This window comes from Micromonospora sp. NPDC049836, assembly GCF_044465125.1.
In the GTDB taxonomy this organism is placed as follows: domain Bacteria; phylum Actinomycetota; class Actinomycetes; order Mycobacteriales; family Micromonosporaceae; genus Micromonospora.
Genome location: NZ_JBITLH010000004.1, coordinates 389,109 through 443,597, shown reverse-complemented (window position 1 = coordinate 443,597; position 54,489 = coordinate 389,109). Strand labels below are relative to the sequence as shown.

General features: G+C 75.4%; 56 protein-coding genes (2 of these 56 running past the window's edge). 35 read left to right on the top strand and 21 right to left on the bottom strand.

The window, feature by feature from the left end:
* The 3 genes from ACIBPB_RS13815 to ACIBPB_RS13805 form a co-directional block, all read left to right on the top strand.
* A protein-coding gene (locus ACIBPB_RS13815; protein ID WP_396839937.1) for an MFS transporter crosses the window boundary here: on the top strand, positions 1-1,235 show its 3' portion. It extends 52 nt beyond the left edge of the window; 1,235 of the gene's 1,287 nt are visible here — the last part of the coding sequence; its start codon lies off the left edge, out of view; its stop codon occupies positions 1,233-1,235.
* A gap of 113 nt (positions 1,236-1,348) precedes the next feature.
* Complete coding sequence (locus tag ACIBPB_RS13810; RefSeq protein ID WP_396840106.1) at positions 1,349-3,202, top strand: transketolase; 1,854 nt, start codon at positions 1,349-1,351, stop codon at positions 3,200-3,202.
* A gap of 80 nt (positions 3,203-3,282) precedes the next feature.
* Positions 3,283-3,672 (top strand): DUF2267 domain-containing protein, encoded by a 390-nt coding sequence (locus ACIBPB_RS13805; protein WP_396839936.1) that lies wholly within the window; start codon positions 3,283-3,285, stop codon positions 3,670-3,672.
* Positions 3,673-3,868: 196 nt separating this feature from the next.
* Here ACIBPB_RS13805 and ACIBPB_RS13800 read toward each other — a convergent pair whose 3' ends face one another.
* Positions 3,869-4,633 carry a FadR/GntR family transcriptional regulator gene (locus ACIBPB_RS13800; RefSeq protein ID WP_396839935.1) on the bottom strand — a complete coding sequence of 255 codons (765 nt, stop codon included), beginning with the start codon at positions 4,631-4,633 and terminating at the stop codon, positions 3,869-3,871.
* 184 nt (positions 4,634-4,817) lie between these two features.
* On the opposite strand from ACIBPB_RS13800, the gene ACIBPB_RS13795 reads away from it, so the two are divergent.
* The 8 genes from ACIBPB_RS13795 (at position 4,818) to ACIBPB_RS13760 (ending at position 12,473) form a co-directional block, all read left to right on the top strand.
* Complete coding sequence (locus ACIBPB_RS13795) at positions 4,818-6,056, top strand: ABC transporter substrate-binding protein (RefSeq protein ID WP_396839934.1); 1,239 nt, start codon at positions 4,818-4,820, stop codon at positions 6,054-6,056.
* Positions 6,057-6,133: 77 nt separating this feature from the next.
* Positions 6,134-7,081: a carbohydrate ABC transporter permease gene (locus tag ACIBPB_RS13790; RefSeq protein ID WP_396839933.1), complete on the top strand. Its 948-nt coding sequence runs from the start codon at positions 6,134-6,136 to the stop codon at positions 7,079-7,081.
* Positions 7,078-7,893, top strand: coding sequence for a carbohydrate ABC transporter permease (locus ACIBPB_RS13785; protein ID WP_396839932.1), 816 nt, complete (start codon positions 7,078-7,080; stop codon positions 7,891-7,893). The genes ACIBPB_RS13790 and ACIBPB_RS13785 overlap by 4 nt, the downstream gene beginning before the upstream one ends.
* A gap of 7 nt (positions 7,894-7,900) precedes the next feature.
* The gene (gene dgoD / locus ACIBPB_RS13780) at positions 7,901-9,049 is read left to right on the top strand and encodes a galactonate dehydratase (protein ID WP_396839931.1); all 1,149 of its coding nucleotides are present in this window, start codon (positions 7,901-7,903) and stop codon (positions 9,047-9,049) included.
* 4 nt (positions 9,050-9,053) lie between these two features.
* Entirely contained in the window at positions 9,054-9,677 is a 624-nt protein-coding gene (locus ACIBPB_RS13775; protein ID WP_396839930.1) for a bifunctional 4-hydroxy-2-oxoglutarate aldolase/2-dehydro-3-deoxy-phosphogluconate aldolase, read from the top strand.
* Positions 9,678-9,729: 52 nt separating this feature from the next.
* A complete protein-coding gene (locus ACIBPB_RS13770; protein ID WP_396839929.1) occupies positions 9,730-10,683 on the top strand; it encodes a sugar kinase in 954 nt (317 codons plus the stop codon).
* Positions 10,684-10,708: 25 nt separating this feature from the next.
* Positions 10,709-11,938 carry a D-mannonate dehydratase ManD gene (gene manD / locus ACIBPB_RS13765; RefSeq protein ID WP_396839928.1) on the top strand — a complete coding sequence of 410 codons (1,230 nt, stop codon included), beginning with the start codon at positions 10,709-10,711 and terminating at the stop codon, positions 11,936-11,938.
* Positions 11,928-12,473, top strand: coding sequence for a gluconokinase (locus ACIBPB_RS13760; RefSeq protein WP_396839927.1), 546 nt, complete (start codon positions 11,928-11,930; stop codon positions 12,471-12,473). The genes manD and ACIBPB_RS13760 overlap by 11 nt, the downstream gene beginning before the upstream one ends.
* Positions 12,474-12,573: 100 nt before the next feature.
* Here the strand turns inward: ACIBPB_RS13760 and ACIBPB_RS13755 are convergent, their stop codons facing one another.
* Positions 12,574-12,990 (bottom strand): YchJ family protein, encoded by a 417-nt coding sequence (locus tag ACIBPB_RS13755; RefSeq protein WP_396839926.1) that lies wholly within the window; start codon positions 12,988-12,990, stop codon positions 12,574-12,576.
* 370 nt (positions 12,991-13,360) lie between these two features.
* Between ACIBPB_RS13755 and ACIBPB_RS13750 the strand changes: the two genes are divergently transcribed.
* The 4 genes from ACIBPB_RS13750 (at position 13,361) to ACIBPB_RS13735 (ending at position 17,344) form a co-directional block, all read left to right on the top strand.
* Entirely contained in the window at positions 13,361-14,158 is a 798-nt protein-coding gene (locus ACIBPB_RS13750; RefSeq protein ID WP_396839925.1) for a hypothetical protein, read from the top strand.
* Positions 14,159-14,249: 91 nt separating this feature from the next.
* Positions 14,250-14,870: a disulfide bond formation protein DsbA gene (locus ACIBPB_RS13745; protein WP_396839924.1), complete on the top strand. Its 621-nt coding sequence runs from the start codon at positions 14,250-14,252 to the stop codon at positions 14,868-14,870.
* Positions 14,871-14,873: 3 nt separating this feature from the next.
* Positions 14,874-16,100 carry an MFS transporter gene (locus tag ACIBPB_RS13740; protein WP_396839923.1) on the top strand — a complete coding sequence of 409 codons (1,227 nt, stop codon included), beginning with the start codon at positions 14,874-14,876 and terminating at the stop codon, positions 16,098-16,100.
* A gap of 248 nt (positions 16,101-16,348) precedes the next feature.
* Positions 16,349-17,344, top strand: a complete 996-nt coding sequence (locus tag ACIBPB_RS13735) for a phosphotransferase family protein (RefSeq protein ID WP_396839922.1) — start codon at positions 16,349-16,351, stop codon at positions 17,342-17,344.
* A 40-nt stretch (positions 17,345-17,384) separates the two neighbouring features.
* On the opposite strand, the gene ACIBPB_RS13730 is transcribed toward ACIBPB_RS13735, so the two are convergent.
* Both ACIBPB_RS13730 and ACIBPB_RS13725 read right to left on the bottom strand, forming a co-directional pair.
* Positions 17,385-18,032, bottom strand: a complete 648-nt coding sequence (locus tag ACIBPB_RS13730; protein WP_396840104.1) for a class F sortase — start codon at positions 18,030-18,032, stop codon at positions 17,385-17,387.
* Between the two features lie 90 nt (positions 18,033-18,122).
* A complete protein-coding gene (locus tag ACIBPB_RS13725) occupies positions 18,123-18,614 on the bottom strand; it encodes a hypothetical protein (protein ID WP_396839921.1) in 492 nt (163 codons plus the stop codon).
* 444 nt (positions 18,615-19,058) lie between these two features.
* On the opposite strand from ACIBPB_RS13725, the gene aceB reads away from it, so the two are divergent.
* The 6 genes from aceB to ACIBPB_RS13695 all read left to right on the top strand — a co-directional run bounded on the left by aceB (position 19,059) and on the right by ACIBPB_RS13695 (position 27,195).
* Entirely contained in the window at positions 19,059-20,642 is a 1,584-nt protein-coding gene (aceB, locus tag ACIBPB_RS13720; protein ID WP_396839920.1) for a malate synthase A, read from the top strand.
* Between the two features lie 31 nt (positions 20,643-20,673).
* The gene (locus ACIBPB_RS13715) at positions 20,674-22,146 is read left to right on the top strand and encodes an FAD-linked oxidase C-terminal domain-containing protein (protein WP_396839919.1); all 1,473 of its coding nucleotides are present in this window, start codon (positions 20,674-20,676) and stop codon (positions 22,144-22,146) included.
* Positions 22,146-23,471, top strand: a complete 1,326-nt coding sequence (locus ACIBPB_RS13710) for an FAD-binding oxidoreductase (RefSeq protein ID WP_396839918.1) — start codon at positions 22,146-22,148, stop codon at positions 23,469-23,471. The genes ACIBPB_RS13715 and ACIBPB_RS13710 overlap by 1 nt, the downstream gene beginning before the upstream one ends.
* On the top strand, positions 23,471-25,006 hold the full coding sequence (locus ACIBPB_RS13705) for a (Fe-S)-binding protein (RefSeq protein WP_396839917.1): 1,536 nt from the start codon (positions 23,471-23,473) through the stop codon (positions 25,004-25,006). The genes ACIBPB_RS13710 and ACIBPB_RS13705 overlap by 1 nt, the downstream gene beginning before the upstream one ends.
* A 3-nt stretch (positions 25,007-25,009) precedes the next feature.
* Complete coding sequence (locus ACIBPB_RS13700; RefSeq protein WP_396839916.1) at positions 25,010-26,881, top strand: L-lactate permease; 1,872 nt, start codon at positions 25,010-25,012, stop codon at positions 26,879-26,881.
* Between the two features lie 92 nt (positions 26,882-26,973).
* Positions 26,974-27,195: a DUF6767 domain-containing protein gene (locus ACIBPB_RS13695; RefSeq protein ID WP_396839914.1), complete on the top strand. Its 222-nt coding sequence runs from the start codon at positions 26,974-26,976 to the stop codon at positions 27,193-27,195.
* A 20-nt stretch (positions 27,196-27,215) separates the two neighbouring features.
* On the opposite strand, the gene ACIBPB_RS13690 is transcribed toward ACIBPB_RS13695, so the two are convergent.
* On the bottom strand, positions 27,216-27,884 hold the full coding sequence (locus ACIBPB_RS13690) for a response regulator (protein ID WP_396839913.1): 669 nt from the start codon (positions 27,882-27,884) through the stop codon (positions 27,216-27,218).
* Positions 27,885-27,948: 64 nt separating this feature from the next.
* Positions 27,949-29,052, bottom strand: a complete 1,104-nt coding sequence (locus ACIBPB_RS13685) for a sensor histidine kinase (protein ID WP_396839912.1) — start codon at positions 29,050-29,052, stop codon at positions 27,949-27,951.
* Between the two features lie 187 nt (positions 29,053-29,239).
* Here ACIBPB_RS13685 and ACIBPB_RS13680 point away from each other — a divergent pair, with 187 nt between their 5' ends.
* Positions 29,240-29,671, top strand: a complete 432-nt coding sequence (locus ACIBPB_RS13680) for a DUF6069 family protein (RefSeq protein WP_396839910.1) — start codon at positions 29,240-29,242, stop codon at positions 29,669-29,671.
* 186 nt (positions 29,672-29,857) lie between these two features.
* Here the strand turns inward: ACIBPB_RS13680 and ACIBPB_RS13675 are convergent, their stop codons facing one another.
* Both ACIBPB_RS13675 and ACIBPB_RS13670 read right to left on the bottom strand, forming a co-directional pair.
* Positions 29,858-30,367: a DinB family protein gene (locus ACIBPB_RS13675; protein WP_396839909.1), complete on the bottom strand. Its 510-nt coding sequence runs from the start codon at positions 30,365-30,367 to the stop codon at positions 29,858-29,860.
* A gap of 29 nt (positions 30,368-30,396) precedes the next feature.
* Positions 30,397-30,906: a pyridoxamine 5'-phosphate oxidase family protein gene (locus ACIBPB_RS13670; protein ID WP_396839908.1), complete on the bottom strand. Its 510-nt coding sequence runs from the start codon at positions 30,904-30,906 to the stop codon at positions 30,397-30,399.
* A 99-nt stretch (positions 30,907-31,005) separates the two neighbouring features.
* On the opposite strand from ACIBPB_RS13670, the gene ACIBPB_RS13665 reads away from it, so the two are divergent.
* Positions 31,006-32,274, top strand: a complete 1,269-nt coding sequence (locus ACIBPB_RS13665; protein WP_396839907.1) for an MFS transporter — start codon at positions 31,006-31,008, stop codon at positions 32,272-32,274.
* A 10-nt stretch (positions 32,275-32,284) separates the two neighbouring features.
* Here ACIBPB_RS13665 and ACIBPB_RS13660 read toward each other — a convergent pair whose 3' ends face one another.
* A complete protein-coding gene (locus ACIBPB_RS13660) occupies positions 32,285-33,346 on the bottom strand; it encodes a Gfo/Idh/MocA family oxidoreductase (protein WP_396839906.1) in 1,062 nt (353 codons plus the stop codon).
* 87 nt (positions 33,347-33,433) lie between these two features.
* On the opposite strand from ACIBPB_RS13660, the gene ACIBPB_RS13655 reads away from it, so the two are divergent.
* Positions 33,434-34,690, top strand: coding sequence for a lycopene cyclase family protein (locus ACIBPB_RS13655; protein WP_396839904.1), 1,257 nt, complete (start codon positions 33,434-33,436; stop codon positions 34,688-34,690).
* Here ACIBPB_RS13655 and ACIBPB_RS13650 read toward each other — a convergent pair.
* Complete coding sequence (locus tag ACIBPB_RS13650) at positions 34,675-35,787, bottom strand: serine hydrolase domain-containing protein (RefSeq protein WP_396839902.1); 1,113 nt, start codon at positions 35,785-35,787, stop codon at positions 34,675-34,677. The genes ACIBPB_RS13655 and ACIBPB_RS13650 overlap by 16 nt on opposite strands.
* Before the next feature lie 86 nt (positions 35,788-35,873).
* Positions 35,874-36,671: an inositol monophosphatase family protein gene (locus tag ACIBPB_RS13645; protein ID WP_396839900.1), complete on the bottom strand. Its 798-nt coding sequence runs from the start codon at positions 36,669-36,671 to the stop codon at positions 35,874-35,876.
* A 129-nt stretch (positions 36,672-36,800) separates the two neighbouring features.
* Between ACIBPB_RS13645 and rnhA the strand changes: the two genes are divergently transcribed.
* Positions 36,801-37,277 (top strand): ribonuclease HI, encoded by a 477-nt coding sequence (gene rnhA / locus ACIBPB_RS13640; RefSeq protein WP_357321834.1) that lies wholly within the window; start codon positions 36,801-36,803, stop codon positions 37,275-37,277.
* 21 nt (positions 37,278-37,298) lie between these two features.
* Here rnhA and ACIBPB_RS13635 read toward each other — a convergent pair whose 3' ends face one another.
* The 3 genes from ACIBPB_RS13635 to ACIBPB_RS13625 all read right to left on the bottom strand — a co-directional run bounded on the left by ACIBPB_RS13635 (position 37,299) and on the right by ACIBPB_RS13625 (position 38,867).
* Entirely contained in the window at positions 37,299-37,559 is a 261-nt protein-coding gene (locus tag ACIBPB_RS13635) for a hypothetical protein (RefSeq protein WP_046563851.1), read from the bottom strand.
* A gap of 36 nt (positions 37,560-37,595) precedes the next feature.
* Entirely contained in the window at positions 37,596-37,799 is a 204-nt protein-coding gene (locus tag ACIBPB_RS13630) for a preprotein translocase YidC (protein ID WP_231605508.1), read from the bottom strand.
* Positions 37,800-37,955: 156 nt separating this feature from the next.
* A complete protein-coding gene (locus tag ACIBPB_RS13625) occupies positions 37,956-38,867 on the bottom strand; it encodes a pentapeptide repeat-containing protein (protein ID WP_396839899.1) in 912 nt (303 codons plus the stop codon).
* Between the two features lie 220 nt (positions 38,868-39,087).
* Between ACIBPB_RS13625 and ACIBPB_RS13620 the strand changes: the two genes are divergently transcribed.
* Positions 39,088-39,696 (top strand): hypothetical protein, encoded by a 609-nt coding sequence (locus ACIBPB_RS13620; RefSeq protein WP_396839898.1) that lies wholly within the window; start codon positions 39,088-39,090, stop codon positions 39,694-39,696.
* Positions 39,697-39,735: 39 nt separating this feature from the next.
* Here ACIBPB_RS13620 and ACIBPB_RS13615 read toward each other — a convergent pair whose 3' ends face one another.
* Complete coding sequence (locus ACIBPB_RS13615) at positions 39,736-40,542, bottom strand: SDR family oxidoreductase (protein WP_396839897.1); 807 nt, start codon at positions 40,540-40,542, stop codon at positions 39,736-39,738.
* A gap of 76 nt (positions 40,543-40,618) precedes the next feature.
* Between ACIBPB_RS13615 and ACIBPB_RS13610 the strand changes: the two genes are divergently transcribed.
* Complete coding sequence (locus ACIBPB_RS13610) at positions 40,619-42,037, top strand: RtcB family protein (protein ID WP_396839895.1); 1,419 nt, start codon at positions 40,619-40,621, stop codon at positions 42,035-42,037.
* A 7-nt stretch (positions 42,038-42,044) separates the two neighbouring features.
* Here the strand turns inward: ACIBPB_RS13610 and ACIBPB_RS13605 are convergent, their stop codons facing one another.
* Entirely contained in the window at positions 42,045-42,473 is a 429-nt protein-coding gene (locus ACIBPB_RS13605; RefSeq protein WP_396839893.1) for an archease, read from the bottom strand.
* A gap of 128 nt (positions 42,474-42,601) precedes the next feature.
* Here ACIBPB_RS13605 and ACIBPB_RS13600 point away from each other — a divergent pair, with 128 nt between their 5' ends.
* Positions 42,602-43,204, top strand: coding sequence for an MBL fold metallo-hydrolase (locus ACIBPB_RS13600; RefSeq protein ID WP_396839892.1), 603 nt, complete (start codon positions 42,602-42,604; stop codon positions 43,202-43,204).
* A gap of 129 nt (positions 43,205-43,333) precedes the next feature.
* Here ACIBPB_RS13600 and ACIBPB_RS13595 read toward each other — a convergent pair whose 3' ends face one another.
* Positions 43,334-44,026, bottom strand: a complete 693-nt coding sequence (locus ACIBPB_RS13595) for a B3/4 domain-containing protein (protein ID WP_396839891.1) — start codon at positions 44,024-44,026, stop codon at positions 43,334-43,336.
* 10 nt (positions 44,027-44,036) lie between these two features.
* Positions 44,037-44,648, bottom strand: coding sequence for a LysE family translocator (locus ACIBPB_RS13590; protein WP_396839890.1), 612 nt, complete (start codon positions 44,646-44,648; stop codon positions 44,037-44,039).
* Positions 44,649-44,677: 29 nt separating this feature from the next.
* Here ACIBPB_RS13590 and ACIBPB_RS13585 point away from each other — a divergent pair, with 29 nt between their 5' ends.
* Together ACIBPB_RS13585 and ACIBPB_RS13580 are read left to right on the top strand one after the other, a co-directional pair.
* Complete coding sequence (locus tag ACIBPB_RS13585; RefSeq protein ID WP_396839889.1) at positions 44,678-46,153, top strand: PLP-dependent aminotransferase family protein; 1,476 nt, start codon at positions 44,678-44,680, stop codon at positions 46,151-46,153.
* 111 nt (positions 46,154-46,264) lie between these two features.
* Positions 46,265-47,482 carry an MFS transporter gene (locus ACIBPB_RS13580; protein ID WP_396839887.1) on the top strand — a complete coding sequence of 406 codons (1,218 nt, stop codon included), beginning with the start codon at positions 46,265-46,267 and terminating at the stop codon, positions 47,480-47,482.
* Here ACIBPB_RS13580 and ACIBPB_RS13575 read toward each other — a convergent pair.
* Positions 47,455-48,444 carry a helix-turn-helix transcriptional regulator gene (locus ACIBPB_RS13575; RefSeq protein WP_396839886.1) on the bottom strand — a complete coding sequence of 330 codons (990 nt, stop codon included), beginning with the start codon at positions 48,442-48,444 and terminating at the stop codon, positions 47,455-47,457. The two genes, ACIBPB_RS13580 and ACIBPB_RS13575, sit on opposite strands and share 28 nt — an antisense overlap.
* A 44-nt stretch (positions 48,445-48,488) precedes the next feature.
* On the opposite strand from ACIBPB_RS13575, the gene ACIBPB_RS13570 reads away from it, so the two are divergent.
* Together ACIBPB_RS13570 and ACIBPB_RS13565 are read left to right on the top strand one after the other, a co-directional pair.
* Positions 48,489-48,965, top strand: a complete 477-nt coding sequence (locus ACIBPB_RS13570; RefSeq protein WP_396839885.1) for a hypothetical protein — start codon at positions 48,489-48,491, stop codon at positions 48,963-48,965.
* Complete coding sequence (locus tag ACIBPB_RS13565; protein ID WP_396839884.1) at positions 48,965-49,420, top strand: hypothetical protein; 456 nt, start codon at positions 48,965-48,967, stop codon at positions 49,418-49,420. Before ACIBPB_RS13570 ends, ACIBPB_RS13565 begins: the two co-directional genes overlap by 1 nt.
* Before the next feature lie 28 nt (positions 49,421-49,448).
* Here the strand turns inward: ACIBPB_RS13565 and ACIBPB_RS13560 are convergent, their stop codons facing one another.
* On the bottom strand, positions 49,449-50,111 hold the full coding sequence (locus tag ACIBPB_RS13560; RefSeq protein WP_396839883.1) for a TetR/AcrR family transcriptional regulator: 663 nt from the start codon (positions 50,109-50,111) through the stop codon (positions 49,449-49,451).
* A gap of 114 nt (positions 50,112-50,225) precedes the next feature.
* Between ACIBPB_RS13560 and ACIBPB_RS13555 the strand changes: the two genes are divergently transcribed.
* The 3 genes from ACIBPB_RS13555 to ACIBPB_RS13545 are packed head-to-tail and all read left to right on the top strand — an operon-like array spanning position 50,226 to position 53,480.
* On the top strand, positions 50,226-51,716 hold the full coding sequence (locus ACIBPB_RS13555) for a flavin-containing monooxygenase (RefSeq protein WP_396839882.1): 1,491 nt from the start codon (positions 50,226-50,228) through the stop codon (positions 51,714-51,716).
* Between the two features lie 16 nt (positions 51,717-51,732).
* Positions 51,733-52,626, top strand: coding sequence for an SDR family NAD(P)-dependent oxidoreductase (locus tag ACIBPB_RS13550; protein ID WP_396839881.1), 894 nt, complete (start codon positions 51,733-51,735; stop codon positions 52,624-52,626).
* A complete protein-coding gene (locus ACIBPB_RS13545) occupies positions 52,623-53,480 on the top strand; it encodes an alpha/beta fold hydrolase (RefSeq protein WP_396839880.1) in 858 nt (285 codons plus the stop codon). The genes ACIBPB_RS13550 and ACIBPB_RS13545 overlap by 4 nt, the downstream gene beginning before the upstream one ends.
* Here ACIBPB_RS13545 and ACIBPB_RS13540 read toward each other — a convergent pair.
* Positions 53,437-54,489, bottom strand: partial view of a low temperature requirement protein A gene (locus ACIBPB_RS13540; protein ID WP_396839879.1) — the 3' portion only. 111 nt of this gene lie beyond the right edge of the window; the window shows 1,053 of its 1,164 coding nt (coding positions 112-1,164); its start codon lies off the right edge, out of view; it ends in the stop codon at positions 53,437-53,439. The two genes, ACIBPB_RS13545 and ACIBPB_RS13540, sit on opposite strands and share 44 nt — an antisense overlap.

Below are 54,489 nucleotides of genomic sequence, written 5' to 3'. Positions count from 1 at the left end.
TCTACGGCTACGCGTTCCTCACCGACTTCGTCCTGCTCTATCCGCTGTACGCGCTGCTGTTCGCCGACGCCGGGCTGTCGGTCGGGCAGATCTCCGCGCTCTTCGTGCTCTGGTCGGCCACCGGCCTGGCGCTCGAGGTGCCCTCCGGCGCCTGGGCCGACGCGGTGTCCCGGCGGCTGCTGCTCGCGCTGGCCCCGCTGCTGCCGGCCGTCGCGTTCGCGCTCTGGGTGCTGGCCCCCTCGTACCCGGCCTTCGCGGTCGGTTTCGTGCTCTGGGGCGCGGGCGGGGCGCTGCGCTCCGGCGCCCTGGAGGCGCTGGTCTTCACCGAACTCGACCGGCTCGGCGCCGCCGACCGGTACGCCCGGCTGCTCGGCCGGGCCCGCACCGCCGGGGTGGCCGCCGCGGCGGGCGCGGGCGCCCTCGCCGGTCCGGTCTTCGCCGCCGGCGGCTACCGGGCGGTCGCGCTGGCCAGCGTCGGCGCGTGCCTGCTCGCCGCCGCCGTGGCGACCCGGTTCCCGGAGCACCGCCCGCCGCCCGCCGGCGGGACCGCGGCGGCCGGGGAGGGTGGTCCCGGCTGGCTGGGCAGCCTGCGGGCCGGCCTGGCCGAGGCCCGGGCCGACCGGAGGGTACGCGGGGCGCTGCTGCTCGTCCCGGCGGTGAGCGCGGTCTGGGGTGGCCTCGACGAGTACACCGGGCTGCTGGCCCGGGACACCGGCGTGGGCGAGGCCACCGTGCCGCTGCTGCTCCTGCTGCTCTGGGCCGGGATGACCGTGGGCGGGCTGCTCGCGCCGGCGGGGGAGCGGCTGCGCACCGGCGGGTACGCCGGCCTGCTGGTGCTCGCCGCGGTGGCGCTGGCGGCCGGCGCCCTGGTCGGGCACCCGGCGGGCTTCCTGCCGCTCGCGGTGGCGTTCGCCGCGTTCCAACTCGCCACGGTGCTGGCCGACGTGCGGTTGCAGGCCCGGATCACCGGCACCGCGCGGGCCACCGTCACCTCGGTGGCCGGCATGGCCACCGACCTGACCGTGATCGCCTGCTACGGCGGCTACGGCCTGGTCGCCGGCGCCACCGGCAACGCGGTCGCCTTCGCGCTGGCGGCGCTGCCCTACCTGGCGGTCGCGCTGTGCCTGCTGGCCCGGTCCCGGGCGCCCGGCGGCCGGGAGTCGCGCCTTGCTGCGGTTGCCGATCCGTCCGAGGGGACAAATAGCCAGTTACCGGAGAAAACTTCCGCACCCTGATTACGGTAGGTGCGCAAGGCGGTCAGCGCCGCCGCCGCTCCGGGTCGTCCACCCGGTCTGCGCGGCGGCGGTCTGGCCCGGGCCGGGCGAGGACGGAGGCGATCCCGGTGACCATGGAAGCGGAGCGCACCCTGCGCGACGAGGAACTCGCCGGGCTGGCGGAACTCGCCGCCCAGCTGCGGGTGGACGCGATCCGGTGCAGCACCCGGGCCGGGTCCGGCCACCCGACCTCCAGCCTCTCCGCGGCCGACCTGCTCGCGGTGCTGATCTCCCGCCACCTGCGCTACGACTGGTCGTTCCCGGGCAACCGCGCCAACGACCACCTGATCTTCTCCAAGGGCCACGCGTCGCCGCTGCTGTACGCGGTGTTCCGGGCGGTCGGCGCGATCAGCGAGCAGGAGCTGCTGGACACCTACCGCCAGGCCGGCTCCCGCCTGCAGGGCCACCCCACCCCGGTCCTGCCCTGGGTGGACGTGGCCACCGGCTCGCTCGGCCAGGGACTGCCGGCCGGGGTGGGCATCGCGCTGGCCGGGCGGTACCTGGACCGGTTGCCGTTCCACGTCTGGGTGCTCTGCGGCGACAGCGAGATGGCCGAGGGCTCCATCTGGGAGGCGCTGGACAAGGCCGGCCACTACGGGCTGCGCAACCTCACGGCGATCGTCGACGTCAACCGGCTCGGCCAGCGCGGCGCGACCGAGCTGGAGTGGGACCTGGACACCTACCGGCGGCGGGTCGAGGCGTTCGGCTGCCGGGGCATCGTGGTCGACGGCCATGACCTGGGCGCCATCGACGAGGCCCTGGGGCAGGCCCGGGCGGCGAGCGGGCCGACCGTGGTGCTCGCCCGGACCGTCAAGGGCAAGGGGGTGCCCGAGATCGAGGACAGCCCGGACTGGCACGGCAAGGCGCTGCCGGCGGACCTGGCCGAGCGGGCCGTGGCCGCGCTGGGCGGGGACCGCCGGATCCGGGTTCGCGCGCCGCGACCCGAGCCGGTCCCGTCCACCGGCGCCCCCACCGCGCCGGCGCCGACCCTGCCGCAGTACGCCAAGGGGGAGAAGGTCGCGGTCCGCAACGCGTACGGCGACGCGCTGCGCGCGCTGGGCGGCCGGCCGGACGTGGTCGTCCTCGACGGCGAGGTCAGCGACTCCACCCGCGCCGACAAGTTCGGCGAGGCGTACCCGGACCGGTTCTTCGAGATGTTCATCGCCGAGCAGCAGATGGTCGCCGCCGCGGTCGGCCTCCAGGTGCGCGGCTACCGCCCGTTCGCGGCGACCTTCGCCGCGTTCCTCTCCCGCGCCTACGACTTCATCCGGATGGCCGCGATCTCGCAGGCCGACATCGTGCTGGCCGGCTCGCACGCCGGGGTCGAGATCGGCCCGGACGGCCCGTCGCAGATGGGGTTGGAGGACCTCGCCGCGCTGCGCGCCGTGGCCGGCTCCACCGTGCTCTGCCCCAGCGACGCGGTCTCCTGCGTCGCGCTGGTCGCCCAGCTGCTCGACCGGGAGGGGATCAGCTACCTGCGCACCACCCGCGGCGCGTACCCGGTGCTGTACGACAACGGCGACACCTTCCCGATCGGCGGCAGCAAGCTGCTCCGCGAGGGCGGCGACGTGACGCTCATCGGCGCCGGGGTGACCGTGCACACCTGCCTCGCCGCCGCCGACGAGCTGGCCCGCGAGGGCATCGACGCCCGGGTCGTCGACCTGTACTCGATCAAACCGGTGGACCGGCAGCGGCTGCTCGACGCCGTGCGGGCCACCGGTGGCCGGCTCGTGGTGGTCGAGGACCACTACCCCGAGGGGGGCCTCGGCTCGGCGGTGCTCGAATCGCTGGCCGACCTGGCCGAGCCGGTGCGCGTCGCCCACCTGGCGGTACGCGGACTGCCCGGTTCGGGGACACCGACCCAGCAGATGGACCGGGCCGGCATCGGGGTGACCGCGATCGTCGGGGCGGCGCGCGCCCTGGCCTGAGCGCGCCCCGGCGTGCCCCGACCGTTTGCGGCCGGCCGGGGCGGGTAGCCACGCTGCCTCCCGGACGGGAAGGGACGGACATGGCGGAGTTGGAGTTCTTCGAGAAGGTGGCCGCCCGCGCGGGCGTTTCGGCGGACACCGCGGGCTCGCTGACCGAGGCCACGCTGCGCACGCTCGGCGAGCGGATCAGCGGGGGCCAGGCGGCCGACCTGGCCGACCACGTGGCGCACGAGCTGCGCCCGCTGCTGTCCCGGGCCCGCACCGAGGAGCCCGAGACGTTCGGGCCCGAGGAGTTCCTGCGGCGGGTCGCCGAGCGCGCCGGGCAGGCGCCGGAGGTGGCCGAGCGGGGCGTACGGGCGGTGCTGCAGACCCTGCACCGGGTGGTCGGGCACCGGAAGTTCGAGGGCGCGCTGGCGCAGCTGCCGCGCGAGATCGGGGCGTTGGCCCAGCCGGTGCCCCGGGAGCCCTGACCGGCCCGCCGCCGCCCGGCGGCCCGTGATCAACCGGACCGGCCCGCCGCCGCCCGGCGGCCCTTGATCAATCGGACCGGCCCGCCGCCACCCGGCGGCGCCTGATCGACCCGACTGGCCCCACCGCCGGTGCAGCCGGGTCCACGGCGGAGCGGTCGCGGCGGCCCGGCGCGGCGCCGGAACCCGCCGGGGCGGGTCAGTTCACCGGGTCGGGCTCGGCGGTCTGCTCCCAGAGCGACCGCATCTCCTCGAACGCCTGCTCCATGAGCTCCACCATGGCCCGCCGGGCGCGCTCGCCGTCGTGCCGCTGGATGGCCTGGGCCACCTCGGCGTGCAGGTGCAGCGCCTGCTCGTGCGGGTGGTGCGGCATGAGGTGGTGCTTGTGCCGGCCGGTGAGCACCTCGGCGACCAGGTCCTGCAGGCGGACGAACATCTCGTTGCCGGAGGCGAGCAGCACCCGCCGGTGGAATTCGATGTCCAGCCGCAGGAAGCGCTCCTCGTCGCCGGCCTTGCCGGCGGCCCACATCTTGGCCGCGAGCCCGACGAGGTCGCTGGCCTCGTCGTGGCCGGCCCGGCTGGCGGCCAGCAGGGCGGCGTGCGGCTCGATGGCGGTGCGCAGCTCGGTGATGGACCGCAGCTGGGCGAGCCGGCTCGCCGAGGCGAGCCGCCACCGGATCACCTGCGGGTCGAAGACGTTCCAGTCGTGCGCGGGCCGGATCGTCACCCCGACCCGTCGGCGGGTCTCGATGAACCCGATCGACGCCAGGACACGCAGCACCTCACGGACCACCGAGCGGGAGACCTCGTACCGGTCGACCAGGTCGTCGATGTTGAGGACCGCCCCGGGGGCGAACTCTCCGCCGCAGATGGCGGTGCCGAGGTGTTCGAGGACGCGTGCGTGCAGCCCGACCTCGGCCGGAGCGGGCTGGGTGCCGACGACCCCGGAGGAGTACGGTTCCACGCCAAGGATCGTATCAGTTGGGTCAACCCCTTGAATAAATCAGCTTTTTCGTCCTAGCATCCCCTGCTTAAGCGGACGTTACAGCGTTGTGGCGCTCTTCCCCCGGGGCGGCGACCACGAGAAATGGAGAGATGACGTGCGACGTCGATCGATAATCGGTACGTCTCTGGCCGTGGTGGTCGCCATGGGCCTGAGCGCTTGCGGCGGCGGAGAGGACGGCGGCGGTTCGAAGACCCTGCGCGTGACGCTGGTGAACCACGTCTGGACGGAGAACATCAAGAAGGCCCTGCCGGAGTTCGAGAAGCAGACCGGCCTCAAGGTCGAGGTCACCCAGCTCGGTGAGGACCAGCTCTCCGACCAGTACAACGTCAAGCTGAACGCGGGGTCCAGCGACCTCGACGTGATGATGTACCGGCCGCTGCAGGAGGGCAAGCAGTTCGGCAAGAACAAGTACCTCGCCGACCTGACCGAGCGGTCCAAGTCGGACAGCGCCTTCGAGTTCAGCGACTTCCAGGCCGGGCCGGTGCAGGCCACCACGTACGAGGACAAGGTGGTCGGCGTGCCGATCATCACCGAGTCGGAGGTCCTGTACTACCGCAAGGACCTGCTGAAGAAGTCCGGCTTCGACGCGCCGCCGAAGAGCCTGGACGAGCTCAAGGCGCAGGCCGCGAAGGTCGAGGCCGACAACCCGGGCGTCGCGGGCTTCGTCTCCCGCACCGGCAAGGCCGCCGCCGTCACCCAGTTCTCCAGCTTCCTGTTCAGCTTCGGCGGTGACTTCGTCGACGCCAACGGCAAGGCCTCGGTCAACACCGAGCAGGCCAAGCAGGCGTACGCCTACTACGGCGGGCTGCTGCGCGAGCACGGCCCGGAGAACATCAGCACCGACATGAGCTGGTCCGAGGCGATGGCCATCTTCACCCAGGGCAAGGCGGCCTTCTACACCGAGGCCAACTCGCTCTACAAGAACGCCACCGACCCGGCCAAGTCGAAGGTCTCCGACACCGTCGGCTTCGCGCCGTTCCCGGCCGGCCCGGCCGGCTCGAAGCCCTACAACATCCCGTCCTGGGCGCTCGGCATCAACGACCAGTCGAAGAACAAGGACAACGCCTGGAAGTTCATCCAGTGGGCGGCCGGCAAGGAGCAGTCGCTGGCGCAGCAGGAGGCCGGCGTCCCCGGCGCCCGCGCCTCGGTCTGGGCCAACCCGCAGGCCATCGCGACCTACCCGAAGGACCTCGCCGAAGCCACCACGGCCAGCACCGCCAACGGCGTCGGCCACGACCGTCCGCTGGTCGTGAAGGTCGCCCAGGCGCGCGAGATCGTCGGCCAGCCGATCGTCGACGCGATCACCGGCAAGGACCCGGCCGCCTCCGCGGACGCGGCGAACGAGGCGTTCCAGAAGTTCCTCGACGACGAGGCGAAGTAACCCGACCGCGGGACGGCGGGGCCCGACCGGCCCCGCCGTCCCGCGCCGGGTCCCGGCCCTGAGCACTCGGAGACCTCATGTCAGCCGTCACCACACCAGTCACCAGACCGCCGCAGGCCGGCGCGGGCCCGGCGGAGTCGGGCTGGTCGCGCTGGGCCAACACGCACCGCAAGTGGCTCTTCGCGGCCCCCGCCATGGCGTTCGTCGCCGTGCTGATCATCTTTCCGGTGGCGTGGACCGGATACCTCAGCCTCACCGACGCCGAGGGTTCGGTCCGCGCCGAGAGCGAGTTCATCGGGTTCCAGAACTACCTCGACGTGCTCGCCGACACCGACCGGTTCTGGCCGGCGGTGTGGCGCACCGTCCTGTTCACCGGCGTCGTGCTCGCCGTCGAGGTCGCGCTCGGCATGGCGATCGCCCTGCTGCTGTGGCGGCCGTTCCGCGGTGAGCGGTGGGTCCGGGTCGCCATCCTGCTGCCCCTGGTCGCCACCCCGGTGGCGGTCGGCATGATGTGGCGGCTGATCTTCGATCCCAACATCGGCATGGCCAACCAGCTCCTCAGCTGGGTCGGCATCGGCCCCCAGCCCTGGCTGTCCGGCCAGAGCAGCGCCCTGCCGACGACGATGTTCATCGACATCTGGCAGTGGACCCCGATGGTGGTGCTGATCCTGCTCGCCGGCCTCACCTCGCTGTCCGACGAGCCGCAGGAGGCCGCCCTCATCGACGGCGCCAGCACCTGGCAGCGGTTCCGGCACGTCACCCTGCCGCTGCTGATGCCCACCGTGATCGTGGCGATCCTGCTGCGCGGCATCGACGCGCTGAAGACCTTCGACATCCTCTACGCGACCAAGGGTCGCGGCGGCGGATCGTTCCACGAGGTCGAGACGCTCAACGTCTACGCGTACGGGCTGAGCTTCGACTACAACGACTACGGCGTCTCATCGACCGTCCTCATCATCTTCTTCCTGATCATCATCGGGGTGATGTGGGCCCTGACCTACCGCAAGAAGGGGCTGGACCGATGAAGCCGAGCAAGCCGTTCACGGTCTTCCGGGGGGTGGCCCTGGCCGTCGTGGTGCTGGCGCTGATCGCGCCGCTGCTCTGGATGATCGCCGCGTCGTTCAAGACCAACGTCGACATCTACGACACCGGCAAGGCCTTCGTCTTCTCGCCCACCCTGGACAACTACGACAACGTGCTCCAGCGGGCCAACTACGTCCAGTTCATCGGCAACAGCCTCTGGGTGGCGTTCGCCGCCACGGTGCTCTCGCTCCTCCTCGGGGTGCCCGCGGCCTACTCGATGAGCCGGTTCAACATGAAGAAGTCCGCGCTCGTGGTGCTCATGGCCCGGATCATCCCGGGCGTGTCGCTCCTGGTGCCCTGGTACTACGTCTTCTCGAACCTGCAGATGGTCGGCGGGTACACCGTGCTGATCCTCAGCCACATGTTCGTGTCGCTGCCGTTGATCGTCTACATCATGATGGGCTTCTTCGACAGCCTGCCGGAGGACCTGGAGGAGGCGGCGCTGGTCGACGGGCTGACCCACATCGGCGCGTTCCGGCGGATCACCCTGCCGCTGTCCGTGCCCGGCATCGCCACGGCCGGCATTCTGTCCTTCATCTTCTCCTGGAACAACTTCATGTTCGCCCTGGTGCTCTCCGGCGCGGACACGAAGACCCTGCCCGTGGCGATCTTCGACTTCGTCGGCTACGCCAGCATCGACTGGGGCGGCCTGATGGCCGCGGCCACCGTGGTCACCCTGCCGATCATGGTGATCGCCCTGTTCGTGCAGAAGTACATCGTCTCCGGGCTCACCGCCGGCGCCACGAAGGGCTGAGGACGCCATGACAACGATCGCACGGGTGGAGACGTTCCTCGTCGCACCGCGGTGGCTGTTCGTCCGGGTCGAGACGTCCGCCGGGATCGTCGGCTGGGGCGAGGCGACCTGCGAGGGCCGCTCCGAGACCGTCCGCACCGCCGTCGAGCAGCTCAGCGAGCTGCTGATCGGCCGGGACGCGCTGCGGATCGAGGACCACTGGCAGGTCATGACGAAGGCCTCGTTCTACCGGGGCGGGCCGATCCTGGCCAGCGCCGTCGCCGGGCTGGACCAGGCGCTGTGGGACATCGCCGGCAAGCACTTCGGCGCCCCGGTGCACCAGCTGCTCGGCGGCCCGGTCCGCGACCGGATCCGGGTCTACGGCTGGGTCGGCGGCGACGAGCCCGCCGAGGTGCGCGACCAGATCAGCGCCGCCGTCGAGACCGGGCTGACCGCCGTGAAGATGAACGCGTCCGGGCGGATGAGCCCGGTCGCCTCGGTCGCCGAGCTCGACGGGGTGGTCCAGCGGGTGGCCGCCGCCCGCGAGGTGCTCGGCGACGAACGGGACGTCGCGGTCGACTTCCACGGCCGGTTCAGCCTGGCCACCGCCCGCCGGGTCGCCCCGCTGCTCGAGCCGTACCGGCCGTTCTTTCTGGAGGAACCGGTGGTGCCGGAGAACTCGCACCTCATCGGCGAGTTCGTGCGCGCCACGAGCACGCCGGTGTCCACCGGGGAACGCCTCTACAACCGGCAGGAGTTCCTGCCGGTGCTGCAGGCCGGCATCGCGGTCGCCCAGCCGGACCTGTCCCACGCCGGCGGCATCACCGAGGTACGGAAGATCGCCGCGCTGGCCGAGGTGTACGACGTCCAGCTCGCCCCGCACTGCCCGCTCGGCCCGATCGCCCTGGCCTCCTGCCTGCAGGTCGGCTTCGCCACGCCCAACTACCTGATCCAGGAACAGAGCATCGGCATCCACTACAACCTCGGCGCCGAGGTGCTCGACTACTGCCTCGACAAGACCCCGCTGACCTTCGTCGACGGGTACGTGGAGCGGCTCACCGCGCCCGGCCTCGGCATCGAGATCGACGAACACGCGGTGCGTACCGCGGACAAGCGCGGCCATGCCTGGCGCAGCCCCACCTGGCGGCACCCCGATGGCTCCTATGCGGAATGGTGATCACATGAGCGTCAATCTCGCCACCGAACTGGCCGCCGCCCGGATCCTCGCGGTCATCCGGGGCACCGACACCGCCGGCGCGATCGCCGCCGGCACCGCCCTGCTGGAGGAGGGCGTCCGGATCGTGGAGGTGGCCCTCACCACCCCGGACGCGGCGCGGGCGGTCGAGGCGCTGCGCGCGGTCGCGCCGGCCGGGTCCCTGGTCGGCGCCGGCACGGTGCTCACCGTCGCCGACGTCGCCGAGGTGGCCGCCGCCGGCGCGCAGTTCGTGGTGACGCCGGCGGTGGTCGAGTCGATCGCCGAGGCGGCCCGGCTCGGGCTGCCGGTCGCCGCCGGGGCGTTCACCCCGACCGAGGCGTACACCGCGATGCGGCTGGGCGCGTCGGCGATCAAGCTGTTTCCGGCGTCGGTGGGGGGCCCGGCGTACCTGAAGGCGGTGCGCGACCCGTTCCCGGACATCCCGTTCGTCGCCGTCGGCGGCGTCGGCCTGGCCGACCTGCCCGGCTACTTCGGCGCCGGCGCGATCGCGGTCGGCGTCGGCGGCCCGCTGGTCGGCGACGCCGCGTCCGGCGGTGACCTCGACGCCCTGCGCCGGCGGGCCCGGGCCTACCTCGCGGCCGTCGCATGAGCGCCGCCGACCCCGCCGCGCCGCGCCCGCGCGCCTGCCCCGCCGCCGCGTCATGAGCGCCGTCGACCTGCTCACCTTCGGCGAGGCCCTGGTGTCGCTGCGCACGACCGGGCCCATCGTCACCGGGGGCGCGCTCACCCCGCACCTGGCCGGGGCGGAGGCCAACGTGGCCGTCGGGGTGGCCCGGCTCGGCCACCGCGCCGCCTACGCGGGCCGGGTCAGCGACGACGAACTCGGTGAGTTCCTGTTGCGCCAGTTGCGCGCCGAGGGGGTACGGGTCGGGCACGTGGTCCGCGACCCGGACCGCCCGGCCGGACTGATGTTCCTGGAACGGCGGACCGCCGACCTGACCCGGGTGATCTACCAGCGGGCCGGCTCGGCCGGCTCGGCGGTGTCCGTCGAGGATCTGCGGCCCGCCCTGGCCGCCGGCGCGCGGGTGCTGCACCTGACCGGGATCAGCGCGGCGCTGTCCGACAGCGCCCGGGAGGCCACCCGGTGGGCGGCCGAGACCGCCGCCCGGGCCGGGACGCTGGTCTGCCTGGACGTCAACCACCGGACGAAACTGTGGAGCCGGGAGGCGGCCCGGGCCGCGCTCGCCGACGTCGTCGGCCACGCCTCGGTCGTGGTCGCCTCCGCCGACGAACTGGACCTGGTCGGCACGCCGGGCGCCGACGAGCCGACGGTGGTCGCCGAGCTGCTGGACCGGGGCGTGTCCACGGTGCTGGTGAAGCTCGGCGGCGACGGCGCCCGCGCGTACACCCGGGAGGGCGTGCGGCAGACGGCGGCGCTGCCCGTGACGGCGGTGGACACCGTCGGCGCGGGGGACGCCTTCACCGCCGGCTACCTCTCCGGCCACCTCGACGGTCTCGACCTGGCCGGACGACTGCGCCGCGCGGTCACGCTCGGGGCCTTCGCCGTCGCCGGCCACGGCGACTGGGAGTCCCTGCCGCGGCGCGACGAACTGTCCCTCCTGAACGACGTGCAGCCCGGCAGCACGCTGCGCTGACATCACCCCTGAGAAAGGCATCGGCATGAAGATCGTCGCCGCGGACGTCATCGTCTCCAGCCCTGACCGGAACTTCGTCACCCTCAAGATCACCACAGACGAAGGGCTCACCGGGCTGGGCGACGGCACCCTCAACGGGCGCGAACTGGCCGTCGCGTCGTACCTGGCCGACCACGTCGTCCCGCTGCTGATCGGGCGGGACCCGCACCAGATCGAGGACGCCTGGCAGTTCCTCTACCGGTCGGCGTACTGGCGGCGGGGACCGGTCACCATGGCCGCCATCGCGGCCGTGGACGTGGCGCTCTGGGACATCAAGGCCAAGGCCGCCGGGATGCCGCTCTACCAGCTCCTCGGCGGCGCCTCCCGGACCGGCATCCTGGCCTACGGGCACGCCTCCGGGCGGGACCTGCCCGAGCTGTTCGACTCCATCCGCCACCACCTGGCGCAGGGCTTCCGGGCCATCCGGGTGCAGACCTCGGTGCCCGGCATCAACGCCGTCTACGGCGTGGCCGCCCAGCCCAGCGTCGACGGCAAGCGCTACGACTACGAGCCCGCCCAGCGCACGCCGCTGCCCGCCGAGGAGGACTGGGACACCCGCTCCTACCTGCGCCACCTGCCGGGGGTCTTCGAGGCCGTCCGCAACGAGTTCGGCCCCGAGCTGCCCCTGCTGCACGACGGCCACCACCGGATGACCCCCATCCAGGCCGCCAAGCTGGGCAAGGCGCTCGAGCCGTACGACCTGTTCTGGCTGGAGGACTGCACCCCGGCGGAGAACCAGGAGGCGTTGCGGCTGGTCCGCCAGCACACCACCACCCCGCTGGCCATCGGCGAGGTCTTCAACACCGTCTGGGACTACCAGACGCTGATCCGGGAACAGCTCATCGACTACGTGCGGTCCGCGGTCACCCACACCGGCGGCATCACCGCCATGCGGAAGCTGCTCGACTACGCGGCCCAGTACCAGATCAAGTCCGGCATCCACGGCCCGACCGACATCTCCCCGGTCGGCATGGCCGCCGCGCTCCACCTCGACCTGGCCATCCACAACTTCGGCATCCAGGAGTACATGCGGCACGGCGCGCTCACCGACGAGGTGTTCCGGCAGTCGTTCACCTTCGTCGACGGGTACCTGCACCCGGGGGAGCAGCCGGGCCTCGGCGTGGAGCTCGACGAGCAGGCCGCGGCCAGGTTCCCCTACCAGCCGGCGTACCTGCCGTTCAACCGGCTCAAGGACGGCACGGTCCATGACTGGTGACCGGCCGCCCACCCGGCACGTGATCGTGATGGGCGTGTCCGGGGCGGGCAAGACGACGGTGGCGCGGGGGATCAGCGAGCTGACCGAGCTGGTGTTCGCCGAGGCGGACGAGTTCCACCCGCCGGCCAACGTGGCCCGGATGCGCGCCGGCATCCCGCTGGACGACGCGGCGCGCTGGCCCTGGCTGCGCGACCTCGCGGCATGGATGGCCGAACGGCACGCCGAGGGGGTGTCCACCGTGCTGGCCTGCTCGGCGTTGAAGCGCTCCTACCGGGACGTGCTGCGCCAGGGGCCGCCCACGGTGGAGTTCGTGCACCTGGCCGGCACCGCGGAGCTGATCCGGGACCGGATGACCCGGCGGGTCGGGCACTACATGCCGGCCAGCCTGCTCGACTCGCAGCGGGCGACGCTGGAGGAACTGGGGTCCGACGAACCCGGCGTGGTGCTGGACGTGGCGGCGTCACCGGAGGAGCTGGTCGCCGCGGCGGTCCGCCGGCTCGGCCTGCCCCGGCGGACGTCCGTCCGGGCCGGCTGACCGCCGGCTCAGCCTGCTCGGGCGGGTGTCCGTGCGGGCCGGCTGAGCGTCGGTGTGGCCTACTCGGGCGGGTGTCCGTGCGCGCCGGCGGAGCGCCGGCTCAGTCGGGCTGGGCGTCCAGGTAGACCCAGCGGCCGTCCTCGCGGACGAAGCGGCTGTGCTCGGTGAGGCTGCCGGGCCGCCCGGCCTCCCGGTAATGGGCCCGGAACGCGACCGTGCCGGCGGTGTCGAACAGGCCACCCCGGTCGGTCTCCAGGATCTCCAGGCCGGTCCACCGGGTGCCCGGGTCCAGCCGCAGCCGGGCCGGCCGGGTGCGGGAGTGCCAGCTGCGCAGCAGGTAGTCGGCGTCGCCCACGGCGAAGGCGCTGTACCGGGAGCGCATCAGCGCCTCGGCGGTCGGCGCCGCCGACGCGCCGCGGTGCGCGGGCGCACAGCAGTCCGCGTACGGCAGGCCGGTGCCGCAGGGGCAGGGCTGCATCTCGTCGGCCGCGCTTCGGCGGGCACCGCGTTTCGCCACCCGACCATTCTGGCCGACGGCTCGCGGGTGCCCGCCCCGGCTACGACGTCGTCACGCCACCCGGCCGGCCCCGGACACCCCCATTTAGCGCGTAACGGCCCATCGCGGCGGGGCGTGGCGGCTTGATCGACCCGGCATGCGGTAAAGCGGCCCTTCAACGCCGATGGACACCACGACATGCCGCAACCCGGCGGCCACATCGTCCACGGTCGCCCGCGCGTACCGCTCGAGGGGATCAACCGAGTCGATCAACCGGCTCAGCAGCTCGGTGGCGAGCCGGTCCCGCTCGCGTACGGGCGTCGGATGCGCGGGGCGCCCGCCTGGACTGGCCCCGGCGGGTCAGCGGCTGCCCGCCCGGGCGGTACGCCGGTTGCCGAACGACTCCATCGTGGTGGCCTTCTTCGCCGGGGTCCGGGTCGCGGCGACGGTCCGGGACCGGGCGGTGGCCGCCGCCTTCTTCGCGGTGGGCTTGCGGGCGATGCCCTGCTTCGCGGGTGCCTTCCGGGCCGGCGCCTTCTTCGCCGTGGTCCGGCTGGTCGGCGCCTTCTTCGCCGTGGCCCTGGTCGCGGGTGCCTTCTTCGCTGTGGCCCGCGTCGCGGGCGCCTTCTTCGCCGCGGTCCGGGTGGCGGCCGTCTTGGCCGCGGCCTTCTTCGCCGCCGCCGCGGTCTTCGCCGCCGCGGTCTTCGCCGCCGCGGTCTTCGCGGGCGCCTTCTTCGCGGCGGCCGTCGTGGCCGGCGCCTTCCGGGCGGCGGTGGCCTTCTTCGCCGGGGCTGCCTGCTTGGCGGCGGTGGCCTTCGCGGTCGGCCGCCGGGCCGGCGTGGCGGTGGTGGCCGCGATGTCCTTCTTTCGGGCGACCCGGGCGCTGGTCGGCGTCGGCTTCCCGCCCGGGGTCCTGGCGGCCGTCGCTCCGGTCGCCCGCCGGGTGGCGGTCGCGACCTTCTTCGCCGCCGTCTTGTTCGGCATCGGGGCCTTGCGCGCCCCGGTGGCCTTGCGGGCGCTGCTCGGTCTGGTGGCCGCCTGGGCCATCGCTCCTCCTCGCAATCCGTCGCGGCCGGACCGGCGTCGGGCCGCCGTCCGGCGAGTCGGGCCGATCGGCCCGCGCGGGTCTTCCCACCGCACGGGCGGGCAAACCCGGCGGGTGCCGGGCGGGTGGGCGCGCGGGAATTGACCCAACCAACGAGGCCCGGATCGGCTCTGCTGTTGGGCCGCTTCGGGCCTTAGCGTCGTGGTCGAGAACGCTTCCCGGAGGGACCGAAACGATGACGACCACCGCCGACATGTGGTTCGACCCGCGCTGCCCGTGGGCCTGGAACGCCTCCCGCTGGCTGCTGGAGGTGGAGCGGGTCCGCGACGTCCGGGCCCGGTTCCACGTGCTGAGCCTGTCCCTGCTCAACGAGGGCCGCGACGGGCTGGAGGAGTGGTACCAGGAGTGGCTGAAGTCCGGCCTGGGCCCGGTCCGGGTGTGCGCGGCCGCGGCACAGAAGTGCGGCCCCGAGGTGCTGCGCGACCTCTACACCGCGCTGGGCAACCGGATCCACCACGAGCGGGCGCCGATCGGCCGCGAGCTCTACCTGGCGGCGCTGGCCGAGGTCGACCTGCCCGCCGAGTTGGCCGACGCGGCCGACGTCACCGACCACGACGAGGCGCTGCGGGCCGGCAACCACGCCGGGCTGGCCCCGGTCGGCGAGGACCTGGGCACCCCGGCCATCCACGTGGCCGGCCCCGACGGCCGGGTCAACGCGTTCTTCGGGCCGGTCGTGGCGCCCATCCCGCGCGGCGAGGACGCCGGCCGGCTCTGGGATGGGGTGCTGCTGGTCGCCGGCACCGACGGGTTCTTCGAGCTGAAGCGGGCGCGTACCCGCCGGCCGATCGAGGGCTGAGCGATGGCACACCTGCTGCCCGCGCCCGGACCGGCGCGCACGCTCGCCCTGGCCCAGCTGGCCAACTCGATCGGCGACGGCGCGTTCCTGGTCACCTCGGCGCTCTACTTCACCCAGGTGGTCGGCCTGTCGCCCGGGCAGGTCGGGCTCGGGCTCTCCCTCGGCTGGGCGGCCGGCCTGCTCGCCGGGATCCCGGCCGGGCACGCCGCCGACCGGCGGGACGCCCGGCTGGTCGCCGCGCTGCTGGCCGCCGGCACCGGACTGGCCGTCGCGGCCTTCCTGGCCGTCCGCCAACCCGTCGCGTTCGTGCTGGTGGCCTGCCTCTACGCGGGCTGCCAGACCGGCCTGGCGGCGGTCCGCCAGGCGCTGCTGGCCCGGCTGGTGGAACCGGAGCGGCGCACCGAGGTGCGGGCCCGGTTGCAGGCGGTGGTCAACGCCGGGCTGGGCCTGGGCGCCGCGCTCGGTGGGCTGGCGTTGGCCGCGCACGCCGCCGGGGCGTACCGCGCGGTGCTGCTGCTGGACGCGGTGGCCTTCGGTGTCGCGGCGCTGCTGCTGCGGCGGCTGCCGGCCCGGCGCCGGCCGGTCGCCCGGCGGGAGGCCGCGGGCGCCCGCCGCGCGGTCTTCCAGGACCGGCGGTACGCACTGCTCACCGCGCTAGACGCGGTGATGATGCTCTACCTGCCGCTGCTCAGCCTGGTGCTGCCGCTGTGGGTGGTCCAGCGCACCGTGGCGCCGTCCTGGCTGGCGGCGGCGCTGCTGGTGGTCAACACGGCGGCGGTGATGCTGGCCCAGGTGCGGGTGGCCCGGCGGGTGGTCGACCCGGCCGGCGCGGCCCGGTCGCTGCGCCGCGCCGGGGCCTGGATGGTCGTCGCGTGCGGGCTCTTCGCGCTGGCCGGCGTCGCCGGCACGCCCGCGCTGGCCGCGGGGATCCTGCTGCTCGGCGCCGGCGCCCAGGTGTACGCCGAGATGGCACACGGCGCCGGCGCGTGGCAGCTCAGCTTCGACCTCGCCCCGGCCGACCAGCACGGCCTGTACCAGGGCTTCTTCGGCAGCGGGGTGCCGGTGGCCCGGATGCTCGGCCCGGTGCTGCTGACCTGGCTGATCGTCGGAGGCGGAGCGCCGGGCTGGCTGGCCTTCGCCGGGCTCTACGCCGCCGCCGCGTTCGGCATCGGCCTCGTGGCGCGGCACGCCGGCCGGCCCGCCCCCCGGGCCCTGGTCGCCTGCGGCTGAGCCGGCGCGCTCCGCGCGGCGCACGCCCCGGCCGACCGCGACCGGGGCGCGCCCCGCGCGGCCGGCATGGCCGGTGCGCGTGGCGTGGCGTGGCGTGGCGTGGCGTGGCGTGGCGAGCGTGGCGTGGCGTGGCGTGGTGAGCGCGGCCCGCGGCGGCGGGGGACAGCGGGCGGCGGGTCCGGTCAGTACCCTCGGCGGACGATGGACCAGAGCATGGTGATCCCCGCGCGCTGCCAGGGACGGCCCGGATGAGCCCGACCCAACGCGCCCTCGACCCCGACCAGGTCCGCCGCTTCGTCGCCGCCTCGCTCGGCCCCGCGCCCCGGGTCACCGAGTGCGGGCCGCTCGCCGGTGGTGGCTTCGCCGCCGTCTGGTGGGTGCACCTGGACGACGGCCGGCGCGTCGTGCTCAAGGTCGGCCCGTTCCCGCACGTGCCGCTGCTGCGCTACGAGCTCGACATGATCGGTGCCGAGGCCCGCTACCTGCGCCTGGTCGCGGCGCGGGCGCCCGCCGTGCCGGTCCCGCCGCTGCTGCACCACGGCAGCGACCCGGAGCTCGGCGACTGGCTGCTCACCGGCCTGCTGCCCGGCCGCACCCTGTGGGACCTGACCCAGGACGGTGTCGACACCGACGAGATCCGCGCCGAGCTGGGTGTGGCGCTCGCCGCGCTGCACCGGGTCACCGGCGAGCACTACGGCTACGAGGGCGACCGGGCCGGCGGCGACACCTGGCGGGCCGCGTACACCGCGATGGTGGGCGACCTGCTCGCCGACGCGGCCGACTGGCGGGTGCCGCTGCCGCTGCCGGCGGAGCGGATCGCGGAGCTGGTGGGCCGGCACGCCGCTGTCCTCGACGCCGTGCGCCGCCCGGCGCTGCTGCACTTCGACGGCTGGGCGGGCAACATCCTCGCCACCGCCGGGCCGGACGGCCGGCTCCGGTTCACCGGCCTGGTCGACGGCGAGCGCTACCTGTGGGGTGACCCGCTGATGGACCTGATCTCGCCGCTGCTCTACCGGCGGGTCGAGGACGAGCCGGACGACCCGCTGGTACGCGCCTACCGGGCGGCCGCGCCGTTCCCGTGGGACGCCGGGGTGCGCCGCCGGCTGGGCCTGTACCGGCTCTACCTGTACCTGCTGATGACCGTGGAGCAGCCCAGCCGGGGCATCACCGCCAGCGACGATCCCGCCCGCGCGGCCCGGCTCGCCGAGCTGCTCGGCCGGGAGCTGTCCGACCTGGACACCTGACCCGGGGCCGGGCCGGCCCGGCGGGACCGGCGCCCGCGCCTCAGCCGGTGGCGGTGGCGAAGACCACGATGTTGTCGGGGTAGTTGCCGGTGTGCGGGTCGAACCGGCCGCCGCAGGTGATCAGGCGCAGCCGGGCCTCCCGGCCCCCGCCGTACACCCGCTCGGTGGGGAAGCGTTCCTTCGGGTACGCCCCGACACCGTCCACGGTGAACCTGGCGACCCGCCCGTCGGCCCGGCCGACCAGCACGCTGTCGCCGGGGCGCAGCCGGCCCAGCTCGAAGAAGACCGCCGGCCCGTTCTGCGAGTCGACGTGTCCGACCAGCACGGCGTTGCCCGCCTCGCCCGGCGTGGGGCCGCGGCGGTACCAGCCGGCGATCTCCGGGTGGTCCAGCGGCGGCACCTGCAGGGCGCCGTCGTCGTCGGTGGCCACCGGGACGATCTCCGCGTCGACGCCGATGCGGGGAATGCTGACCCGGACCGGCTCGGAGCGTGGCAGCACCGGGCCGGGCGTGCCGGAGCGTTCCGCGGTGGGGGCGACCGACGCCCCCGGCTGCGGTGGCCGGGTCCCGGTGGTGCCGAGGCCGGCGGCGACCAGGCCGGCCCCGGTCGCGCCGGCCAGGGTGACCGCGGCGACGAGGGCGACCGTGCGGGCGCCGGGCCGGCTCGCGGGGCGGTGCGGCGACGACAGCTTCCCACCTCCGTCCGAACAGGGCGCGGTGTGCCCGCACCGGTCCGCACCGGCGCGGGCACCCGCCCAGGGATGGTCGTGCCGGCTCCGTCAGGCCGGGCTGGTGGCGCGGCGCCGGCGGCGGACCAGCACGTACGTCCCGCCGGCGATGGCCGCGGCGGCGAGCGCGCCGCCGGCGGCGAGCACCGTGGTGTCCCCGTCCCCGTCCGCACCGCCGGCGCCGGCCTGGGCCCCGCCGATCGGGGTGACCGCGAAGGTGGCCGTGCCGCCGTTGCTGCCGTCGCCGCAGGTGGTGGTGACCGTGTAGGTGCCGAGGGTGAACCCGGCGGTGAAGAGTTCGGCGCTCAGGCCGCCCCCCGCCGCGGCCGTGGTGGACCGGACGTTCTGGTCCCGGTCGGGTCCGGTGACGCGGAAGAGCGCGTCGCCCGCGTTCGGGTTGCAGGTCGTGGTGAGTACGACGGTCCCGCCGACCGGCGTGGTGGCCGGCGAGACGGTGGTGTCCGCGAGCGCGGCGGCCGGAAGCAGCAGGGCGCCGAGGCCCACGCCGATCGCCGCCGAAGCGAGAACTGTCTGTGCCTTCATCCGCGTCTTCCCTCACTTTTCGTCCGCTGACTGCGTGGGACGCCGTTCGGGTGGCCAACTCCGTGACTAGCACCGGTGTGGCCAACACTAGGAGGGTTGCGACGGTCACTCGGCGTAATTGAGAAATCTTCGTTGCCGTCCCGTGTTCCCGGTGCGGGCCCGCCGGTGCCGACATGCCCGGCCAGGCGACCGCAACCCGGACGGCCGGGCCGCCGGCAATCGCCGGTCCCGCGCCGGCTGGCGGGTACGCCCGGTTCGCCCAGCGCCATGCCGGTCGTGCCGGATCCGGCCGTTCGGCGTCCGGCACGGACCGCTCGCCGCACCGGGGCGACCACTCCCGGCGGCTGACCCGCCGCTCAACTCGCGGCGGTGAGCAGGGAGAACTACAGTCGCAGGAACACCACCGGATAGATCGCCACACATATCGCGGTGAGGAGCGAGCCGATGACCAACCCCACCGGAGTCGAGGTCACCGGGGCCGCCCACCCCCGGTACGACGAGATCCTCACCCCCGAGGCGCTGGCCTTCCTCGCCGCGCTGCACCGCGCCTTCGACCCGCGCCGGCGGGAGCTGCTGCGGCGCCGCCGGCACCGGGACGCCGAACTGGCCGCGGGCGCCACCCTGGACTTCCTGCCCGAGACCCGCGCGATCCGCGAGTCGGACTGGCGGGTCGCCGACCCGGCACCCGGGCTCGTCGACCGGCGGGTGGAGATCACCGGGCCCACCGACGCCAAGATGACCATCAACGCCCTCAACTCGAGCGCCCGGGTCTGGCTCGCCGACCTGGAGGACGCCAACACCCCGCGCTGGGAGAACGTCGTCTCCGGTCAGCTCAACCTGCGCGACGCGATCGACGGCAAGCTGGAGTTCACCTCGCCGGAGGGCAAGCGGTACGCCCTGCACGACGGCGAACTGGCCACCATCGTGGTCCGGCCGCGCGGCTGGCACCTCGACGAGAAGCACCTCCTCGTCGACGGCGAACGCACCTCCGGCAGCCTGGTCGACTTCGGCCTCTACCTCTTCCACTGCGCCCGCCGGCAGCTCGACCGGGGCGCCGGCCCGTACTTCTACCTGCCCAAACTGGAGAGCCACCTCGAGGCGCGACTGTGGAACGAGGTGTTCCTGTTCGCCCAGGACCAGCTCGGCATCCCGCGCGGCACGATCCGCGCCACCGTGCTCATCGAGACCTTCCCGGCCGCGTTCGAGATGGACGAGATCCTCCACGAGCTGCGCGAGCACTCCGCCGGCCTGAACGCCGGCCGGTGGGACTACATGTTCAGCGTGATCAAGAAGTTCCGTACCCGGGGGGCGGACTTCCTGCTGCCCGACCGCAACGCGGTCACCATGACCGTGCCGTTCATGCGGGCATACACCGAGCTGCTGGTGCGCACCTGCCACCGGCGGGGCGCGCACGCCATCGGCGGGATGGCCGCGTTCATCCCGAGCCGGCGCGACCCGCAGGTCAACGAGACCGCGCTGGCCAAGGTGCGCGAGGACAAGACCCGCGAGGCCGGCGACGGCTTCGACGGCTCCTGGGTGGCCCACCCCGACCTGGTCCCGGTCTGCCGGGAGGTCTTCGACCGGGTCCTCGGCGACCGGCCCCACCAGCTGCACCGCACCCGCGACGAGGTCCGGGTCACCGCCGCCGAGCTGCTGGACGTGCGCGCCACCCCCGGCGGCCACACCGAGGCCGGGCTGCGCAACGCGGTCAGCGTGGGCGTGCAGTACCTGGCCGCCTGGCTGCGCGGCACCGGCGCGGTGGCCATCTTCAACCTGATGGAGGACGCCGCCACCGCCGAGATCTCCCGCAGCCAGGTCTGGCAGTGGCTGCACAACGGGGTCACCCTCGACGACACCGGCGCGCGGGTCACCCGCGACCTGGTGGAACGGATCGCCGACGAGGAGATCGCCGGGCTGCCCGGCGACCCGGGCGACTACGCCGAGGCCCGGGCCCTGTTCATGGCCGTCGCCGTCGCCGACGACTTCGTCGACTTCCTCACCGTTCCGGCGTACGAACGGATGCCCTGACCGACGACCGACCGCGACGCGGAGGTGGGCGATGAGCACGACCCCGACGGACCTCGACGCTCTCGCCGCCACCCTGCGCGCCGCCATCGGCGCCGAGCGGGTGATCAGCGACCGGCAGCAGCTGCGCACCTACGAGTGCGACGGGCTGGCCCGGTACCGGGTGGTGCCGGGACTGGTCGCGCTCCCCGCCGACGCCGCGCAGTGCGCCGCCGTGGTCCGCGCCTGCGCGGCCGCCGGCACGCCGTTCGTCGCCCGCGGCGCCGGCACCGGGCTCTCCGGCGGGGCGCTGCCGCACGCCCACGGCGTGCTCGTGGTGACCTCCACGATGCGCGACATCGTCGAGGTCGCCCCCGACGACGAGCGGGCCGTGGTGCAGCCCGGCGTGATCAACCTGGCGGTCAGCCGGGCCGCCGCCCCGCACGGCTACTACTACGCCCCCGACCCGTCCAGCCAGCAGATCTGCTCGATCGGCGGCAACGTGGCGGAGAACTCCGGCGGCGCGCACTGCCTGAAGTACGGCTTCACCACCCACCACGTCACCGGGCTGGAGGTGGTCACCCCGGACGGGGAACGGGTGCGCCTCGGCGGCCGCGCCCCGGACACCCCCGGCTACGACCTGCTCGGCGCGTTCGTCGGCTCGGAGGGCACCCTGGGCATTGCCACCGAGGTCACCGTCCGGCTGACCCGGCTGCCCGAGTCGGTGCGGACCCTGCTGGCCGCGTTCGGCTCCACCGACCAGGCGGGCGCGGCCACCTCGGCGGTGATCGCGGCCGGCGTGGTGCCCGCGGCGGTGGAGATGATGGACGCGCTGGCCATCTCCGCGGCCGAGGCGGCCGTGCACTGTGGCTACCCGGCCGGCGCCGGGGCGGTGCTCATCGTCGAGCTGGACGGCCCGGCGCCGGAGGTCGACGCCCAGTTCGCCCAGGTGGAGGCGCTCTGCCGGGAGAACGGGGCGTTCGAGATCCGGATCGCCGCCGACGACGCCGAGCGGGCGCTGTTCTGGCGGGGACGCAAGTCCGCGTTCGCCGCCGTCGGGCGGATCAGCCCCGACTACATCGTCCAGGACGGGGTGATCCCGCGGACCGCCCTGCCGGAGGTGCTGCGGCGCATCGACGCGCTCTCCGCCGAACACGGCATCCGGGTGGCCAACGTCTTCCACGCCGGCGACGGCAACCTGCACCCGCTGGTCCTCTTCGACGCCGCCGTCGACGGGCAGGCCGAACGCGCCGAGGAGGTCTCCGGGGCGATCCTCGACCTCTGCGTCACCCACGGCGGCTCGATCACCGGCGAGCACGGCGTCGGCGTGGACAAGGCGAAGTACCTGCCGCGCATGTTCACCGACGACGACCTGGACACCATGCACCTGCTGCGCTGCGCGTTCGACCCGGACGGGCTGGCCAACCCGGGCAAGGTCTTCCCGACGCCCCGGCTCTGCGGGGAGATCCCGGGCCGGCGCAGCGGCGTGCACCCGGCGCAGGCGGCCGGCCTCGCGGAGGTGTTCTGATGCCCGCCGACCGGATCCTCGACCGGCTCCGGGCGGCGGCCCGGGCGGCCGCCGCGGACCCGCCCCGCCCGGTCCGGGTCCCGGGTCGGGCCGCCGCCGATCCTGGGCCGGACGGGGACGAGCCGGTCCGCCCCGCCGGCGCGGCCGACACGATCGCCGGGGTGCCGGCCCGCTACCTGGCCACCCCGCGCGACACCGCGCAGGCCGCCGCCGTGCTGCGGGCCGCGGCCGGGCTAGAGCTGGCGGTGACCGTGCGCGGCGGCGGCACCAAGCAGGACTGGGGCAACCCGCCCCGCCGCCTCGACCTGATCCTCGACACCACGGCCCTGGCCGGGGTGGTCGAGCACGCCGCCGGCGACCTGATCACCGTGGTCCGCGCCGGCACCGCGCTGGACCTGCTGGCCAGCACCCTGGCCGGCGCCGGCCAGCAGCTCGCCGTCGACCCGCCGGTCACCGGCGGCACCGTCGGCGGGGCCGTCGCCACCAACACCGCGGGCCCCCGCCGCCTGCTCTACGGCACCCCCCGCGACCTGCTCATCGGGGTCACCCTGGTCCGCGCCGACGGGGTGGTCGCCCGGGCCGGCGGCAAGGTGGTCAAGAACGTCGCCGGCTACGACCTCGGCAAGCTCGTCGCCGGGGCGTACGGGACGCTGGGGCTGATCACCGAGTGCGCCTTCCGGCTGCACCCGCTGCCGGCGGCCGCCGCGTACGTGTCCCGGACGGTCGACGACCCCGCCGCGGCCGGCCGGCTCGCCGCGGCCGTACGTGCCGGCCAGCTCGTGCCGGCCGGGCTGGAGGTGGACGCCCCGCCCGACGGCCCGGCCACGGTCACCGTGCTGATCGAGGGCACCCGGGCCGGGGTGGCCGCCCGGGCCGCCGCCGCCCGGCGGCTGCTCGGCGCCGGCGCCAGGAGCACCGACCGGCCGCCCGGGGGGTGGGGGAGTCTGCCGTGGACGGCCGGCGGCACCGGGCTGAAGCTGACCGCCGCGCTCTCCGGCGTACCCCGGTTGCTCGCCGACGCCCGCGCGGCGGCCGAGCGGCACGGGCTGCCCCTGGCCCTGCGCGGCTCGGCCGGCGTCGGCGTCCTCTACGCGGGGCTGCCCGGCCCGGCCGACCCGGAGCGGGTCGCCGCCCTGGTGGACACGGTACGGACGGCCACCGCCGCGGTGGCCGGGCACACCGTCGTGGTCACCGCGCCCCCGGCGGTGCGGGCGCGGGTCGACCTGTGGGGGCCGGTCGACGGCCTGGCGCTGATGCGCCGGATCAAGCAGCGCTTCGACCCGGACGCCCGGCTGGCGCCCGGCCGATTCGTGGGAGGCATCTGATGGGCATCCCGCACCAGTCCGGCCGCGACCCGAGCGCCGCGTCCGCCGCCGGCCGCCCGGCCGGCGAGCCGGTCACCGCACCGGCCGGCCGCCGCCCGGCCGGCGACCCGGACGCGCCCGCCGGCAGCCGCCCGGTCGACGCGCTCGCCGCGGCCGCCGGCGAACCCGCCTTCGACGCCCACCACCCGCCCGCCGCCGAGCTGATCGCCGACTGCGTGCACTGCGGCTTCTGCCTGCCCACCTGCCCCACCTACGTGCTGTGGGGCGAGGAGATGGACTCGCCCCGGGGGCGGATCCACCTGATGAAGGTCGGCCTGGAGGGCGAGCCGCTGACCGACTCGATGGCCACCCACTTCGACCGCTGCCTCGGCTGCATGTCCTGCGTCACCGCCTGCCCGTCCGGGGTGCGCTACGACCGGCTGATCGCCGACACCCGGCAGCAGGTGCACCGCCGGCACCGCCGCGGCCCGCAGGACCGGGCGCTTCGCTCGGCCGTCTTCGCGCTCTTCCCGTACCCGAGGCGGCTGCGGCTGCTGCGCGGGCCGCTGCGCGCGTACCGGGCCAGCGGGCTGCGCCGGCTGCTGGCCCGGACCGGGCTGCTGGAGCGGCTCGCACCCACCCTCGCGGCGCTGGACCGGCTCACCCCGCCGCTGCGCCGGCGACCCCGGTTGCCCGCCCGGCTGCCCGCCGCCGGCCCCCGGCGGGCGGTGGTCGGCATGCTCACCGGCTGCGTCCAGGACGCGTTCTTCCCCGAGGTCAACGCCGCCACCGCCCGGGTGCTCGCCGCCGAGGGCTGCGACGTGGTGATCGGGCCGGGGCGGCAGGGCTGCTGCGGGGCGCTGAGCGTGCACAACGGACGGGAGGAGGAGGCCCGCCGGTTCGCCCGCCGGCTGCTCGACACGTTCGCCACCGCCGGGCTGGACTTCTTCGTGGTCAACGCGGCCGGCTGCGGTTCCACCCTCAAGGAGTACGGCGAGCTGCTCCGGGACGACCCGCGCTACGCCGCGCTCGCCGCCGACTTCGCCGCCAAGGTCCGCGACCTGTCCGAGCTCCTCGACGAGTTGGGCCCGGTCGCCACCCGGCATCCGCTGCCGGTGACCATCGCATACCACGACGCCTGCCATCTGGCCCACGCCCAGGGCGTCCGGGAGCAGCCGCGCCGGCTGTTGCGCGGCATCCCCGGGCTGGAGCTGCGGGAGATCGCCGACCCGGAGCTGTGCTGCGGCTCGGCGGGCGTGTGGAACGTGCTCAACCCCGGGCCGGCCGCCGAACTCGGCGACCGCAAGGCCCGCACCGTGCTGGCCACCGGGGCGCGGCTGCTCGTCACGGCCAACCCCGGTTGCCTGATGCAGGTCGCCGCCTCGGTGGCCCGCGCCGGCGGCGAGCTCGCGCTGGCACACACCGCACAGGTCCTCGACGCGTCCCTCCAACACCGGGACGTCGAGGAGTTGCTCGGCGCCGGTTCCGCTCGCCCCGATCCGGGTCGGGCGGGCCCCGCGCACACCTCACCACCCGATCCAGAAGCGTCGAGGTGACCCATGTTCGACCAGTTCACCGTCGTCACCGACCCGGTCGGTGACTCCGTAGCGCTCTCGGCCATCTTCGCGGTCCTGCCCCTGCTCACCCTCTTCGTCCTGCTCGGCGTGCTCAAGGTGCGGGCCTGGCTGGCCGGGCTGATCTCCCTCGCCGTCGCGCTGGTCGTGGCGGTCGTCGTGTACGCCATGCCGGCCGGGCAGGCGCTGCTCTCGGCCACCGAGGGCGCCGCGTTCGGCTTCTTCCCGATCCTCTGGATCGTCATCAACGCGATCTGGGTCTACAACCTGACCGTCGAGAGCGGACACTTCGACGTGCTGCGCCGCTCCTTCGAGCGGGTCAGCCCGGACATGCGGATCCAGGCCATCATCATCGCGTTCTGCTTCGGCGCGCTGCTGGAGGCCCTCGCCGGTTTCGGCACCCCGGTGGCGATCACCGTGGTGATGCTGATGGCGCTCGGCTTCCGCCCGATCCACGCGGCCTCGGTGTCGCTGCTGGCCAACACCGCGCCGGTGGCGTTCGGCGCGCTCGCCACCCCGATCGTCACCCTGGCCAGCGTCAGCGGCGGCGCCAACCCGGACCCGCGGCTCACCGTGGACACCCTCGGCGCGATGGTCGGCCGGCAGACCCCGGTCCTCGCCGTGGTCGTGCCGCTGATGCTGGTCGCCCTGGTCGACGGGCGGCGCGGCATCCGGCAGACCTGGCCGGCCGCGCTGGTCGCCGGCGTGTCGTTCGGCCTCGCGCAGTTCGTCGCCGCCAACTACATCTCGGTGCCGCTGACCGACATCGTGGCGGCGCTGGTGTCGGCCGCCGCGGTGGTGCTGCTGGTCCGGGTCTGGCGTCCGCAGACCCCGGCCGACCTGGGCCGCGAGGCGGCCGTGGTGCCGGCGGCCCGGGAGCCCGCCGAGGCCGGGCTGGCCGGTCCGGGCGCCGTCCGGGCCGCCGCCGGCCCGTCCCGGGGTACGGCCGCCAGCACCGCGGCGCCGGGCCTGGACGGCACCGGTGGCGAGACTCCACCGGGTGAGCCGCGGGTCGACGTGGACCCGTCCAGCGGCCGGCACCGGGCCGGCGACGGGTTGGCGCCGCGCCCGGCCGACCAGGTCCCGGCCGCCGGCCCGCGCCTCGCCGACACCCCGGCCGAGGTGGCCCGCGCGTACGCCCCGTACCTGATCATCATCGCGATCTTCTCGATCGCGAACCTGGGCCCGGTCAAGGACGCCCTGGCCGGGGAGCCGTGGACGGTCAAGTTCGGCTGGCCGGGCCTGGACATCCTGGCCGGCAACGGCAAGCCGCTCTCCTCGACCACCTTCACGCTGAACTGGCTGCCCGCGGCCGGCACGCTGATGATCCTCGCCGGCGTGCTCACCGCGCTGGTGCTGCGGGTCTCCGCCGGCCAGGCCCTGCGGGCGTACGGGCGCACCTACGCCGAGCTGCGCTACGCGATCGTCACGGTGATGGCGGTGCTGGCCCTGGCGTACGTGATGAACCAGTCCGGGCAGACGAACACGCTCGGCGCGTTCCTCGCCGCGGCCGGCGGGGCGTTCGTGTTCCTCTCCGCGATCCTCGGCTGGATCGGGGTGGCGGTGACCGGTTCGGACACCTCCTCCAACGCGCTCTTCGGTGCGTTGCAGGTGCAGACCGCGGCCCGGGCCGGGCTGGACCCGCTGCTGCTGGCCGCGGCCAACTCCTCCGGCGGGGTACTCGGCAAGATGATCAGCCCGCAGAACCTGGCGATCGCCGCCGGCGCGGTCGGTATGGCCGGCCGGGAGGGGGAGATCTTCCGCAAGGTCTTCGGCTGGAGTCTGGTGCTGCTGCTGATCATGTGTGTGCTGGTGGCGTTGCAGGGCTCGCCGGTGCTGAGCTGGATGGTGCCCTGACCCGGCGCCCCGCCGTGCGGGTGCCCGGGGCGGCGCCGGGACAGGACCAACGGCCCTGACCGCGACCGCCCCGGGCGCGCCACGGTGGAACCATGAGCACGACAGCGCGTCCGGCCCGGCCCGCGCCGGCCTGCCCGATCCGCCCCGGCGAGCCGTGCACCCTCTGCCAGGTCGACGTGACCGGCCCGCAGGACTGCGGCCTGGTGTGGCTGGTGATGGGCGACGACGAGCTGCGCGAGGGCGTGCACCGTACCCGCCTGGCCACCCTCGGCACCCGGCTCCGCCGGCTCACCGCCGCCGGCTGGCGGCGCTGACCGCCGCCGACTGACGGCGCTCACCCGGGCGGCGGCTCGGGCCGGACCAGGCCGGTGTCGTAGGCGAAGACGACGGCCTGGATCCGGTCCCGCAGGCCGAGCTTGGTGAGGACGGCCGAGACGTGCGTCTTCACCGTCGCGGTGCTCAGGTAGAGCCGATCGGCGATCTCCGCGTTCGACAGCGCCCGCGCGGTCAACGTCAGCACCTCCACCTCCCGGGCGGTGAGCGTGGCGAGCTTCCCGGTGGCCACCGCGGGGCCGGGCAACCGGTCGGCGAACCGGTCCAGCAGCCGCCGGGTCACCGTGGGCGCCAGCAGCGCCTCGCCGCGGGCCACCACCCGGACCGCCTCCGCGAGGTCCCCGGGCCGGGTGTCCTTGAGCAGGAAGGCGCTGGCCCCCGCGCGCAGCGCCGCGTAGACGTGCTCGTCCAGGTCGAAGGTGGTGAGCATGATCACCCGGGCCGGGTTGCCGCCGGCCACCAGCTGCCGGGTGGCCGCGATGCCGTCCTGCCGGGGCATCCGGACGTCCATCAGCACCACGTCGGGGCGGGTGCGCTCGGCCACCGCGACCGCCTCGATGCCGTCGGCGGCCTCCCCGACGACGGTCAGGTCCGGCCGGGCCTCGATGATCATCGCGAGGCCGGCGCGGATCAGGTCCTGGTCGTCGGCGACCACCACGCGTACGGTCACGGTGCCACCTCCGTTCGCGACTGCGGGGCTTGCACAGTCGGCGCACTCCTCGCACTCCTCGCGCTCACCGTGCCGCGCCGACCGGCAGCTGGGCGTGGACCCGGAACCCGCCGGCGGGCAGCGGGCCGGCGTCCAGCGTGCCGCCGAGCAGCCGGGCCCGCTCCCGCATCCCGACGATGCCGCGCCCCGCGTCGACCCCGGCGCGGCGCGGCGGCGCGGTGCCGTCGTCGACCACCTCCAGCCGCAGCACGCCGTCGGCGTACCGGACGCTGACCTCGGCCGTCGTGGCGTGGCTGTGCCGCAGCGCGTTGGTCAGCGACTCCTGCACGATCCGGTACGCCGAGAGCTGCACCCCGCCGGGCAGGTCCTCGGCGCCGTCGTCCCGGCTCATGGTCACCCGCAGGCCGACCGCCCGGACGGCGTCGGCGAGGGCGTCGAGCTGCGCCAGGCCGGGCTGGGGGCCGTCCGGGTCGGCGCCGTCGTCGACGGCCAGGGCGTGCAGCATGGCCCGCAGTTCGGCGAGCGCGGACCGGGCGGCCGCACCGATCGAGCCGAGCGCGGCCCGGGCCCGTTCCGGCTGCTGGTCGAAGACGTCCTCGGCGGCGGCGGCCTGCACGGCGATCACGGCCACGTGGTGGGCCACCACGTCGTGCAGCTCGCGGGAGATCCGCTCCCGCTCCCGGGCGAGCACCTGCCGCTGCCGGTCCCGCCGCCGCTGCGCGCGCCCCCGTTGCAGCTCGCCGAGCGCCCAGCCGAGGCTCACCGCGGTCACCGCCAGCAGCAGGTCCCGCCAGCCGCCGGTGACCAGTTCCCACGGGGTCGGGGCGAGCAGCAGCCCCAGCGCCACCAGGGAGACCCGGGGCGGGCGCAGCCGCGCGAGGTACGCCAGCGGGATGCCGATGAGGCCGAGCCAGCCGATCCCTGGGCAGAGCACCTCCAGCCCGATGCCGGCGAGCGCGGCCACCGCGAGGGCGTACTCCGGGCGCCGGCGGATCCACAGCAGGCAGCTGGCCTGCCCGGCGGCGAGGCCGACCGCGACGGCGGTTCCGGCCGCGCCGGCGGGGCGGGCCTGCGGGTCGAGCAGCGAGATGAGCAGCAGACCGAAGGTCAGGACGGCGAAGCCACCGTCGATCAGTGGCAGGACGCGGGCGCGGCACGGGCGGTTCACGACCCGGATGCTAGGCCGCCGACCCGCCCGGCCTCATCGGTCGCGAGACGGAGATCCGCCGCAACGCGGTCCTCGAGACGGAGCGGCGGACCCGTCCGCGGGGCGATCCGCGCGGCACCGGCCCCGGCCTAGCGTGGCTGGCACGTCGGCCCCGCACCGGGTCCGCACAATCGTTGGAGGTACCGCGATGGAGACCATCACCACGCCGGCCGGCCCGCCGGTGGCCGCCGCGCCGGCCGGGCGCCGCCGGGCGCGGCTGCTGGCGGTGCTCGCCGCCACCGTCGCCACCCTGGTCGTCTGGGTCATCGCCGAGCCGATCGCCGGGGTGGAGCTGGCCGTCCAGGGCGGTGGCGGCGAGCAGTCGGTCACCCCGGTGGCGGTCGCGCTCTCCACCGTGGTCGCCGGACTGGCCGGCTGGGCGCTGCTCGCGCTGCTGGAGCGGTTCACCACCCGTCCCCGGGCGGTGTGGACCGCCGTCGCGCTGGGTGTGCTCGTGGTGTCGCTGCTCGGGCCGCTGGGCGGGGGAGTGGGTACGGCGGCCACGGTGACCCTGGTGGTCATGCACCTGGCCGCCGCCGCCGTGCTGGTCCCGCTGCTGCGCCGCACCGCCAGCCGCTGACGGCGGGCGCGGTGCACGCCGCGCCGCGCTGGACCGCGTCGCACCCGCACCCCGACGCGTCGGACCGCGCCGCGCTGGAGCGGGTCGGCCTGGCACCGAAAAGCTAGCCTCCTAGGATGCCGTACAGGGTGTGCGGCGCCCGGCCCGACCGCGGCTCGGGCCACGATCACCGTCGACGGGCGGCGTTCACTCGCCGGTGCGGCCGTCGATCAGCTCGCGGGCGATGTCGAGGTGGCCGGCGTGCCGGGCGTACTCCTGGAGGACGTGGAACAGGATCGCGGCGAGGGTGGGGCGGCGGGCCGGGTCGGTGAACCGGCCGCCCAGCGCGGCGGGGGTGTCCAGCGGGTGGGTGGTGACGATCTCCCGGGTCCGCTGCCCGCCCCGGCGCAGGGCGGCCAACACGTCGTCGACGCGTTCGGCCGGGTCGACGTGCCAGCGGTCGTCGGCGTCGTCGCCCCACGGGTCCGGCACCGGTTCGCCGAGGAAGCCCCAGACGAACCAGCGCCGCTCCATGAAGGTCAGGTGGTTGACCAACGCGACCAGGGTCCAGCCGGACGGTACCCGGCTGCGGCGCGCCTGCGCGTCGGTCAGTCCGGCCACCCGGTCGGCCACCGTGTCCCGGTAGTAGTCCAGGTAGGTGAGGAAGAGCGCCGGCACGTCGGACGACGGCCCGGGCTCGGGGAACGGCACGCGCATGCCGGCAGTGTGCCCGATGGGGGCGACGGTCACGCCCGCCAGAACTGGCGGGGGGCGTAGCCCTCGCGGCGCAGCCAGTGCTCGGTGTAGACGATCCGTTCGGCCGGCACCACCACGAGCGGCCCGGTGGGCGGCTCGTCCAGCGACCGGGACCGCTCCACGTGGTCGGACTGCCAGCGGTACGCCGGCCAGTACTGGGCGAAGTCGGGGTCGCCGGGGTGCAGCACCCGGGCCCGGCCGAAGACCTGCGCGCCGCGGCTGCTGGCCTGGCCGACCAGCGGCGCGAAGATCCCGATCGAGACGCGCGGGTCGGCGGCGAGGTTGCGCATCTTCGGCGAGTCGGCGACCGCGGTGAACATCAGCGTGAGGTCCAGGTGGAAGTAGCGCACCGGGGTGGCCAGCGGACCGTCCGGGCCGGCGGTGGCGAGCACGCACATGTTCTGCGAGGAGAGCAGGTTGAGGATGCGCTCCCGCAGCCGGTCGCGGTCGAGGCGGGCGGTGGGGGCGGGACCGGCGAGCCAGGGGTTGGTGACGGGCATGGGTGATCTTCCCATGCCCCGGCCGGCGGATGACGGGGCGTACCCCGGGCGGGAAAACTCGCTCGGTCCGGCCCGCCGTGGCTGGTAGCTTCCCTCGCCGTGACGACGGGGACGACGGGGGACCGGCTCGACGGGCGCTTCGCCCGGCTCTGGGCGGCCAGCACCATGTCGGCGCTGGGCAGCGGGATGGCGACCGTGGCCGCGCCGCTGTACGTGGCGTCGCGGACCGACGATCCGCTCGTGGTGGCGGCCGGCGCCGCCGTGGGCTGGCTGCCCTGGCTGCTCTTCGCGCTGCCCGGCGGGGTGCTGGTGGACCGGGTCGACCGGCGCCGGCTGATGGTGGTCATCGACTGGGTACGGGTGGTCGTGCTGGCCGTGCTGGCCGCCGCGATGTTCGCCGACCGGGCCGGGATCGTCCTGCTCTACGCGGTGCTGTTCGTGGTCAACGCCGGCGAGGTGGTGTTCCGCACCGCCGCCCAGGCGGTCGTGCCCGCGGTGGTGCCCCGGTCCCGGCTGGAACGGGCCAACGGCTGGCTGGGCGGCGGCACCCAGGTCATGCAGAACATGGTCGCCGGCCCGCTCGGCGGCCTGCTGTTCGTGCTGGCCGCGGCCATCCCGTTCGCGGTCAACGCCGGCACGTACGCGCTCAGCGCCGTACTGGTCGGGCTGGTCGCCGGGTCGTTCCGGACCGGGCCGGACCGGGGTGCGCGTCGTTCGGTGCGCGCGGAGGTGGCCGACGGTTTCCGCTGGCTGCTGGGGCACCGGCTGCTGCGCACCATGACCCTGCTGATCGGCCTGCTCAACGTCACCCTCACCGCCGCCCTCGCGGTGCTGGTGCTGCTCGCCACCGACCGCCTGGGCCTCGGCTCGGTGGGCTACGGCGCGCTCTTCACCTGCCTGGCCGTCGGCGGGCTGCTCGGCGCGGCCGCCGGGGACCGGCTGGTCGCCGCGATCACCGCCACCTGGACGGTCCGGGTCGGCCTGCTCATCGAGGCCGGCCTGCACCTGGCCCTGGCCGCGTCGCGCAGCGCCGTGGTGGTCGGGGTGGCGCTGTTCGCGTTCGGGGTGCACTCCTCGCTGTGGAACATCGTGGCGAACTCGCTGCGCCAGCGGCTCACCCCGCCCGCCCTGCTGGGCCGGGTGGGCAGCACGAACCTGTTCCTCGCCGCCGGCGGCAACTGCGTCGGCGCGCTGCTCGGCGGGGTGGTCGCCGGCCGGTTCGGGATCACCGCGCCGTACTGGGTGGGGTTCGTGGTGGCGGTCGCGGTGATCGTGGCGACCTGGCGGGTGTTCGACCGGGCCACCGTCGCCGCCGCGTACGCCGATCCGGCCCCGGACGCCCCGGAGCCGGCCGCGACCGCCCGTTGAGCGGGGCCGGTCAGTCCGGCACCGGCAGGGTCGCGCCCCGCGCGGCGGCCTGGTGCGCCAGCTCGATCAGCGCCACCACGTGCGCCGAGTCGGCCGGGTCCACCGGCATCGGCGTGCCGTCCCGCAGCGCCGCCTCGACCTGGGCGTAAAAGTCCTGGTAGCGGCCGGCCTCGGTGGGGACGGCCCGGAGGTCGCCGTCGACGCCGAGCTGCCCGTACCGGTCGGGGGTGACCTCGCCCCAGCCGGGGCTGCCGGGCCGGCCGCCGTCGCGCAGCGCCGCCTCCTGCGGGTCGAGACCGTAGCTGGTGTAGGCGGCGCGGTCGCCGAGCACCCGGAACCGGGGCCCGAGCTGCGCGGTCACCGCGCCCATCCAGAGCTGGGACCGCACGCCGTTGGTGTGGGTGAGCGCGACGAAGGCGTCGTCGTCCACCTCGGCGCCGGGCCGGCGCCGGTCCACCTCGGCGTAGACCCGCGCGACCGGGCCGAACAGCTGCACCGCCTGGTCGATCAGGTGCGCGCCGAGGTCGAACAGCGCCCCACCGGCCCCGCCCGGGGCGGCGCTCTCCCGCCAGCCCGGCTTGATCGCCGGTCGCCACCGCTCGAACCGCGACTCGAACCGGTTCACCCGGCCCAGCTCGCCCGCCTCGACCAGGCGGCGCACGGTCCGGAAGTCGCCGTCCCAGCGCCGGTTCTGGAAGGCGGTCAGCGGCACGCCCGCGGCGGCGGCCGTGGCGATCAGCGCGTCCGCCTCGGCCGAGGTCGGCGCGAGTGGCTTGTCCACCACGACCGGCAGCCCGGCGGCCAGCGCGGCCCGGGCCATCGGCACGTGCTGCCGGTTCGGCGTGGCCACCACGACCAGGTCCAGGTCGGCCGCCCCCGACCAGAGCTGCTCGGGGGCGTCGAGCAGGTGGGCGTCGGGGTGTTCGGCGCCGGCCTGCGCGCGGCGCCGCGGATCGCCGGTGACCACGGCGGCCAGCCGCAGCCCGGGGGTCGCGGCGACCAGCGGGGCGTGGAACACCCGCCCGGCGATCCCGTACCCCAGCAGCCCCACCCGCAGCGGTTCCCGCGCCATGCCGCCCCCGTTCTCGATGATCCCCTGCGAATCTACGCGCCGCGTCGGGGCGGGGACGGCGGGTCCGGTGCGCCGGCGCCCGGCGGGGTGTGGCAGCGTGGGCGGGTGCCCTCGTCCCCGCTCGACGTCGACCTCGCGCTGGTGGGCGGCGGTGGTGCCGCCTCCCTAGTGCTGGCCGCCCTCGGCGGGCACGAGCTGGCCGGCCTGCGGGTCGCCGTGGTCGATCCGGTGCGCAAGCGCGGCCAGGACCGCACCTGGGCGTTCTGGGGCGTCCCGGGCACCGACCTCGACCCGCTGTTGAGCGCCAGCTGGTCGCGGGTGGAGGTGGTCACGCCGGCCGCCCGCCGCGTGCTGTCGCTGGACCCGCTGCGGTACGCGATGCTCCGGTCCGCCCCGGTCTACGACCGGGCGGCCGCGGCGGAACGCCGGCTGGGCGCGGTGCGGATCGAGGTGCCCGCCGGGCGGCTGCGCGACGACGGCGACCGGGTGACCGTGCACGATCCGGCCGGGCGGGCGCTGCTGCGGGCCGGCTGGGTGCTCGACTCGCGGCCCCGGCCGCCGGCGCGGCCCGGGCGGACCAACTGGTTGCAGCACTTCCGCGGCTGGTGGCTGGCCGCCGACCGGCCCACCTTCGACCCGGACCGGGCGGTGCTGATGGACTTCCGCACCCCGCAGCCGGACCGTGGGGTCTCCTTCGGCTACGTGCTGCCGGTCGACGACCGGTACGCGCTGGTCGAGTACACCGAGTTCTCCGCCGCCCCGCTGAGCGACGCCGGGTACGACCGGGCGCTGCGCGGCTACGCCGGCCTGCTCGGCCTGGACCTGACCGGGCTGCGGGTGCGGGAGGTCGAGAACGGGGTGATCCCGATGACCGACGGGCCGTTCGTCGGCCGCCCGTCGCCCCGGGTGGTCCGCCTCGGCACCGCCGGCGGGGCCACCCGCCCGTCCACCGGGTTCACCTTCTCGGCGATGCTGCGGCAGGCCGACCAGGTGGCCCGGGCGCTGGCCGCCGGCCGGCCACCGGTGCCGGCGCCCGCGTACCCGGCCCGGCACCGGTGGATGGACGCGGTGGCGCTGCGCGCCCTGGACCGGGGGCACGTGGGTGGGGTGGCGTTCTTCGACCGGCTGTTCGCGCGCAACCCGGCGGAGCGGGTGCTGCGCTTCCTCGACGGGGCCACCTCGCCGGCCGAGGAACTGGCGGTGATGCGGTCCAGCCCGCTGCTGCCGATGACCGGCGCGGTGCTCGGCGACGCCGCCGGCCGGCTGCGCGCCCGGCTGCGCCGTCCGCCGGCCGCCCCCGGGCCCGAGGGCGGGCCGGGGACCGCCGGTCAGGCCGGTTCGTAGCCGGCCACCGCGTCGCGGACCAGCCGGCGCAGGCCCTCCATCGGGTCGCCGTCGCCCGCACCGAGCCGGTTGCGCAGCGCCGCCACCGTCAACCCCAGTTCCGGGTACGCGAAGGCGAGGCTGCCGCCGCTGCCGGCGGTGCCGAACGAGCCGTCGGTGTCCACCGCGTAGCCGAGGCCGAAGGTCACCTCGGCGCCGAAGACCCAGTCCGCGCCGCGCGCCGCGACCGCGGACACCTCGCTGAGGCGGGCCGGGGAGATCAGCCGCACCCCGTCGACCGGGCCGAGCAGCGCCGCGTACATCCGGGCGATCCCGCGCGCGGTCATCGTGCCGACCGCCGGCACGTCGGCGCGCAGCACGTCCGGCCGGCTGCCGATGGTGGCGTCCGGACGCACCGCGGGCGGAGCCACGGCGTCGAAGTTCGGCAGGTTCTCGCCGGCGTACGTCATCAGCGCCGCCAGGCCGGCGTCCTCGAGCCGGGCCAGCCGGGGCAGCTGCGCCTCGGGTACGCCCAGGAACAGCTCGTCGGCCAGCCCGAGCGGCCCGGCGACCTCCTCGGCCAGCACCTGCGAGACCGGTTTGCCGGTGACCCGCCGGACCACCTCGCCGACCAGCCAGCCCCACGTCCAGGCGTGGTACGCGACCTGCTCACCGGGTGCCCAGCGGGGCGTGGCGTCGGCGAGCAGCGCGCACATCCGGTCCCAGTCGGTGAAGTCCGCCGGGGTGATGTCGGCCGGCAGGGCCGGCAGCCCGGCGGTGTGGGTGAGGGCGTGCCGCAGGGTGATGCGGTCCTTGCCGTGCCGGGCGAACTCCGGCCACACCTCGGCGATGCGCAGGTCGTAGTCGAGCCGGCCGCGCTCGGCCAGCACGTGCACCACGGTGGCGGTGAGCGCCTTGCCGGTGGAGACCGCGTGGATCGGGGTGTCGGCGGTCAGCGGCCGGCCGGTGCTGGCGTCGGCCAGGCCGGCCTGCTCCTCGATCAGCGGCGCGCCGTGCAGGTAGGCGGCCACCTGCACCCCGGTCTCGCGGCCGGAGCCGACCAGTTCACCGATCGTGGCGCGTACCTCGGCCCGCAGGCCGTCCCAGCGTCCGTCCATGATCGGTGAGCCTGCCAGGCCGGCGGGGGGATGTCGCGCGAATTCCCGGCGGCGCGCCACGACCTTCCGGCCCGGCCCGGGGGCGCTCAGCTCCGGTCGTGGATCAACGCCAGGAGCCGGCCGTGGGTCTCGGCGTCCGCCGCCGCGACCAGGCCCCGGCTGCCCGGCCCGGGTCGTTCGCCGTCGAGCCCGGTGACCACGCAGCCGGCGGCCCGGCACAGCGCGATGCCCGCGGCGAAGTGCACGCTGGCGGACAGGTCGTCGCCGTCGGTGACGTACCCGGCGCGCCGGCCGGCGGCCACCCAGGCCAGCGCCAGCGTGGTGGACACCACTCGGGGCCGGAACCCGGCGATGAAGTCCGGGTGCGCGAGCAGATCCACGGCCCGGAACCCGGGGGCGCTCGGAAACGGCGGATCCAGGTTGACGTCCACCAGGCCGGTGGCGGGCGTCGGGGTCAGCGGGGTGTCGGTCCCGGCGTGCCGCAGCCGGGCGGTCACCCCGTCGGTGAAGAAGACCTCGCCGGCGAACGGGTCGGCGACCGCCGCCGCGCCCTCGGCCAGCGCCACGTTGACGGCCACCAGCATGCCGCCGGAGGCGTAGTTCAGCGTGCCGCAGAGGGGATCCACCAGCCAGCGGCGGGCGGCGTCGGCGCGGCCCTGCTGCCCGCCCTCCTCGCCGAGCACCGCGTCGTCCGGGCGCGCCGCCTTCAGCACGGCCAGGATGGCCTGCTCGGCGGCCAGGTCGGCGCTGGTGGCGAAGTCCCCGCCGCCCTTGTCGACGCGGTCGAGGCGCTGCCCGTACTGCTCGCGCACCACGTCCGCGCCGGCGGCCGCCGCGGCGACCGCGACGCCGGCGTCGTCCAGCCCGGTATGGGAATCGATCATGGCGGCAGGGTATCCGGCCCGCACGGTGCCCGACGGCCCGTGTGCCGCCCGACGGCCCGCGCGGTGCCCGGCGGCCCGCGCGGCGGGTCGGGTGGTCCCGGCGGCCGGCGCAGCCGGTAGGTTGCCGGCATGACGGAGGCGGCGACCGGCGGGATCGTGGAGATCTGGACGGACGGGGCGTGCAGCGGCAATCCCGGCCCGGGTGGCTGGGGTGCGCTGCTGCGCTGGGGCGGGCACGAGCGCGAGCTGTGCGGCGGCGAGGCGAGCCCGACGACGAACAACCGGATGGAGCTGACCGCCGCGATCCGCGCGCTGGAGAGCCTGACCCGGCCGGTCACCGTGCGCCTGCACACCGACAGCACGTACGTGCGCAACGGCATCACCGGCTGGCTGGCCGGGTGGCGGCGCAACGGCTGGCTGACCGCGGCGAAGCAGCCGGTGAAGAACGCCGACCTGTGGCAGCGGCTGGAGGCGGCCTGTGCCCGGCACGAGGTGACCTGGTTGTGGGTGAAGGGCCACAGCGGGCATCCGGAGAACGACCGCGCCGACGCGCTGGCCAACCGGGGCATGGCCGAGGCCCGGGCGGCGGCGGTCACCGCCGGCTGAAGTGCGCCCGGGCCGGCCGGCCTACCGTTCGGGTCGTCCCGGCTCGATCTCCTCCGGCTCGTTCGCCGGGTCGGCGGTGCCGGAGACCGCGTCGACGTCGTAGCCGGCGCGGCTGACCTCCCGTGCCGAGCGCCGGTCCTCGGCCGGCAGGTCGGCGAAGTCGTCGCCGGTGTCGTCGGTGCTGTGCAGCGACTCGCCCGGCGGGCGCAGCGACGCCTCGTACGCGGTGGCGCCGTCCGGTTCGTCGGTGGACGCGCGGCCGAAGGACTCTTCACTCGTCATGTGGCACTCCTGCCCAGCCGATCCGGCGGCAAACGCTCAGCGTGCCGCGTCGGGGTGCGTCGGCATCGAGGAGCCGCCGGAGCTGCTGCCCGACGCCCCGCCGGCCATCCCGGAACCGTCATCCTCGGTCACCTCGTCCGGTTTCGGCGCGCCCGGCTGTGGGGCCGGCACGTCCGTGTCGGCCTCGACCTGGACCAGGGGGGTCTGCCCGGCCTCGTCCTCGGCGTATGCCGGATCCATCGGCTGCTCGCTCTGCCGTACCCGATATCTCACCCGTCCGCCTCCCGTTCCGTGGTCGCGGTGCCACCGGCTACCCGACGGCACCGCGGCGAAACGTCGGGTCGCCGCCCGCCGGCACCGGCCCGGTCGGTCCGCGCCGGCCGGTGCGGAGCGCCGTCAGCGCCGGCGGCGGCCGGCGCGCCCACCGGCGGAACGGGCACCGAGGCGGCCGCCGGACGCCGGGACCGGGGTGACGGTCAGCGACCAGTGGGCGGGGCGGCGCAGCCGGGGCGGCAGCCCGGTCCGCAGGTCGCCCCGGGCGGCGTCGAGCTGGGACTGGTGCACGAACAGGCAGCGGCTCAGGTCCGCCCCGCGCAGATCGGCGCCGCGTAGGTCCGCCCCGGTCAGGTCGGCCGCGCCGAGGTCCACCCCGCGCAGGTCCGCGCCGATCAGGCAGGCGCCCCGCAGGTTCGCCCCGGACAGCCCGGCCCGGCGCAGGTCGGCCCCGAGCAGCATGGCGCCCCGCCGGTCGGCGCCCGCCCGGCCGGCCCGGGCCGCCGCGCCGGCCTCGGCGAGCAGCGGGTTGACCCGGTCCCGGTGGGCGTCGATGTCCACCGCCAGCAGCTCCTCCGGCGTGCCGTCGGCGAGCCGGCCGGTCTGCGCCAGCGCCGCGGCCAGCTCGTCGCGCAACGGGCCGGCCGGGGTCAACGCGACCGCCTCGGTCAGGTACCAGAGCAGCTCGTGCAACGGCCGCAGCACCGCGAACGTGTCGAACATCCGCCGCGCGAGCGCCGGGTCGTCCCGCCAGTGCCGCCCGCCGAAGGTCTCCTGCACCAGGTGCTGACCGGCGCCGAAGCAGTCGAACACGGTGCAGCCGGGGAAACCCCGCGCCCGCAGGTCGCGGTGGATGCCGCAGCGGGAGTCGGGGCGCAGGTTGGGGCAGGGCCGGCCGGCCGGCTTGTCGAGGGCGAAGTCGGCGGAGGCGGCGAACGCCGGGGCCACGCAGCACAACCCGACGCAGCGGGCGCAGTCGGCGACGAGCTCCCGGCCCGCCCCGGCCGCCGGCCCTCGCCGGACCGTCTCCGCCATGCCCTGCTCCCCGTTCCGGTACCGGTGGCGCCCCTCGCGCCCGGCACCATTCTCCGCCGCCCGGCGGCCCGGCCCTGGCCGGGGTGGGCCGGCACCATCCTCCGTCGCCTGGGGGGCCGGCCCCGGCCGGGTCCGGGCCGGCGGCGGGTCGACCGCCCCGGTTCCGACCCCGGGTGCCGTCCCGGCTCCGTATCGTGACGGTGACCGGAAGGAGACGGGGTTGGACGAGGACGCTCGGGAGCAGGCGCTGCTGACCGCCCTCACCACCGAGCACTTCGTGCTCCAGACCTCGCGCGGGGCCACGGTCGCCGAGTCGGTCGGGCGGGCCACGCTGTTCCTGTCGCTGCTCTCCGCCGCGCTGATCGGGCTGGGCTTCGTCTCCGGCAGCGAGCACCTGCTGCGGCCGTACCTCGGGGCGGTGCTGCCGACCCTGCTGATCACCGGGCTGCTCACCTTCGGCCGGTTGACCCAGAACATGGTGGAGAACTCGCTGGACCTGCAACGGATCCGGCGCATCCGGGCCTACTACCACCGGCGCTTCGGCGGCGATTCGGACTTCTTCGCCGACGCGGTGGCCGGCGGGGGCGAGGTCGCCGCGACCTGGGGCCAGGTCGGGGCCCGTCCCGGCCGTCGGCACCTGCTGCTCACCGCGGCCGCGCTGGTGGGCGCGGTGAACGCGGTGCTGCTGGGGTTGGGCGGCACCCTGCTGGCCGGGTTGCTCGGGGCCGCGCTGGGGCCGGCCATCGGGGTCGGCGTCGTGGTGGCGCTGGCCGGCTTCGCCGCCCAGCTCGCGTACCTCGACCGTACCTCGATCGCCCAGCTGCCCTGACCGGGGCCCCGGCGGGCGGCCCGTCGGGGCACCGGGCGGTCAGCCGTCGCGCCAGCCGTCGTCGGGCAGCGCGGCCGCCTGCGGGCCCATCAGCAGCATCCCGCCGTCCACCGGCCACGACGCCCCGGTCACGTACGCCGCGGCGGGCGAGGCCAGCAGCGCCACCACGGCGGCGACCTCGCGGGCGTCGCCGGGCCGCCCCACCGGCACGCCTGGCCGGGCCCGGGTGAACGGGTCGACGTCCTCCTGCCCGGTCATCGGGGTGGCGATCTCCCCGGGCGCGACCGCGTTGACGGTGATCCCGTCGGCCGCCAGCTCCTGGGCCATCACCTTGGTGAGCAGGCCCAGCCCGCCCTTCGCGGCGCAGTACGCCGAGGAGCCGACCCGCGGCGCGTGCTCGTGCACGCTGGTGATGCTGATGATCCGGCCGCCGCGCCCGGCCGCCCGCATCCGGCGCGCGGCGCGCTGGGCGCAGAGGAACGGGCCGTCCAGGTCCACCGAGAGCACCTCCCGCCACTGCTGCCAGGACAGCTCGACGAACGGGGTGGCGAGGCCGGTGCCGGCGTTGTTGACCAGCACGCCGAGCCCGCCGAGCCGGTCGGCCAGCTCGTCGATGACCGCGGCGGCGTCCGGCAGCCGGGTCAGGTCCAGTTCGGCCGTCGCGCAGCGGCGGCCGGTGGCGCGCACCTCGGCGGCGGTGCGTTCGGCGCCGTCCGGGTCGCCGTACCAGGTGAAGCCGATGTCGAAGCCGGCCTCGGCCAGCGCCACGGCGCACGCCTTGCCGATGCCGGAGTCCGCGCCGGTGATGACCGCGATCCGGTCGTAGTCCTCGTATCGCTGGGGCATGGTCGGCCACTACCCGGATCGGGTGGGGCGGAACCCGGCCGGGTGTAGCCGCCGCCGGCCCGGGTAGCCGGGCGGGATGGACCTGGTCGAGGAGTCGCCGTACCGGTTCCGCATCGACCGGCACGACCCGATGCGGGTGCCCGGGGTGGTCTTCGCGTCCCGGTCGTTGCTGCCCGACGCGGGCGCGGACCGGTCGCTGGAGCAGGTGGCGAACGTGGCCACCCTGCCCGGCATCGTCGACGCCTCCTACGCCATGCCGGACGTGCACTGGGGTTACGGCTTCCCGATCGGCGGGGTGGCGGCCACCGACGTCGAGGACGGGGGAGTGGTCTCCCCGGGCGGGGTCGGCTTCGACATCTCCTGCGGGGTCCGGCTGCTCGCCGCCGACCTGGACCGCGACGCGCTGCGGCCCCGGCTCGACGCGCTGATGGACGGCCTGGGGGAGGCCACCCCGCGGGGCATGGGCACCGGCGCGGTGTGGCACCTGACCGGCGGCGACGAGCTGGACGCGGTGCTGCGCGGCGGCTCCCGGTACGCCGTCGAGCGGGGGTTCGGGGTACGCCGGGACCTCGACCGTTGCGAGGACTTCGGCGCGGTCGACGACGCCAACCCGGCGCAGGTCAGCCAGCGGGCGGTGGAGCGCGGCGCGCGCCAGGTCGGCAGCCTCGGCTCCGGCAACCACTTCCTGGAGGTGCAGGCCGTGGCGGAGCTCTACGACGAGCCGGTCGCGGCCGCGTTCGGGCTCCGGGCCGGCCAGGTCTGCGTCATGATCCACTGTGGTTCGCGGGGGCTCGGCCACCAGATCTGCACCGACTACGTACGCGAGCTGGAGAAGGTGATGCCCGGCTACGGCATCCGGGTGCCGGACCGGCAGCTCGCCTGCGCGCCGGTCTCGTCCCACCAGGGGCGGGCCTACCTGGGGGCGATGGCCGCGGCGGCCAACTACGCCCGGGCCAACCGGCAGCTGCTCGCCCACGCGGCCCGGCAGGTCTTCACCCGGGTCACCGGCTGCGACCTGGACCTGGTGTACGACATCTCGCACAACCTCGCCAAGATCGAGACGCATGACGTGGCCGGGTCGCCCCGCCGGCTCTGCGTGCACCGCAAGGGCGCCACCCGGGCGCTGCCGCCCGGGCACCCGGACCTGCCGGCGGACCTGCGCCCGGTCGGGCAGCCGGTGCTCATCCCCGGCTCGATGGGCACCGGCTCGTACGTGCTCACCGGCGTGCCCGGCGCGCCGGCCTGGGCGTCCACCTGCCACGGGGCCGGGCGGGTGCAGAGCCGCAAGCAGGCCACCCGGGCGGTGCGCGGGCACGACCCGCGCCGCGAACTGGAGGCCCAGGGCGTCGCGGTCCGGGGGGCCTCGCGGCGCGGGCTGGCCGAGGAGATGCCGGCCGCGTACAAGGACATCACCGCGGTGGTCGCGGCGGCCGAGGGGGCCGGGCTGTGCCGGCGGGTGGCCAGGCTGGTCCCGCTGGGCGTGGTGAAGGGCTGAGCCCGGCTCAGACGTCCAGCGTCACCGCGCAGGACCAGCCGGCGTCGTCGCGGCCGAAGCGCAGCTCGTGCAGCGCCACCGCCTTGGGGACCGCGCCGATCGCCTGCACCGCGTCGGTGCTCGCCACCTGCCAGCGTACGAGCAGGCCGCCGTCCCCGGCCGGCCGCACCTCGGTCGCCAGCGGCACCGCGCCCTCGGTGTCCAGCCGGAAGATCACCTCGTCGAGGACGGCGACCAGCAGGTCGGGGTCGTCGGCGGGCGGCGCCCGGTATCCGGTCTCCGCCTCGGGGGTGACGCCGGTGGCGTCCACGAAGCTGTCCACCAGCGCGGTCACCGCCTCGGCCACGCAGCCCTCCCGGTCCGGGGCCCACGCCTCGAACCGGACGTCGGCGGTGTGCGGGACGTTGCGGTGCCCGCGCGGCGCTCGTCGGTCCATGTCCCGATGATGCCGGCCGGGCCGGCCGCGCCGCCGGGTTCTCCCGCACGGGCGGTGACCCCGCCGGACCGGGCGGGGCGGCCCTCGAGGGGCGGCGTCCACGCCGCCGAGCGCCTAGGTTCGACCGGGTGAAGATTGTCAAGTGGACCCACGCCTGCGTCCGGATCGAACACGAGGGTCGTGTCCTGGTCATCGATCCGGGCACCTGGAGCGAGCCGCGGGCCCTGGTCGGGGCCGACGCGGTGCTGCTCACCCACGAGCACACCGACCATGTCGACGTGCTGCGGCTGGCGGGTCTCGGCGTCCCGGTCTTCGCGCCGGAGGGTGCGCGGCTGCCGGACCTGGCGCCGCTGCCGGTGACCCGGGTGGCGGCCGGCGACCGGTTCGACGCCGGCGGCTTCGCGGTCACCGCGGCCGGTGGCCGGCACGCGACCATCCATGACGGGCAGCCGGACTGCGCCAACCTCGGCTACCTCGTCGACGACGCGGTCTACCACCCCGGCGACTCGCTGGCGCTGCCCGGCGCCCCGGTGGAGACCCTGCTGGTGCCGGCCCAGGGGTCCTGGTTGAAGCTGACCGAGGCGATCACCTTCGCCACGACGGTCGGCGCCCGGCGGGTCGTCCCGATCCACGACGCCCAGCTCAACGACCGGGGCCTGGCCGGGGTGAACGGCTGGTTCGGCGAGACCGTTCCCGGCTACCGGTATCTCGCCCCGGGCGAGACGGCCTGACCACCGCCGCGACGGCGCTCCCGTGCCGGCACGAGGCCGGTCCCGGCCGCCGCGACGGCGGTTCCGGTACGCCGCGACGGCGGTTCCGGTACGCCGCGACGGCGGTGGCGGGGCCGCCGGGAGCGCCGGTCAGCGGGCCGCCGCGTACGCGAACTCCGGGGCGTCGGCCGTGAGCAGCGCGGTCCGGGACGGCACGGGCAGGGCGTCGGCCAGTTCGGTGAGCATCCGGCGTACCGTCGCCGCCCCGCCCGCGTGCATCGCCTCGATCACCACCAGCACCTCGGTGGTCCCGGGGCGCACCGCCGACGCGCCGCTCTGCCGGTGGGTCCAGCGCCGGGAGTGCGCCCCGCCGGCCGCGTCGGCGAAGACGACCTCGCCGGGCTCGGGGTGCTCCGCCTCCCCGCCGAGGGTCAGGTAGGTCTCCGCGCCGGTGGCCGGGCGCACCGTCAGGTCCCCGGCGATCCGGTCGAGGTCCAGCACGGCCACCGGGACCGCGTAGCCGATGGAGAGGGCGTTGCCCAGCTCGACCAGGGGGTGCAGCGCGGGCAGCGCGCCGTCGCGGCGGAACCGGCGCAGCAGCGACTCCGCGGCGCACCGGTAGCGGGTCGGCGGCAGCCCCATCCGGGCGAAGGCGCGCCGCCACGCCTGGATCTCCGGGAAGCCGCCCTCCGGGCCGCCGGCCAGGCGGGCCCGGGCCGCCTCGGCGTACCGGTCGAGGCGGGGTCCCACCTCGACGGCGCCGTCGACGCCGGTGGCGTGCAGGACGCCGCAGCTCAGCTCGGGAAAGGTGGACCAGATCTCGGGGGAGTGCCGGAAGCGCACGGGAGGACTCCTATCGGGCGGTCAGGGCCAGGCCGAGGCCGAGGGCGAGGAAGCTGCCGGCGAAGCCGTGCCGCAGCAGCGTGGTGAGCCGCGGCCGGGCCAGCACCCGGCGGCGCAGCGCGCCGGCCAGCCCGGCGTATCCGGCGAAGACGACCAGGGTGAGCAGCACGAAGACGGCGCCGTGCAGCAGCATCCGGGCCGCCGCGGCGGGCGCGTCGGGCGGGACGAACTGCGGCAGGAACGCCACGAAGAAGACGGTCACCTTGGGGTTGAGCAGGTTCATCAGCAGCCCGTCGCGGATCACCCGTCCGGCCGCCGGTGCGGGGCGTCCGTCGTCGACCCGCAGCGCGTCCCGGTCGCGCAGCGCGGACCAGGCCATCCAGAGCAGGTACGCCACGCCGAGCCAGGTCACCACGCGGAAGGCCGGCGTGCCGGCGCGCAGCACCGCGGCCAGGCCGGTGACCGCGGCGGCGAGGTGGGGCAGCAGGCTGACCGTGCAGCCGAGCGCGGCGAGCAGCCCGGCCCGGCGGCCGGCGGCCAGGGCGGTGGAGATCGTGTAGACCACCCCGGTCCCCGGGGTGAGGACGACCACCAGGGCGGTCACCAGGAAAGCGATACTCATGCGGTCCAGCCTCCGACCATAATGGTCCGGTGGACAGGGCCAAACCTGGCGCGACTGACGGATCCATACCGTCCGGTGCCGATTTCCTCCAGCTCGACGTCGGCGAGGCCCCACCCGGGGGGCGGGCCGACTGGCTCGCCGGGCGGCTGCGCGCCGCGATCGCCGACGGCCGGGTGCCGGTGGGGGCGCGGCTGCCGGCCAGCCGGGTCCTCGCGGCCGAGCTGGGCGTGTCCCGGGGCGTGGTGACCGAGGCGTACCAGCGGTTGACCGAGGACGGTCACGTGGTCGGGCGGGGCCGCGCCGGCACGGTCGTGGTGGCCACCCCGGCCGCCGTGGTCAGCCGTCCGCCGGTGCCGCGCCGCCCGCCGGAGGTGTTCGCCGCGCGTCCGGACACCGCCGTGTTCGACGCGCTGCGTACCGCGCCGGCGGAGCTGGATCTGACGCCCGGCGTACCCGATCTGGCGGCCTTTCCCCGCGCGGCCTGGCTGCGCGCCGAACGCGCGGTGCTGCACCGGCTGGCCCCCGCCGACTTCGGGTACGGCGAGCCGGCCGGCACCCCCGCGCTGCGCCTGGCGGTCGCCACCTGGCTGGCCCGCAACCGCGGCATCCGGGTCGACCCGGCCGAGGTGGTGGTCGTGGCCGGGGTCTCCCAGGCGCTCGGCCTGCTCGCCCAGGTGCTGCACGGCGACGGCGTGCACACCGTCGCCGTGGAGGACCCCGGCTCGCTCGGGGTACGCCAGCACCTGAACAACTGGCGGCTGGACACCCCGCCGGTGCCGGTGGACGCCCAGGGTCTGCGGGTGGACCGGCTGGCGGCCGGCGGCGCCCGGGCGGTGATGCTGACCCCGGCGCACCAGTTCCCGACCGGCGTGGTGCTCGACGGCGACCGGCGGCGGGCGCTGCTGCGCTGGGCGGAGCGGGGCGGCCTGGTCATCGAGGACGACTACGACGCCGAGCACCGCTACGACCGACCGCCGGTGCCGGCGCTGCGCGGCATGTTGCCGGACCGCGTCTGCTACACCGGCAGCGTCTCGAAGCTGCTGGCCCCGGCGTTGCGGATCGGCTGGGTGCTGGTCCCGCCCCGGCTGCACGCCGACCTGGTCGCGGCGAAGCGGATGGCCGACCTCGGCAACGCCGCCCTGCCGCAGCTGGTGCTGGCCGAGCTGATGGGTTCCGGGGCGCTGGAGCGCCACCTGCGGCTGCTGCGGCGCCGGCACGTACGCCGCCGGGACGCGATGATCCGGGCGGTCCGCGCCCACCTGCCCGGGGCGGTGGTGCACGGCGCCGCCGCCGGCCTGCACCTGCTCATCACCCTCCCCGGCGAGGTGGACGACACGGCGCTGGCCGCGGCGGCCCTGCGCCGGGGCGTCAAGGTGCAGCCGCTGTCCTGGCACGGCCAGCGGCCACAGCCACCCGGCCTGGTGCTCGGCTACGCCGCCAACCCGCCCCACGACATCGAGCGGGCCGTCGCCACCCTCGCCGCCGCCCGGCACGACCTCCGTTGACCCCGGCTCCCCAACCAGCGGCGCGGCCCAATCGCCCCCGTCGGACGGCGGTCCCGGCGAGATGGCCACCGGTGCGCGTGAGCGGCGGGTGGGCGGGGTAGGGGACTGCGGGTGGGGACGGACGGGGGACGGGCGCGGGGGGTGCTCGCCCGGTACACGGCGGGCGCGGTGCTGGTGCGGCTGGCCGACGAGGGCGCGCGGGTCGCCCTGGTGCTGCTCGCGGTCGAGCGCACCGGTAGCGCCGGCTACGGCGGGCTGCTGGTAGCGGCGCTGATGGTGCCGCACGTTCTCGCCGGACCGGTGGTGGGCGCGATCGCCGACACGGTCCGGCGCCGCCGGCTCTGCTACTGCCTGACCCTGCTCGGGTACGGCGGGGCGCTGCTCGCCGCGGTGCTGTCCGCTTCGGTGTCCCGGCCGCTGTCGGTGGCCCTGGTCGTGCTGGCCGGCTGCCTCGCGCCGATCATGCTGGGCGGGCTGACCAGCCTGCTGCGTGACCTGGCGCCGGACCGGTTGGACACCGCGTTCGGCCTCGACGCGACCTCGTACAACCTGGCCGGCATCGCCGGTCCGGCGATCGCGGCGGTGACCGCCGGGCTGGCCGGGGCGACCGCCGCGACGGTGGTCCTGGTCGCGCTGGTGGCCGCGGGCACCCTGGTGCTGTCGACGCTGCCGATCCGGGACCGGCCGGCGCGCGCGCACCGCCAGGGCACGGCCGGGCGGCGCCAGCCGCTGGGTGCGGTGCCGCTGCTGTGGCGGCGGCCCCGGCTCGGCGCGGTGACCCTGGCCAGCAGCGTCGGCTACCTCGGCGTCGGCGCGCTGCCGGTGGTCGCGGCGCTGCTCGCCGCGCGGTTCCACCACACCGCCTACACGGGCCTGTTCCTGGCCGCCGCGTCGCTCGGCGGGCTGGCCGGGTCGCTGTGGTACGCGCGGTTCCCGGTCCGGTCCCGCCCGCCCGAGCGGGTGGTGCTGGCCAGCCTGCTCGCCATGGCGGTGCCGTTCGCGCTGGTGCCGCTGGCCTCGTCGGTCTGGGTCACGCTGCCGCTGTTCGTCCTCGTCGGCGTGCTGAACGGCCCGCTGTTCTGCGCCGTGCTCGCGGTACGCGACCAGGAGGCGCCGCCGGCGGCGCACACCCAGGTGTTCACCATCGGCGCCGGGCTGAAGACCACCTCGGCCGCCGCCGGCTCGGCGCTGGCCGGCGCGGTCACCGGCGCGGGCGCCGGCGCGCTGCTGCTCGGCATCGCCGCGTGCCAGGCGCTCGGCGCGGTCGCGGGAGCGGCGGTCCTGGCGGCGCCGCGACGCCGTCAGCCGGCCGGCGCCGGCGGCGGCTGATAGAGGGCGGCCAGCGCGGCGGCCGTGTCGGCGAGCCGGTCGCGCAGCGCGGCGGGGGAGAGGACCTCCACCTCGGCGCCGAGGCGCAGCAGGTCACCGTGCGCGTGGGTGAGCGACTCGATCGGTACGGTGGCCCGGATCCACCCGTCGGCCCCGGGCGGCCCGGCGGTGGCGTCGACGGCGGCGACCACGGTGTCGCTGGCGATCTCCCGTAGCCGTTCCCGGCCGCGTGGGGAGAGCCGGATCGTCGCCTGGTCCCGGTGCAGCCGGGACCGGAACTCCACGACGTGCCGCCGCCACCACCCCGGCAGGTCGAACTCGGGCCGGTCGAACGGCTCGTCCAGCGGGGTCAGGTCGAGGATCTGGTTGACCCGGTAGGTGGCCGGCTCGGGCCGGTCCGGGCGAGCGGCGACCAGGTACCAGCGGCCGCCCTTGAGCACCAGCCCGTACGGTTCGAGCACCCGGTCCACCTCGCCGGTCCAGCTGCGGTAGCGCACCCGGATCCGGTGCTGCCGCCACACCGCGTCGGCGGCCGGCGCCAGGTGCGGCGACGGGTCGCCGTCGGAGTACCAGCCGGGGGTGTCCAGGTGGAACCGTTCCTGGAGCCGGGCGGCCCGATCGGCGAGCGGTGCGGGCAGCGCGGCGCGCAGCTTGAGCTGCACGGTGGCGGCCACCGACTGGTAGCCCAGTTCGGCGGCGGGCCCGGGCAGCCCGGCGAAGAGCAGCCGGTCGGCCTCCTCGGCGGTCAGCCCGGTCAGCCGGGTCCGCCAGCCGTCCACCAGCCGGTACCCGCCGGCGTGCCCGGCCGCCCCGTAGAGCGGGATGCCGGCCGCGTGCAGCGACTCGACGTCCCGGTAGACGGTGCGTACCGACACCTCCAGGCGGCGGGCCAGCTCGGCGGCGGTGAGCCGGCCGTGCGCCTGGAGCAGCAACAGGATGGAAAGGAGGCGACTGGCCCGCATTCCACTGACACTAGCTGTCAGGGGAGCGGCCCTACCGTCCCGGCATGGCATTTCAGGACAAGGACCTGACCGTGCCGGGGACCATCGAGGTCGCCGGCCGGCACGTCAAGCGCTACCACCTCGACCAACCCGACCGCCGCCTCGAGCCGGAGGTGGTCGAGGCCGCCTACGCGTACCTGCCGAAGCTGCTGCCCGCCCCGGACGGCGACACCCCGCCGGCCAGTTGGGTGGTGCTGCACCGGGGCGCGGACACCGGCAGCTACCTGCTGGCGTACAGCTGGTTCTTCGACAACGTGGTGGAGTGCCGGATCGCGATCGCCGGTCAGCCGGCGCTGGACTGCCCGGACGACGACCCGGCGCACTTCGTCCCGCTGGACCGGCCCGGGGTGGGCTGCGTCTGGGAGCTGGGCGTGCTGGAGCACGAGCGGGCCGCCTGGGTCCGGCACGTGCTCGCGCCGGACCAGCCCGACCTGGCCGGCTACCTGGCCGACACTCGCGTCGAAGGGCCGGTGGGTTTCTGATGGGCGACTTCGACTTCTACGTCGGCACCTGGCAGGTGACCAACCGGCGGCTGCGGGAGCGGCACGTCGGCAGCGACGACTGGGACGAGTTCCCCGGCATCTCGGTGGCGCACACCTTCTTCGACGGGGCGGGCAGCTTCGACGAGATCCGCTTCCCGACCCGGGACTTCGCCGGCGCCACCGTCCGCATCCGGGACGCGGAGACCGGCCTCTGGTCGATCTACTGGATGAACAGCCAGCGCGGTGTCCTGGAGCAACCGCCGATGGTGGGCCGCTTCGTCGACGGGGTCGGCACCTTCTACGCCGACGACAGCGACGAGGGGCGGCCGATCCGCTGCCGGTTCATCTGGTCCCGGATCACCCCCACCTCGTGCCGCTGGGAGCAGGCGTTCTCCACCGACGGCGAGCAGACCTGGGAGACGAACTGGATCATGGACTCGGTCCGGACCGCCTGACGGTGCGGGGCCGTACGCCGGGCGCCGCTCAGGCCGGTGGGGGCGTGGTGGTCCGGTAGATCGCGGTCAGCCAGACGTCGAGCAGCACGTCGACCACGTCCCGCTCGGCCACCGCCGGCCCGTCACCGGCGAAGGTGGCGTACCAGACCCGCTCGTTCATCGAGTTCAGCGCGATGGCCAGGTCCCGGGCGGGCACCCCGTCCGGGGCCGCGCCGCGCGCGCGTTCCCCCTCGATGGCCGCCTGCACCGCGCGGACCCAGCGTTCGAGAACCTCGGCCCAGAGCCGGCGTACCTCGGTGTTGGTGCCGCGCACCTGGGCGCAGGCCAGCACCACGGCCCGGTGCCCGCCGAAGGTGGCGTGGAACCGGGCGATCAGCTCCCGCCAGCGGGCCCGCGGGTCCTCGGCGAGCCGGTCCAGCGCGTCCCCCGCGGCGGCGTTCGCCATCTCGGTGACCCGGTCCAGCAGGGTGAGCAGCACCGCGTCCTTGGACGGAAAGTAGAAGTAGAACGTCGGCCGGGAGATGCCGGCGCCCCGGGCCAGGTCGTCGATGGAGATGTCGCCGAAGGCACGCTCCTCCAGCAGCCGCTCGGCGCTGGCCAGGATGGCCAGCTCCCGGTCGTCGCCGGCGGAGCGGCCCGGGCGCCGCCCGCGCGTCGGCCCGGCTCCGGTCGGCGTACGGGCGGCGGTCATGTGGGCTGATGCTACACCCGCTCGACACCGTGTCGATTCGAGTCGACAGGGTGTTGACCGGTGTCGACGGTGGTGGATAGGGTCCGGACCACCACCGCCGAACCGGGAGCCGCCATGCCCTCCGACCACGTCGACGTCCTCATCGTCGGTGCCGGGCTCTCCGGCGTCGGCGCCGCCGTGCACCTGCAACGCGAGTGCCCCGGCAAGACGTACGCGGTGCTCGAGGCCCGCGGCGCGATCGGCGGCACCTGGGACCTGTTCCGCTACCCGGGTGTCCGCTCCGACTCCGACATGTTCACCCTCGGCTACTCCTTCAAGCCGTGGACCGACGCGAAGGCCATCGCCGACGGCGACGCCATCCGGACGTACGTCCGGGAGACCGCCCGCGAGTTCGGCGTGCAGCAGCACATCCGCTTCCACCACCGGGTGGTACGCGCCGAGTGGGACAGCGGCACCGCCCGCTGGACGGTGACCGCGCACCGCGACGACACCGCCGAGGACGTCGTGCTGACCTGCGCGTTCCTCTTCACCAACTCCGGCTACTACCGCTACGACGAGGGCTACACGCCCGACTTTCCCGGCATCGAGCGCTACACCGGCCGGCTCGTGCACCCCCAGCACTGGCCGGCGGACCTCGACTACACCGGCAAACGGGTGGTGGTGATCGGCAGCGGCGCCACCGCCGTCACCCTGGTGCCCGCGATGGCCGAGCGCGCGGCGCACGTCACCATGCTCCAGCGCTCGCCGACGTACGTCATCTCGCTGCCCTCGCGCGACCCGCTCGCCGACGCCGCGCGGCGCTGGCTGCCCGCGAAGGCCGCGTACGCGGTGGCCCGGTGGAAGAACGTCGCGCTCGGGGTGGCCAACTTCCAGCTCAGCCGACGCGCCCCCACCCTGGTGAAAAACTTCCTGCGCCGGGCCGCCAAGGGCAAGCTACCCACCGGGTACGACATCGACCGGCACTTCTCGCCCCGCTACAACCCGTGGGACCAGCGGCTCTGCGTGGTGCCCGACGGCGACCTGTTCGCCGCGGTCAGCGCCGGCCGGGCCGAGGTGGTCACCGACACCATCGACACCTTCACCGAGCACGGCCTGCGGCTCACCTCCGGCGCCGAACTGCCCGCCGACCTCGTGGTCACCGCCACCGGCCTCAACCTGCTCGCCCTCGGCGGCATGACGCTCGCCGTCGACGGCACCGAGATCGACCTCGCCGCCACCGTGGCCTACAAGGGCATGATGCTCTCCGGGGTGCCGAACTTCGCGATGACCATCGGCTACACCAACGCCTCCTGGACGCTCAAGGCCGACCTGGTGGCCACCTACGTCTGCCGGCTGCTGCGCCACCTCGACCGCACCGGCCAGCAGATCGTCACCCCGCTGGCCCCGGACTCCGACGACCTCGTGCCGATCATCGACCTGAAGTCGGGGTACGTGCTGCGCGCCGTCGACCGGCTGCCCAAGCAGGGCCCGTCCGCCCCCTGGCGGCTGCACCAGAACTATCCCCGCGACGTGCTGCTGATGCGGCACGGCCGGCTCACCGACGAGGGGGTCCGGTTCTCCCGGGCCAGCGCCGCCGTCACCGACCCCACCGCGCCCGTCGCCTGACCCGCCAAGGAGCGCCATGCGTGACTTCGTCTTCCCCGGCGGCACCGCCGTGCTGACCGGCGCGGCCAGCGGCATCGGCGAGGCCCTGGCACACGGGCTGGCCCGGCGCGGCGCCGACCTGGTGCTGCTGGACCGCGACGCCGAGCGCCTCGAGGCGGTGGTCGCCGCGATCCGCGCCGCCCACCCCGACCGGCGGGTCGAGACCCACCTGGTCGACCTGGCCGACCCGGACGCCACCGACCGGGTGGCCGCCGAGATCCACCGCGCCCACCCGCGGATCCGGCTGCTGCTCAACAACGCCGGCGTAGCCCTGGGCGGCCGCTTCGACCAGGTCACCCTGGACGAGTTCCTCTGGGTCATCGAGATCAACTTCCGGGCGGTGGTGCGGCTGACCCACGCCCTGCTGCCCGCGCTCAAGGCCGAACCCGGCGCCCACCTGGTCAACGTGTCCAGCCTCTTCGGCCTGATCGCCCCCGCCGGCCAGGCCGCCTACTCGGCCAGCAAGTTCGCGGTGCGCGGCTTCACCGAGGCGCTGCGGCACGAACTGGTCGACGACGGCGTCGGGGTCACCTCGGTGCACCCCGGCGGCATCCGCACCCGGATCGCGGCCAGCGCGCGGGTCGGCAGCGGCGTCTCCCGCGAGGAGTACGAGGTCGGCCGCCGCCAGTTCGAGAAGCTGCTCACCATCGACCCGGCGAAGGCCGCCGAGGTGATCCTGCGCGGCGTCGAACGCCGCCGCGGCCGGGTGCTGATCGGCTGGTCGGCGAAGCTGCCCGACCTGCTGGCCCGGCTCGCCCCCGCCTCGTACGGGAAGGTCCTGGCCCTGGGCATGCGGCCGAACGCGGCCCGGGTGCCCGCCCCACGAGCCGCGGCGGAGCCCGTCGCGCCGCGCACCGGAGAATCGGCATGAGCCTCGCCCCCGCCGACGAGCTGCACGTGGCCGGCCGACGGATCCGCTGCCGGGTCTCCGGCGACGGCCCGCCGGTGCTGCTGCTGCACGGTATCGGCCGCACCATGGACGACTTCGCCGAGCAGCACGACGCCCTCGCCCGCGACCACCGGGTGGTCAGCCTGGACCTGCCGGGGCACGGCGGGTCCACGCCGCTGGACGCCCCGCACACCCTGCCGGCGCTGGCCACGGCCGCCGTCGAGGTGCTCGACGCCGCCGGCGTCACCCGGCCGGCCCACCTGGTCGGCAACTCCCTCGGCGGCGCGGTCGCGATGCGGCTCGCCGCCGACCAGCCGGACCGGGCGCGCAGCCTGGTGCTGGTCAACAGCGCCGGCTTCGGCCGGGAGGTGACGTTCGCGCTGCGGCTGCTGGCCCTGCGCCCGCTGGCCCGACTGCTGCTGCGGCCGCACCCGGGCATCGCCCGGCGCAGCGAGCGGGCCATCTTCCACGACCCGGCGTACGTCAGCGAGGCGCGGGTCGCCGCCGCGCTGGCCGTGGCCCGCGAGCCGCACGCCGCCCGGGTGATGCTGGAACTGGTCGGCAGCCTCGGCACCTGGCGGGGCGTACGGCCGCAGTGGCGCCGGGAGCTAGTCGCCGCCGTCGCCGCGCTCGGCCTGCCCACCCTGGTGGTCTGGGGTGACCGGGACCGGATCCTGCCGGTGCGGCACCTGACCAACGCCGGCCGGTACTTCCCACAGGCGCAGACCCACCTCTTCCCCGACACCGGCCACATGCCGCAGATCGAACGGGCCGCCGAGTTCGAGGCCCTGGTCAGGCAGTTCTGGTCGCGCTCCGGTGGCGCTCGACCAGCGTGACCGCCACCAGCACCACCAGCAGCCCGGCGATCACGTCGATCGGCATGGGCAGCCACGGCGCCACCAGCACCAGCGCCGCCGCGGCGGGGAACAGCCCCACCACGAGACCCCGCTTGGCCCGCAGGTGCAGCGCCCAGAGCGCGAGCAGGAAGACCGCGACCGGCGCGGCGACCGCATAACCGGCCAGCCGGCCGGAGACCGCTCCGGCGTCCAGATCGCGGTCGACCGCCACGGCCAGCCCGGCGCCCACCGCCGCGATCGAACTGAACACGAAGTAGTGGCCGTAGCCCCAGAACAGGGCTCCCCGCACCGACCTCGGGGGCAGCGGGTCGGGCCGGTCGAAGTAGACCCACCAGATCGCGAAGACGATCACCGTCCCGGCGGCCGCCAGGGACCACAGCTGCTCGTTGCCGGCGTCGACGCCGCGCTGGATCGCCACCGACGTGGAGAGCACCACCTCGCCGAGCACGATCAGGGTGAACAACTGGTACCGCTCGGCGATGTGGTGCGGGTGCCACGTGGTGCGCCCACGCCGTTCACCCACCACCGGCACCAGCAGGTCGGCCACGACCAGCACCACGAACGCCGGCGCCAGCCAGGCGGGCGGCAGCAGGAGCCGGGCCAGCCAACCGGCCTGCACCACGGCCACGCCGAGCGCGAAGATCAGGGCGGTCGCCCGCCGCTGCGGGTCACCGGCGACGGCCCGGAGCCAGTTCACCACGGCGGCCAGCCGCATCACCACGTACCCGTAGGTGATCGTGGTGAAGTCGGCCTCGGCGAAGGCGCGCGGCACCCCGGCCGCGAGGATCAACGCGCCGGCGATCTGCACCAGGACGGTCAGCCGGTAGACGTCGTCGTCGGTGTCGTACGCGGACGCGAACCAGGTGTAGTTCACCCAGGCCCACCAGATCGCGAAGAAGACGCTCAGATACGAGAAGAGACCGTGCCCGAGGTGCCCGGCGGCGACGTCATGGTGCAGCCCCTCGGACGTCTGTGCCACCGCGACCAC

Bases quoted from the DNA above. Each gene is read 5' to 3' on its own strand.
- ACIBPB_RS13645 (WP_396839900.1), bottom strand. From the start codon at position 36,671: ATGATCGATTCCCATACCGGGCTGGACGACGCCGGCGTCGCGGTCGCC.
- ACIBPB_RS13605 (WP_396839893.1), bottom strand. From the start codon at position 42,473: ATGGACCGACGAGCGCCGCGCGGGCACCGCAACGTCCCGCACACCGCC.
- ACIBPB_RS13670 (WP_396839908.1), bottom strand. From the start codon at position 30,906: ATGCCCGTCACCAACCCCTGGCTCGCCGGTCCCGCCCCCACCGCCCGC.
- ACIBPB_RS13560 (WP_396839883.1), bottom strand. From the start codon at position 50,111: ATGACCGCCGCCCGTACGCCGACCGGAGCCGGGCCGACGCGCGGGCGG.
- ACIBPB_RS13795 (WP_396839934.1), top strand. From the start codon at position 4,818: ATGGGCCTGAGCGCTTGCGGCGGCGGAGAGGACGGCGGCGGTTCGAAG.
- ACIBPB_RS13805 (WP_396839936.1), top strand. From the start codon at position 3,283: ATGGCGGAGTTGGAGTTCTTCGAGAAGGTGGCCGCCCGCGCGGGCGTT.
- ACIBPB_RS13545 (WP_396839880.1), top strand. From the start codon at position 52,623: ATGAGCCTCGCCCCCGCCGACGAGCTGCACGTGGCCGGCCGACGGATC.
- ACIBPB_RS13650 (WP_396839902.1), bottom strand. From the start codon at position 35,787: ATGGACGGACGCTGGGACGGCCTGCGGGCCGAGGTACGCGCCACGATC.
- manD (WP_396839928.1), top strand. From the start codon at position 10,709: ATGAAGATCGTCGCCGCGGACGTCATCGTCTCCAGCCCTGACCGGAAC.
- ACIBPB_RS13570 (WP_396839885.1), top strand. From the start codon at position 48,489: ATGGCATTTCAGGACAAGGACCTGACCGTGCCGGGGACCATCGAGGTC.
- ACIBPB_RS13775 (WP_396839930.1), top strand. From the start codon at position 9,054: ATGAGCGTCAATCTCGCCACCGAACTGGCCGCCGCCCGGATCCTCGCG.
- ACIBPB_RS13695 (WP_396839914.1), top strand. From the start codon at position 26,974: ATGAGCACGACAGCGCGTCCGGCCCGGCCCGCGCCGGCCTGCCCGATC.
- ACIBPB_RS13700 (WP_396839916.1), top strand. From the start codon at position 25,010: ATGTTCGACCAGTTCACCGTCGTCACCGACCCGGTCGGTGACTCCGTA.
- ACIBPB_RS13675 (WP_396839909.1), bottom strand. From the start codon at position 30,367: ATGCGCGTGCCGTTCCCCGAGCCCGGGCCGTCGTCCGACGTGCCGGCG.
- ACIBPB_RS13740 (WP_396839923.1), top strand. From the start codon at position 14,874: ATGGCACACCTGCTGCCCGCGCCCGGACCGGCGCGCACGCTCGCCCTG.
- ACIBPB_RS13565 (WP_396839884.1), top strand. From the start codon at position 48,965: ATGGGCGACTTCGACTTCTACGTCGGCACCTGGCAGGTGACCAACCGG.
- ACIBPB_RS13725 (WP_396839921.1), bottom strand. From the start codon at position 18,614: ATGAAGGCACAGACAGTTCTCGCTTCGGCGGCGATCGGCGTGGGCCTC.
- dgoD (WP_396839931.1), top strand. From the start codon at position 7,901: ATGACAACGATCGCACGGGTGGAGACGTTCCTCGTCGCACCGCGGTGG.
- ACIBPB_RS13615 (WP_396839897.1), bottom strand. From the start codon at position 40,542: ATGCCCCAGCGATACGAGGACTACGACCGGATCGCGGTCATCACCGGC.
- ACIBPB_RS13555 (WP_396839882.1), top strand. From the start codon at position 50,226: ATGCCCTCCGACCACGTCGACGTCCTCATCGTCGGTGCCGGGCTCTCC.
- ACIBPB_RS13575 (WP_396839886.1), bottom strand. From the start codon at position 48,444: ATGCGGGCCAGTCGCCTCCTTTCCATCCTGTTGCTGCTCCAGGCGCAC.
- aceB (WP_396839920.1), top strand. From the start codon at position 19,059: ATGACCAACCCCACCGGAGTCGAGGTCACCGGGGCCGCCCACCCCCGG.
- ACIBPB_RS13550 (WP_396839881.1), top strand. From the start codon at position 51,733: ATGCGTGACTTCGTCTTCCCCGGCGGCACCGCCGTGCTGACCGGCGCG.
- ACIBPB_RS13635 (WP_046563851.1), bottom strand. From the start codon at position 37,559: ATGACGAGTGAAGAGTCCTTCGGCCGCGCGTCCACCGACGAACCGGAC.
- ACIBPB_RS13770 (WP_396839929.1), top strand. From the start codon at position 9,730: ATGAGCGCCGTCGACCTGCTCACCTTCGGCGAGGCCCTGGTGTCGCTG.
- ACIBPB_RS13735 (WP_396839922.1), top strand. From the start codon at position 16,349: ATGAGCCCGACCCAACGCGCCCTCGACCCCGACCAGGTCCGCCGCTTC.
- ACIBPB_RS13630 (WP_231605508.1), bottom strand. From the start codon at position 37,799: ATGGATCCGGCATACGCCGAGGACGAGGCCGGGCAGACCCCCCTGGTC.
- ACIBPB_RS13660 (WP_396839906.1), bottom strand. From the start codon at position 33,346: ATGGCGCGGGAACCGCTGCGGGTGGGGCTGCTGGGGTACGGGATCGCC.
- ACIBPB_RS13610 (WP_396839895.1), top strand. From the start codon at position 40,619: ATGGACCTGGTCGAGGAGTCGCCGTACCGGTTCCGCATCGACCGGCAC.
- rnhA (WP_357321834.1), top strand. From the start codon at position 36,801: ATGACGGAGGCGGCGACCGGCGGGATCGTGGAGATCTGGACGGACGGG.
- ACIBPB_RS13760 (WP_396839927.1), top strand. From the start codon at position 11,928: ATGACTGGTGACCGGCCGCCCACCCGGCACGTGATCGTGATGGGCGTG.
- ACIBPB_RS13710 (WP_396839918.1), top strand. From the start codon at position 22,146: ATGCCCGCCGACCGGATCCTCGACCGGCTCCGGGCGGCGGCCCGGGCG.
- ACIBPB_RS13810 (WP_396840106.1), top strand. From the start codon at position 1,349: ATGGAAGCGGAGCGCACCCTGCGCGACGAGGAACTCGCCGGGCTGGCG.
- ACIBPB_RS13680 (WP_396839910.1), top strand. From the start codon at position 29,240: ATGGAGACCATCACCACGCCGGCCGGCCCGCCGGTGGCCGCCGCGCCG.
- ACIBPB_RS13590 (WP_396839890.1), bottom strand. From the start codon at position 44,648: ATGAGTATCGCTTTCCTGGTGACCGCCCTGGTGGTCGTCCTCACCCCG.
- ACIBPB_RS13745 (WP_396839924.1), top strand. From the start codon at position 14,250: ATGACGACCACCGCCGACATGTGGTTCGACCCGCGCTGCCCGTGGGCC.
- ACIBPB_RS13625 (WP_396839899.1), bottom strand. From the start codon at position 38,867: ATGGCGGAGACGGTCCGGCGAGGGCCGGCGGCCGGGGCGGGCCGGGAG.
- ACIBPB_RS13705 (WP_396839917.1), top strand. From the start codon at position 23,471: ATGGGCATCCCGCACCAGTCCGGCCGCGACCCGAGCGCCGCGTCCGCC.
- ACIBPB_RS13715 (WP_396839919.1), top strand. From the start codon at position 20,674: ATGAGCACGACCCCGACGGACCTCGACGCTCTCGCCGCCACCCTGCGC.
- ACIBPB_RS13790 (WP_396839933.1), top strand. From the start codon at position 6,134: ATGTCAGCCGTCACCACACCAGTCACCAGACCGCCGCAGGCCGGCGCG.
- ACIBPB_RS13785 (WP_396839932.1), top strand. From the start codon at position 7,078: ATGAAGCCGAGCAAGCCGTTCACGGTCTTCCGGGGGGTGGCCCTGGCC.